Source organism: Flavobacterium ranwuense (assembly GCF_004349315.1).
GTDB classification, from domain to species: domain Bacteria; phylum Bacteroidota; class Bacteroidia; order Flavobacteriales; family Flavobacteriaceae; genus Flavobacterium; species Flavobacterium ranwuense.
In genome coordinates, this window is record NZ_SMLH01000013.1 from 1 (window position 1) to 46,787 (window position 46,787).

The 46,787-nt window shown below is 34.7% G+C and carries 40 protein-coding genes; 14 read left to right on the top strand and 26 right to left on the bottom strand.

Annotated elements, in window-relative coordinates; all coding sequences use genetic code 11:
- Nucleotides 1-323: 323 nt before the first annotated feature.
- Nucleotides 324-1,550 carry an aminotransferase class I/II-fold pyridoxal phosphate-dependent enzyme gene (locus tag E0I61_RS15730; RefSeq protein ID WP_132072601.1) on the bottom strand — a complete coding sequence of 409 codons (1,227 nt, stop codon included), beginning with the start codon at nucleotides 1,548-1,550 and terminating at the stop codon, nucleotides 324-326.
- Between the two features lie 303 nt (nucleotides 1,551-1,853).
- Here E0I61_RS15730 and E0I61_RS15735 point away from each other — a divergent pair, with 303 nt between their 5' ends.
- Nucleotides 1,854-2,312, top strand: a complete 459-nt coding sequence (locus E0I61_RS15735; RefSeq protein ID WP_132072602.1) for an Lrp/AsnC family transcriptional regulator — start codon at nucleotides 1,854-1,856, stop codon at nucleotides 2,310-2,312.
- A 150-nt stretch (nucleotides 2,313-2,462) separates the two neighbouring features.
- Nucleotides 2,463-3,866, top strand: coding sequence for a dihydrolipoyl dehydrogenase (gene lpdA, locus E0I61_RS15740; protein WP_132072603.1), 1,404 nt, complete (start codon nucleotides 2,463-2,465; stop codon nucleotides 3,864-3,866).
- 94 nt (nucleotides 3,867-3,960) lie between these two features.
- Here the strand turns inward: lpdA and E0I61_RS15745 are convergent, their stop codons facing one another.
- On the bottom strand, nucleotides 3,961-4,341 hold the full coding sequence (locus E0I61_RS15745; RefSeq protein WP_131998451.1) for a DoxX family protein: 381 nt from the start codon (nucleotides 4,339-4,341) through the stop codon (nucleotides 3,961-3,963).
- Between the two features lie 38 nt (nucleotides 4,342-4,379).
- Nucleotides 4,380-4,784 (bottom strand): VOC family protein, encoded by a 405-nt coding sequence (locus E0I61_RS15750; RefSeq protein WP_132072604.1) that lies wholly within the window; start codon nucleotides 4,782-4,784, stop codon nucleotides 4,380-4,382.
- 142 nt (nucleotides 4,785-4,926) lie between these two features.
- Here E0I61_RS15750 and E0I61_RS15755 point away from each other — a divergent pair, with 142 nt between their 5' ends.
- Genes E0I61_RS15755 through E0I61_RS15765 form a run of 3 tightly spaced genes read left to right on the top strand, consistent with a single transcriptional unit; the run spans nucleotide 4,927 to nucleotide 9,575 of the window.
- Complete coding sequence (locus E0I61_RS15755; RefSeq protein ID WP_132072605.1) at nucleotides 4,927-6,213, top strand: anthranilate synthase component I family protein; 1,287 nt, start codon at nucleotides 4,927-4,929, stop codon at nucleotides 6,211-6,213.
- A gap of 27 nt (nucleotides 6,214-6,240) precedes the next feature.
- Nucleotides 6,241-7,551 (top strand): tRNA lysidine(34) synthetase TilS, encoded by a 1,311-nt coding sequence (tilS, locus tag E0I61_RS15760; protein ID WP_132072606.1) that lies wholly within the window; start codon nucleotides 6,241-6,243, stop codon nucleotides 7,549-7,551.
- The gene (locus E0I61_RS15765) at nucleotides 7,551-9,575 is read left to right on the top strand and encodes a protein-disulfide reductase DsbD family protein (protein ID WP_132072607.1); all 2,025 of its coding nucleotides are present in this window, start codon (nucleotides 7,551-7,553) and stop codon (nucleotides 9,573-9,575) included. The genes tilS and E0I61_RS15765 overlap by 1 nt, the downstream gene beginning before the upstream one ends.
- Nucleotides 9,576-9,754: 179 nt before the next feature.
- Here E0I61_RS15765 and E0I61_RS15770 read toward each other — a convergent pair whose 3' ends face one another.
- Genes E0I61_RS15770 through E0I61_RS15780 form a run of 3 tightly spaced genes read right to left on the bottom strand, consistent with a single transcriptional unit; the run spans nucleotide 9,755 to nucleotide 12,752 of the window.
- Entirely contained in the window at nucleotides 9,755-10,828 is a 1,074-nt protein-coding gene (locus E0I61_RS15770) for an alanine/ornithine racemase family PLP-dependent enzyme (protein ID WP_131998436.1), read from the bottom strand.
- A 36-nt stretch (nucleotides 10,829-10,864) separates the two neighbouring features.
- Nucleotides 10,865-11,299 (bottom strand): GNAT family N-acetyltransferase, encoded by a 435-nt coding sequence (locus E0I61_RS15775; protein WP_132072608.1) that lies wholly within the window; start codon nucleotides 11,297-11,299, stop codon nucleotides 10,865-10,867.
- Nucleotides 11,280-12,752 (bottom strand): sodium:solute symporter family protein, encoded by a 1,473-nt coding sequence (locus E0I61_RS15780; RefSeq protein WP_132072609.1) that lies wholly within the window; start codon nucleotides 12,750-12,752, stop codon nucleotides 11,280-11,282. The genes E0I61_RS15775 and E0I61_RS15780 overlap by 20 nt, the downstream gene beginning before the upstream one ends.
- A gap of 636 nt (nucleotides 12,753-13,388) precedes the next feature.
- Here E0I61_RS15780 and E0I61_RS15785 point away from each other — a divergent pair.
- Together E0I61_RS15785 and E0I61_RS15790 are read left to right on the top strand one after the other, a co-directional pair.
- Entirely contained in the window at nucleotides 13,389-15,236 is a 1,848-nt protein-coding gene (locus E0I61_RS15785) for a CocE/NonD family hydrolase (protein WP_132072610.1), read from the top strand.
- A 420-nt stretch (nucleotides 15,237-15,656) separates the two neighbouring features.
- The gene (locus E0I61_RS15790; RefSeq protein WP_132072611.1) at nucleotides 15,657-19,073 is read left to right on the top strand and encodes a T9SS type A sorting domain-containing protein; all 3,417 of its coding nucleotides are present in this window, start codon (nucleotides 15,657-15,659) and stop codon (nucleotides 19,071-19,073) included.
- 76 nt (nucleotides 19,074-19,149) lie between these two features.
- Here the strand turns inward: E0I61_RS15790 and E0I61_RS15795 are convergent, their stop codons facing one another.
- Nucleotides 19,150-19,542, bottom strand: coding sequence for an SRPBCC family protein (locus tag E0I61_RS15795; RefSeq protein WP_131996680.1), 393 nt, complete (start codon nucleotides 19,540-19,542; stop codon nucleotides 19,150-19,152).
- 21 nt (nucleotides 19,543-19,563) lie between these two features.
- Nucleotides 19,564-20,211 carry an orotate phosphoribosyltransferase gene (pyrE, locus tag E0I61_RS15800; RefSeq protein ID WP_131996683.1) on the bottom strand — a complete coding sequence of 216 codons (648 nt, stop codon included), beginning with the start codon at nucleotides 20,209-20,211 and terminating at the stop codon, nucleotides 19,564-19,566.
- 7 nt (nucleotides 20,212-20,218) lie between these two features.
- Here pyrE and E0I61_RS15805 point away from each other — a divergent pair, with 7 nt between their 5' ends.
- The gene (locus tag E0I61_RS15805) at nucleotides 20,219-20,821 is read left to right on the top strand and encodes an NUDIX hydrolase (protein WP_131996686.1); all 603 of its coding nucleotides are present in this window, start codon (nucleotides 20,219-20,221) and stop codon (nucleotides 20,819-20,821) included.
- Nucleotides 20,822-20,831: 10 nt separating this feature from the next.
- On the opposite strand, the gene E0I61_RS15810 is transcribed toward E0I61_RS15805, so the two are convergent.
- Nucleotides 20,832-22,562, bottom strand: coding sequence for a M14 family metallopeptidase (locus E0I61_RS15810; protein ID WP_132072612.1), 1,731 nt, complete (start codon nucleotides 22,560-22,562; stop codon nucleotides 20,832-20,834).
- 145 nt (nucleotides 22,563-22,707) lie between these two features.
- Here E0I61_RS15810 and E0I61_RS15815 point away from each other — a divergent pair, with 145 nt between their 5' ends.
- Nucleotides 22,708-24,054: a DEAD/DEAH box helicase gene (locus E0I61_RS15815; protein ID WP_131996692.1), complete on the top strand. Its 1,347-nt coding sequence runs from the start codon at nucleotides 22,708-22,710 to the stop codon at nucleotides 24,052-24,054.
- A 228-nt stretch (nucleotides 24,055-24,282) separates the two neighbouring features.
- Here the strand turns inward: E0I61_RS15815 and E0I61_RS15820 are convergent, their stop codons facing one another.
- From E0I61_RS15820 to E0I61_RS15835, 4 genes are all read right to left on the bottom strand, one after another.
- Nucleotides 24,283-24,861 (bottom strand): PhnA domain-containing protein, encoded by a 579-nt coding sequence (locus E0I61_RS15820; protein WP_131996695.1) that lies wholly within the window; start codon nucleotides 24,859-24,861, stop codon nucleotides 24,283-24,285.
- Nucleotides 24,862-24,941: 80 nt separating this feature from the next.
- Nucleotides 24,942-25,397, bottom strand: coding sequence for a pantetheine-phosphate adenylyltransferase (gene coaD, locus E0I61_RS15825; RefSeq protein WP_131916379.1), 456 nt, complete (start codon nucleotides 25,395-25,397; stop codon nucleotides 24,942-24,944).
- A 40-nt stretch (nucleotides 25,398-25,437) separates the two neighbouring features.
- Complete coding sequence (locus E0I61_RS15830) at nucleotides 25,438-26,130, bottom strand: DUF421 domain-containing protein (protein WP_132072613.1); 693 nt, start codon at nucleotides 26,128-26,130, stop codon at nucleotides 25,438-25,440.
- Between the two features lie 9 nt (nucleotides 26,131-26,139).
- Nucleotides 26,140-27,114, bottom strand: coding sequence for a D-alanine--D-alanine ligase (locus tag E0I61_RS15835; RefSeq protein ID WP_132072614.1), 975 nt, complete (start codon nucleotides 27,112-27,114; stop codon nucleotides 26,140-26,142).
- A gap of 264 nt (nucleotides 27,115-27,378) precedes the next feature.
- Between E0I61_RS15835 and E0I61_RS15840 the strand changes: the two genes are divergently transcribed.
- Both E0I61_RS15840 and E0I61_RS15845 read left to right on the top strand, forming a co-directional pair.
- On the top strand, nucleotides 27,379-28,002 hold the full coding sequence (locus tag E0I61_RS15840; RefSeq protein WP_132072615.1) for a PASTA domain-containing protein: 624 nt from the start codon (nucleotides 27,379-27,381) through the stop codon (nucleotides 28,000-28,002).
- Nucleotides 27,992-29,038, top strand: a complete 1,047-nt coding sequence (locus tag E0I61_RS15845; RefSeq protein ID WP_132072616.1) for an RluA family pseudouridine synthase — start codon at nucleotides 27,992-27,994, stop codon at nucleotides 29,036-29,038. Before E0I61_RS15840 ends, E0I61_RS15845 begins: the two co-directional genes overlap by 11 nt.
- Nucleotides 29,039-29,231: 193 nt before the next feature.
- Here the strand turns inward: E0I61_RS15845 and E0I61_RS15850 are convergent, their stop codons facing one another.
- A complete protein-coding gene (locus tag E0I61_RS15850) occupies nucleotides 29,232-29,636 on the bottom strand; it encodes a hypothetical protein (RefSeq protein ID WP_132072617.1) in 405 nt (134 codons plus the stop codon).
- A 353-nt stretch (nucleotides 29,637-29,989) separates the two neighbouring features.
- Here E0I61_RS15850 and E0I61_RS15855 point away from each other — a divergent pair, with 353 nt between their 5' ends.
- Nucleotides 29,990-32,461, top strand: a complete 2,472-nt coding sequence (locus E0I61_RS15855) for a zinc-dependent metalloprotease (protein ID WP_132072618.1) — start codon at nucleotides 29,990-29,992, stop codon at nucleotides 32,459-32,461.
- An 87-nt stretch (nucleotides 32,462-32,548) separates the two neighbouring features.
- Here the strand turns inward: E0I61_RS15855 and E0I61_RS15860 are convergent, their stop codons facing one another.
- From E0I61_RS15860 to E0I61_RS15880, 5 genes are all read right to left on the bottom strand, one after another.
- The gene (locus tag E0I61_RS15860; RefSeq protein WP_132072619.1) at nucleotides 32,549-33,337 is read right to left on the bottom strand and encodes a hypothetical protein; all 789 of its coding nucleotides are present in this window, start codon (nucleotides 33,335-33,337) and stop codon (nucleotides 32,549-32,551) included.
- A gap of 247 nt (nucleotides 33,338-33,584) precedes the next feature.
- On the bottom strand, nucleotides 33,585-35,003 hold the full coding sequence (locus tag E0I61_RS15865; RefSeq protein WP_132072620.1) for an amidohydrolase family protein: 1,419 nt from the start codon (nucleotides 35,001-35,003) through the stop codon (nucleotides 33,585-33,587).
- 383 nt (nucleotides 35,004-35,386) lie between these two features.
- Complete coding sequence (locus E0I61_RS15870; RefSeq protein ID WP_132072621.1) at nucleotides 35,387-36,160, bottom strand: sulfite exporter TauE/SafE family protein; 774 nt, start codon at nucleotides 36,158-36,160, stop codon at nucleotides 35,387-35,389.
- Nucleotides 36,161-36,186: 26 nt separating this feature from the next.
- The gene (locus E0I61_RS15875) at nucleotides 36,187-37,464 is read right to left on the bottom strand and encodes an MFS transporter (protein WP_132072622.1); all 1,278 of its coding nucleotides are present in this window, start codon (nucleotides 37,462-37,464) and stop codon (nucleotides 36,187-36,189) included.
- A 3-nt stretch (nucleotides 37,465-37,467) separates the two neighbouring features.
- On the bottom strand, nucleotides 37,468-37,989 hold the full coding sequence (locus tag E0I61_RS15880; protein WP_131996727.1) for a GNAT family N-acetyltransferase: 522 nt from the start codon (nucleotides 37,987-37,989) through the stop codon (nucleotides 37,468-37,470).
- Nucleotides 37,990-38,160: 171 nt separating this feature from the next.
- Here E0I61_RS15880 and yaaA point away from each other — a divergent pair, with 171 nt between their 5' ends.
- Nucleotides 38,161-38,919: a peroxide stress protein YaaA gene (gene yaaA, locus E0I61_RS15885; RefSeq protein WP_132072623.1), complete on the top strand. Its 759-nt coding sequence runs from the start codon at nucleotides 38,161-38,163 to the stop codon at nucleotides 38,917-38,919.
- A 74-nt stretch (nucleotides 38,920-38,993) separates the two neighbouring features.
- Here yaaA and E0I61_RS15890 read toward each other — a convergent pair whose 3' ends face one another.
- The 4 genes from E0I61_RS15890 to E0I61_RS15905 all read right to left on the bottom strand — a co-directional run bounded on the left by E0I61_RS15890 (nucleotide 38,994) and on the right by E0I61_RS15905 (nucleotide 43,709).
- Nucleotides 38,994-40,577 (bottom strand): DHA2 family efflux MFS transporter permease subunit, encoded by a 1,584-nt coding sequence (locus E0I61_RS15890; RefSeq protein ID WP_132072624.1) that lies wholly within the window; start codon nucleotides 40,575-40,577, stop codon nucleotides 38,994-38,996.
- 78 nt (nucleotides 40,578-40,655) lie between these two features.
- On the bottom strand, nucleotides 40,656-41,735 hold the full coding sequence (locus E0I61_RS15895; RefSeq protein ID WP_131996736.1) for an HlyD family secretion protein: 1,080 nt from the start codon (nucleotides 41,733-41,735) through the stop codon (nucleotides 40,656-40,658).
- 11 nt (nucleotides 41,736-41,746) lie between these two features.
- The gene (locus E0I61_RS15900) at nucleotides 41,747-43,093 is read right to left on the bottom strand and encodes a TolC family protein (RefSeq protein ID WP_132072625.1); all 1,347 of its coding nucleotides are present in this window, start codon (nucleotides 43,091-43,093) and stop codon (nucleotides 41,747-41,749) included.
- Entirely contained in the window at nucleotides 43,083-43,709 is a 627-nt protein-coding gene (locus E0I61_RS15905) for a TetR/AcrR family transcriptional regulator (protein WP_394346074.1), read from the bottom strand. The genes E0I61_RS15900 and E0I61_RS15905 overlap by 11 nt, the downstream gene beginning before the upstream one ends.
- A gap of 215 nt (nucleotides 43,710-43,924) precedes the next feature.
- Between E0I61_RS15905 and E0I61_RS15910 the strand changes: the two genes are divergently transcribed.
- Entirely contained in the window at nucleotides 43,925-44,482 is a 558-nt protein-coding gene (locus E0I61_RS15910; protein ID WP_132072627.1) for a DUF4494 domain-containing protein, read from the top strand.
- Between the two features lie 117 nt (nucleotides 44,483-44,599).
- On the opposite strand, the gene E0I61_RS15915 is transcribed toward E0I61_RS15910, so the two are convergent.
- The 3 genes from E0I61_RS15915 to E0I61_RS15925 form a co-directional block, all read right to left on the bottom strand.
- Nucleotides 44,600-45,115: a GNAT family N-acetyltransferase gene (locus tag E0I61_RS15915; protein WP_132072628.1), complete on the bottom strand. Its 516-nt coding sequence runs from the start codon at nucleotides 45,113-45,115 to the stop codon at nucleotides 44,600-44,602.
- A gap of 57 nt (nucleotides 45,116-45,172) precedes the next feature.
- Nucleotides 45,173-46,048, bottom strand: a complete 876-nt coding sequence (locus E0I61_RS15920; protein WP_235832144.1) for an alpha/beta hydrolase — start codon at nucleotides 46,046-46,048, stop codon at nucleotides 45,173-45,175.
- A 145-nt stretch (nucleotides 46,049-46,193) separates the two neighbouring features.
- Nucleotides 46,194-46,787 (bottom strand): hypothetical protein (locus tag E0I61_RS15925; protein ID WP_205728765.1); only part of this gene is annotated, 594 nt, incomplete at its 5' end.

Sequence of the window (46,787 nt, forward strand, 5' to 3'; positions counted from 1 at the left end):
ATAAACTACGCAAATGAATAACTACTATATATTGAAATCAAAATTTATTGAAGAGTAAATTGTAGTTTGATTAATGAAAATCAATAATATTCAAAATCATTTAGAATATTTGTATTCTCATTTCAGGCCCTGATTAATGTTTATATAATTATTTGTATTTTTTTTAAATTTTAAACTATTGATTTTCAAAATAATGTGTTTTGGGTCATATAAGTCATTTCTAATTAGATTAGTTAATACACCTTCAATTCAATTACGAAAATTAGGCAACAAAAAAAGCAGCAAGATATCTTGCTGCTTTTTTTAATTAAAAAATAAATAAACTATTCAGTCAAAATTGATTCTGTAGTGAAAACATTCAATTCCATCATGCATTTCTTCATCATCTGATACGTTCTTTCAATGTCATTATCTAGACCGATAGAAAAACGGATTAAACCATCAGTCAATCCCATTTCTATTTGTTCTTCCATCGGAATTTCGCTGGAAGTTGAAGTTCCTGGTGCGCTAAATAAGGTTTTATAAAATCCTAAACTTACCGCAAGATAACCTAGATTTTTGGCTTGCATCAATTCCATCAATGCATTGGCTTTTTCCAATGTACCAACATCTAAGGTCATCATCCCGCCAAAACCATATTCGTGATTAATCATTGACGAATACAGTTCATGACTTGGGTGGCTTTTTAAACCAGGATAAACCGTTTTAAGCCCGTCTTTTTCAAAACGTTCCGCAAGATACATCGCATTATGGCTGTGTTGTTTCATTCTAATATGTAGCGTGCGCAAGTTTTTCATTACACTGGCAGAACGTAAACTATCCATCGTTGGTCCCAATAACATACTTGCACCACTATTTACATTTTTTAAACTATCAATAAATTCCTGAGAAGCACACGTTACTCCGCCAACAGTATCACTGCTTCCGTTGATGTATTTCGTTAAACTGTGAATCACAATATCAGCACCTAATTTTGCAGGAGAAACTGATAATGGTGAAAAAGTATTATCGACCGCTAATTTCAAATTGTGTTTTTTTGCAATTTTTGCCAAACCGGCAATATCAGCCACTTCCAGTAAAGGATTACTGACCGTCTCACAGTACAAAACTTTAGTTTCGGCGGTAATTGCAGCTTCCACAACATCTAATTTTGTGATGTCAACAAAAGTGGTTTTGATGCCTAATCTTGGTGTGAAATTCTTTAAGAAAGCATACGTTCCGCCATATATAGTTCTGCTGGAAACGATGTGATCGCCCGAACCGCACAATTGCAACAGCGTAGGTGTAATCGCTCCCATTCCTGATGCTGAAACATTTGCTGTTTCCGTTCCTTCCATCGCTGCCAAGGCTTTGTCTAAGTACAAATTACTTGGTGACGAATGACGAGAATACAAGTAGCATCCTTCCATATTTCCTTCAAAAGTATCGAACATTGTTTTTGCCGATAAGAAAGTATAGGTTGATGAGTCTGAAATAGATGGATTTACACCGCCAAATTCTCCAAAGTACTGCAAATCCTGAATGTTGTCTGCGGGATTGAAATTTTTCATGTTTTAATTTTTTAGGAGCTAATCCCGCTATCCATTGCAATCTTTATCTTTTTTAAAGAAAAAAAGAAAAGGATTTCCATTTCTATCGGGGCTAGGACATTTCGTTATTTTAAGAAACTTAATTCAAAATAAACACTTTGTAGATTATTAGTCAATAGAAGTATGTAATAATAGATTTTAAAACTATTAAACTTAATTTTAAAAGTTAAATATTCTAAATTTGCATAAATAGTTAGGTAATAATAGTTTTTCTTTCAATAAGGAACCCTTAAACTCATAACCCATAACTCATAACTCAAAAACATGACATTAGATCCAATAGATAAAAAACTACTTTTTTTATTACAATCCGATAGCAAGAAAACAACCAAAGAACTTTCTTTAAAACTTAATCTTTCAGTTACTGCTGTCTACGAGCGTATAAAAAAATTGGAAAGGGAAGGAATTATCGATAAATACGTCGTGTTAGTCAATCGTTCGAAAATCGAAAAAGGTTTTGTGGTTTTCTGCCATCTCAAATTAATACAACATACCAAGGAGTTTCTTACCAAATTCGAAAGCGAAGTGATACAACTCAAGGAAGTCCTTGAATGTCATCATGTGAGTGGTGATTACGATTATATCTTAAAAATAGTAGTAAAAGATATGGAAGCGTATCGGGAATTTTTGGTTACAAAATTGACCACATTGCAACATATAGGAAGTACACACAGTACATTCATGATTAGCGAAGTAAAAAACACTACGGTTGTTGATATCTAGAATAAATGTAAATTTTAAGCGGTATTCAATGATAAGTAAATGTTAATTGGTAAAAATTCGTAACAAAAAACCTTCTGAATTAAACTTTAAACAAAACTTAATTCCTTAATTTTGTGCAACATTTTATAAAACACAATAAAAAAATATACTATGAGTTCATTTGACGTAGTCATTATAGGTTCTGGACCTGGCGGATATGTATCAGCGATTCGTTGTGCACAATTGGGTTTCAAAACAGCAATTATCGAAAAATATTCCACTCTTGGAGGAACTTGCCTAAATGTAGGTTGTATTCCTTCAAAAGCATTACTTGCTTCTTCTCATCATTACAGTGAAATTGCTCATTTTGCAGATCACGGAATTGAAGTTTCCGGAGAAGTAAAAGTGAACCTTGAAAAAATGATTGCGCGCAAACAAGCCGTTGTGGATCAGACTTCAGGTGGGGTGAAATTTTTAATGGACAAAAATAAAATTACAGTTCTGGAAGGATTGGGTTCGTTTGTTGATGCTACACATGTTGCTGTTACAAAAGCGGATGGAACTTCTGAAACGATCGAAGCTAAAAATATCATTATCGCTACGGGTTCAAAACCATCTTCGTTGCCATTTATCAAAATCGATAAAGAAAGAATCATCACTTCTACCGAAGCGTTAAAGCTTAAAGAAGTACCAAAACATTTAGTGATTATTGGAGGTGGAGTAATTGGGATTGAATTAGGCCAAGTGTATTTACGATTGGGAGCGCAAGTTTCTGTTGTAGAATATTTGGACCGAATTATTCCTGGAATGGATGCTTCATTATCTAAAGAATTGACTAAAGTATTAAAAAAACAAGGCATGAAATTCTACGTTTCACATAAAGTGAAATCTGTAGAAAGAAATGGAGAAGGTGTTGTTGTTCAAGCTGAAAATGCAAAAGGAGAAACAATTACTCTTGAAGGAGATTATTCATTGGTTTCTGTGGGACGTCGCCCGTATACTGATGGATTGAATGCAGATAAAGCAGGCGTGAAAATCTCAGATAGAGGAATGGTTGAAGTAAACGATCATTTACAAACTTCAGTTTCGAATATTTATGCTATTGGTGATGTTGTTCGTGGAGCGATGTTAGCGCACAAAGCAGAAGAAGAAGGTACAATGGTTGCTGAGATTTTGGCAGGTCAAAAACCACATATTGATTATAACTTAATTCCGGGAGTGGTTTATACTTGGCCAGAAGTGGCTGCAGTAGGACAAACTGAGGAACAATTGAAAGCTTCTGGTGTGGAATTCAAATCAGGAAGCTTTCCTTTCAAAGCCTTAGGTCGTGCAAGAGCTGGTGGAGATTTAGACGGATTTGTAAAAATTCTTGCTGATGCAACAACAGATGAAGTGCTGGGAGTTCATATGATTGGAGCCCGTTGTGCTGATTTAATCGCTGAAGCGGTTACGGCAATGGAATTCAAAGCATCTGCTGAAGATATTTCAAGAATGTCCCATGCACACCCAACATTTGCAGAAGCGATAAAAGAAGCTGCATTAGCCGTTACTGACAATAGAGCTTTGCATGTGTAATTGGAGAATCTGAAATTAGATAATTAAATCTCGTTTTAAAATAAAGAAACCCGTTCAATTGAGCGGGTTTTATTTTGTTATGAGGTGAGTTTATTTAGCCTTTAGCTATAAATAAACCTTTATAGTTTTCCCAATGGCTGTAAATTAAAAACAGATTGCCTAAAAATAAGAACAAGGCAATTGGTATTCCTTCGGGGGACAAGAAAAAATTAATAAATAAAATGTTTATGGTTATAGGTAATATTAAGATATTGGCTAATGTAACATACCGTCCGGTAATAAAGGATAGTCCACAAAGGAATTCCATTGATTTTGCCAAGGGGATTAAATAAGTAGATGCAACTAAACCCACATTAAAAGCCTTGAAATTCCCAGTAACTTCAGGTTCCGGTGCTAGTTTTAGAAAGAAGCTAACAGACGCATAAAGTAACAAAAGTCCAATTAAGGTTCGGATAATAATAATTGCAATTTTCATAGTATATGGTGTTTTAGAGGTTATATATTTGAGAATTATTATTGGGGTATTGCACTTTCATCCATATGCATAATTTCCCATTGATGCCCATCTAAATCGGCAAAACTATGTCCGTACATCCACCCATGATCTTGTGGCTCCATATAAATTGAACCACCAGCATCTACTGCATTTTTGACCATTTCCTCTACTTTTTCTCTACTTTCAACATCTAAGGCTATTAATACTTCGGTATTTTTATGGGCGTTGCAAATTTCTTTTTTGGTAAAGTCTTTAAAACGTTGCTCGGTCACTAGCATTGCAAAAATATTTTCTCCTATAATCATGCAAGTAGCATGCTCATCAGTAAATTGTGGATTGAAAGAAAATCCAAGTGTGGTAAAAAAATCAATTGATTTTTTTAGGTCTTTAACAGCTAAATTTATAAAAATTTTTGAAACCATAATGAGAATGATTAAACGATTAAAAGAATCCAAAATTTATCATACACTATCAAATTTACAAAAAAATAAACTAATTTTAGTATAATCAGTTATTGAAGGTTTATTTTTTGTTGTAATTTTGAATTTTAAACACCAATACTTTTTGAGAACTTCAATTTACAAGTCTATTTCTGATCCAAAATTGTTCAAACAACAACTTTTATTTTGGTCTCAACAGTTTCGAGAAATCATTTATTTGGACAGTAATGATTATCCGCAAAAATATTCCAGTTATGACTGCGTTCTTGCGGTGGATGCATTTACCTCAATAAAGACTGATTATCACAATGCTTTTGAGGATTTAAAACAATACCAGCAAATTACCAAAGACTGGCTTTTTGGCTATTTATCGTATGATTTAAAAAATGACATTGAGCAATTACAATCTACCAATTTTGATGGGCTGGATTTCCCAGATTTGTATTTCTTTCAACCTAAGAAGCTGTTTTTATTGAAAGGGAATCAACTGGAAATTAAATATCTTAATATGTGTGATGATGAAGCTGAGGAAGACTTTGAAAATATAGTCGAAAGTCGAAAGTCGAAAGTCGAAACTGGAGTAACAATAAAAATTCAGCAACGAATTCCGGAGGTGAGTTATCTTGAAAAGGGTTCCAAAATATTGGAACACATTCATCAAGGTGATATTTATGAAGCCAATTTTTGTATGGAGTTTTTTGCTGAAAATGCAATTATAGATCCAATCGAAAAATTTATAAAACTCAACGAAATTTCTCAGCCTCCATTCGCCGTTTTTTTTAAGAATAACAATCATTTTTTACTTTCGGCGACACCGGAACGCTATTTAAAGAAAGAAGGAGAGCTTATTATTTCACAACCTATTAAAGGAACGGCTAAACGATTTTTGGATGTAATCGAAGATGAGAAATCAAAAACACAATTAGCTTTAGATCCAAAGGAGAGAGCAGAAAACATTATGATTACGGATTTAGTGCGAAATGATTTATCTCGAACTGCACAAAAGGGATCAGTTGAAGTACAAGAGTTATGTGGCATTTATTCTTTCTTGCAAGTGCATCAAATGATTTCTACGGTTACTTCAAAATTGGATTCACAATATTCCGCTGTAGATGTGATAAAAACAACTTTCCCAATGGGAAGTATGACAGGAGCGCCAAAGATTTCGGCGATGAAAATTATTGAGGAACTGGAAGAAACAAAACGCGGTTTATATAGCGGTGCTGTGGGTTATTTTGGACCAAACGGTGATTTCGATTTCAATGTGGTTATCCGAAGTATTTTGTATAATCAAGAAAAAAAATACGTTTCTTTTTCAGTTGGAAGTGCTATAACTTCACAATCAATTCCTGAAAAGGAGTATGAAGAATGTTTGCTTAAAGCAAAAGCTATGCGAGAAGTTTTAAGCTAAATCAAAATGAATTAATTAAATTTGAACATGCTACAGAAATTCCAAAATCATCTGCTTCATAATTTCCAGTTCTTGAATGGAAAAAAAATCCTTCTTGCTACAAGCGGCGGGAAAGATAGTATGGTAATGGTACATTTGTTTCAGCAATTAGAGTATAAAATAGGAATTGCAAATTGCAATTTTCAATTGCGTGGAATAGAAAGTTTTGAAGATCAAAATTTCGTTCAGGAATATGCCGCTACAAATGATATTCCGGTATTTATAACACAATTTGATACAAAAGCTTTTTCTGAAGATTATAAAATTTCTACACAAGTTGCAGCCCGCGAGTTACGTTATAATTGGTTTTATGAGTTATTGGAAACTGAAAAATTTGATTATATTCTTACGGCACATCATGCCGATGATAATTTGGAAACTTTCTTAATCAACCTTAGTCGAGGAACAGGATTAGAAGGTTTGACAGGGATTCCGGAACAGAACGAAAAAGTAATTCGTCCACTTTTGGCATTTAGCCAAGAGGAAATGGAAGAATATGCCAAATTAAATAACATTCAATGGCGCGAGGACAGCAGTAATGCATCTGATAAATACCTTCGAAATAAGATTAGACATCATCTGGTTCCGATGTTAAAGGAATTGAACCCAAATTTCCTTTCCTCGTTTCACAAAACGCAAGCTTATTTGCAAGAAGCACAAGTTATGGTTGAAGATGCTTCGATTATGGTCTATCAGCAAGTAGCAAAGCAAAAGGAGGATGATATTTACTTTGATTTAAAGAAATTAAAAAAATTACCGAACTATAAATCGTATTTATACCAATGGTTGAAAGAATTTGAATTTTCGGCGTGGGATGATATTTATGATTTGGTCGAAAGCCAATCGGGTAAATACGTTTTTTCTCCAGAATACCGATTATTGAAAGACAGAGATTCTTTAATTTTGAGTCCTATAAATTTCGAAAATAACGAAGAAAAATATTTCATTAATGAAAATCAAAAAGTAGTTAAAGTTCCCTTAAATCTTTCGTTTTGTAAAGTAGCCGACATTAATTTAACAACCAACTCAGCTATCTTTGTTGACGCTGATAAATTACAATATCCGTTGATTTTACGCCGTTGGAACGAGGGAGATAGTTTTCAACCTTTTGGGATGAATGGTAAATCGAAGAAAGTGAGTAAGCTTTTTAAAGATGAAAAATTATCATTAATAGAAAAAGAAAACTCTTGGCTTTTATGTTCTAATGATCAAATAGTCTGGATTATTGGTCTTCGTCAGGATGAACGCTTTAGAATAGAAAATACAACAAAGAATATACTTAAAATACAATTAGAATAATGAAGAAACTACTATTACTTATTGCTTTTTTGGCTTTTGCCAATGGGAATGCCCAAATTCTTGATCCTGCAAAATGGACTACCAAAATAGAAAAAAAATCAGAGAATAATTATATCCTTACTTTCAATGCTGTCATAGAAAATGATTGGCATTTGTATTCCCAATTTACTCCAGACGGCGGGCCGTTACCACTGGAAATCATTTTTAAAAATCAAAAAGGAAACTTTAACTTAGTTGGTAAAGCCAAAGAAAGTAAAACGAGAACTGCCTTTAATGATATATTTGAAGTTAACGAAACGTTCTTCGAAAAGAAAGCTCAAATCCAACAAGAAATTACAATAACAAACTCGAAGCTTACTGAAATTAAAGTAGATTTTAATTATCAGGTTTGTAAGGAAGTTTGTATCAATGTAGAGAAAAATTTCACGTTCACAATTCCTGCGGTATCAAAAAAAACAGCAATAGTAGCAACTGATTTAACTCAAATAGATTCAGCAAAAGTTGACACTGTAGTTTCGCAAACTGGAACAGCTGAAGAGCAAGTTAGTACTCCTGAAAAAGTGGTTCCTATTGATTCTAAACCTTCAAAACAAAGAGGATTGTGGTCTATTTTCTTCATCGCTTTTTTATCTGGATTTGCCGCATTGCTTACGCCTTGTGTCTTTCCGATGATCCCTATGACAGTAAGTTTCTTTACGAAACAAAGTAAAACAAAAGCAAAAGGGATTAGAAATGCCATTATTTATGGAATTGCCATCATATTCATTTATGTAGTATTAGGATTTTTAGTGACTTGGATTTTTGGTGCCGATGCATTAAATGCGCTTTCAACTAACGTTTGGTTTAATATTATTTTCTTTATTTTATTGGTTGTTTTTGCTGCCTCATTTTTGGGTGCTTTTGAAATTATGTTACCTAATTCATGGGCTAATAAAGTTGATAATCAAGCTGACAGAGGAGGAATAATTGGAATTTTATTCATGGCTTTGGCATTAGCGATTGTATCTTTTTCTTGTACAGGACCTATTGTAGGAACACTTTTAGTTGAAGCAGCTTCTAAAGGCGGAATCGCACCAATTGTTGGAATGTTTGGGTTTTCCTTGGCTTTAGCCTTGCCTTTTATGTTGTTTGCGATGTTCCCAGGTTGGTTGAATTCATTACCAAAATCCGGTGGATGGTTGAATACCGTTAAAGTAGTTTTAGGATTTTTAGAGTTGGCATTGGCATTCAAATTTTTATCGAATGCAGATTTGGTATTGCAATTGCATTTCTTGGAAAGAGAAGTTTTCTTGGCAATTTGGATCGCTATTTTTGGAACGCTGGCATTTTACTTATTCGGAAAAATTACGCTTCCGCATGATAGTCCGATGAATCATATTTCAGTGGGAAGATTGTCTTTGGGTTTAGTAGTTTTGGCCTTTACAATATATTTGATTCCCGGAATTTGGGGAGCACCTTTAAAATTAATTTCCGGTTTCCCGCCACCAATGACCTATAGTGAAAGTCCATACGGTGTAGGAAACTCAAAAGGCGGATCGAATGCCTCAGCCCAAATTTTGCCGGAAGGCGCACATTTAGGGCCTCACGATCTTATAGCTTTTGAAGATTATGAAAAAGGATTGGCTTATGCCAAATCAGTAAACAAACCAATTTTACTTGATTTCACAGGATATGCTTGTGTAAATTGCAGAAAGATGGAAGATTACGTTTGGTCTGATCCCGCTATTCTAAAAATATTGCAAGATGAAGTAGTTTTAATCTCCTTGTATGTGGATGATAAAAGAGAATTGCCAAAAAGTGAGCAATACGTATCCAAAGAAACGGGTAAAGAAATTGTAAGTGTTGGAAACAAATGGAGTGATTTTCAAATCACAAGATACAAAGCTAATGCGCAACCGTATTACATCGTTTTAGATGTAGAAGAGAAAATGTTGTCGGATAAACCGGAAAGTTATAACTCAGATATCAATGCCTACAAAGGATGGTTAAGAGCAGGAATTGATAGATTTAAAAAGGCCAAATAATACCTAGGGTCTGGACACAAATATTGAACCGAATATTTAAACACGAATTGCACTAATTTCAACTAATCAATTATTGGAAATTAGTGCAATTCGTGTTTAAACTTGTTACATATTGACCTATAAAATCAATGTAAAGTCGCTTAAACTGTATCATTAACGGTAGCAAATAATACGGGCTTTTATTCGATTGTTTTTTCGATATAATCAGAATTTAAAAGATACAATGCGCCCATATACCTTATTTTGAATGCGACTAAATCCCCAATTTTGTAGTTCTTTTTAGAATTTGAAATATCAATAACCAACATGTCAGAACTGGCGTCCACAATAGTGATATCAGTATCGTCAGATTCGATGTATTGTGGCTGCATGTCTAATAAACCAATGTCTAAAATGGCTCTGAGTGAAGTAATTCCTAAATCAGTGACATCATTCATTGAAAAAGAATTTCCGGCTACATTCTCGCCTAATTCACCTGTTGGTGTATTTGGTTTTTCGGTGATTTCTATGATTTCAGCATATAATTTGAAAACATCATTGTGCATTCCTTCGATGGTATTTCCTGTAAACAAATCTTTCCCAAAAAAGAGAGCTTCTCCTATTCGAAAATGATTGACAGCCATAGGTCGGGCGTTTTTAAGGATTAAAGGAATCGCAACGGAGGTTCCTCCGGAAACGAATGGAATACTGATGTTAAATTTAGCTTCGATTAATTGTTTGTATAAACTCAACTGAATCAACTTATCCTGTGTAGGCATTACACCACTAAGACAATTAAGATTGGTTCCAATTCCAGATATTTCGATATTAGGCATTTTTAAAATAGTGCCATAAAATTCTATTAATTCCTCACCCATAACGCCTTCACGAAGATCACCCATTTCAATCATGATGATGATTTTATGAGTCTTGTTTTGTTTGACTGCTTCGTCCGAAAGTAATTGTATGGTATAGATTTCGGTGTTAAAACTAATGTCGGCATACCGCACAATACTCTCGATGCTTCGTTTTGCAGGAGGTTTAATGTAAACGGTTTGAATTTCGGGATCCAGTCCTTTAATTTTCTTCAAGTTACTCACTCTGGAGTCGTGAATTTCCCGTACTCCTAAAGCGATGATTTCTTTAAGATAAATTTTATTTCCACACAATAGTTTTGAAACTACTCCCCATTTGATGTTTCTGGATTTAAATGTTTGGTCTAAAAATTGATAATTTTCCTGTAATTTTTTTCGATATAATTTTATGAAGGCCATTTTTGATAATTTAAAACAAGTTATTTGAAGACAGAATTATTTAGTCAGTCTCATTTCCAGGTATTTATTGGTAAAACCTAAATTTTCGTATAGTTTTTTTGCCGGATTATCAGGTTCTACATGCAATGCAATATTCCCTTCGGTAATGGATATGGCCTTTTGCATCAATTGTTTTCCAAAACCCTTGCCACGTTGGCTATTGTCAACAGCGATATAAACCAAAATATTTTCTGGAATGTAATCTTTCATTCCGGTGTTGTTTAAAACGACAACGCCTACAATTTTTTGATCGTCTATTCCCACTATAATATTCCCTCCTTTGGCAGGATTCATGACATAATTAATACATTTTTGAATGTCTTCAATGGTATCGCCATATTGTTCTAAATGGGTATAAAGGAATAGTGCTACAATTTGATTGGTATAAATTGTATCTTCTCCAGTAGTAGCATTAATTTGTTTGAATTCCATTTTGTCTTTCTTTTTTGTTATAGTGATAAAGTGATATTGTAACGAATAAAATAAGTGAAATGCTTATTCCATAGAGGTTTGCATCTAAATGTTCCGGCAGTTTTATTCCTAAAGGTAGTTTATTCTCCGTAACAATTAGCAGGATTGTGGTTGCACCCCCAAAAAGCATACTCCAAAAAGCAGCTATTGGATGGCTTTTTTTCCAAAACAAAGCGCCTATTACCGGAACAAACAACCCTGAAACCATAAAGGCATAGGAGTAAAGCATCAGTTCTAATACATTTTGCATTTGAGAAGCTATTAAAATAGCAAGAAAACCAACGATCAAGGTGACCATTTGTGAAAGTCGGAGTTCTTTTTTATGACTTAATTCTTTTTTAGAAAATTTAGCAATAATATCGGTAACAATATTTCCCGAAGCCGCCATTAAGCAACTGTCGGCAGTAGAAAGTATGGCCGAAAAATAGGAAGAAAGCATTAGTCCCATTAATCCTACAGGAAGTATGGTTGCCAGTAAAATAGGCAATCCCATTTCGCTGTCCATAGTAGCTGCATCAGTAATGCCGTCAAACATTCCTTTGGTTGCCGCCACTTTAGCTAGCATTCCCAAAATAACTCCCATAAATGCCATTATTGGCCATTCAAAAACACCTGCAATCAACCATGCTTTTTTAGCTTCTTTCTCCCCTTTGCTCGCATAAATTCGCTGGTATAAAGTCATTCCTACAAACCAAATGGGTATAATGGTTATGGACCAATTTAAAATCTGATACCATTTCACATTGGTCAGCGACAAATATTCAGGTGATAATGTAGCTTTGATCGCGTCATAACCTCCAACGGCATTGTAGGCAACTGGAATTCCTATGAAAACCAATCCGCCAATCAGGACTAACCATTGGATTGTATCGGTATATATAACGGCTTTTAATCCTCCAATAGCGGTGTAGATTACCGCTATAAGTCCCATGACAATTAGTGCTGTTTGTAAATTAAGTCCTTCTATGGTTGCCGAAGCTAATTTGGCTCCAGCCAAAACCTGAGAACTTGTAAATCCGATATATCCAATAGCCGAAATAATTCCGGCCAGCAGCGCGACTTTAGCGTTATAAAAATGATCAAATATTTGCGGAAAAGTGAAAAACTTGTATTTATGTCCTAACGCACTTACTTTTGGAATAAGAAAAACGGCACTGAGCCAAGCGCCAAGCAGTCCGGTAAATAGCATCCAAGAGCCTGATATCCCCATCGTAAAACCAAGTCCGCCTAATCCTATTGAGAATCCACCGCCAACATCTGTGGCTACGACGGATAAACCAATGTGCCAGCTGCTCATATTTCGGCCACTTACATAAAAATCTTCTGCGGTTTTATTTTTGTTAAAAAAATAAACGCCAACTCCTAACATAGCCAGCATATAAACAACAAAGATTGCATAATCTATTATGTGCATATTTTTAATTTTCGATTATTTATTAGCCTGTAAATGGAATTTTTCCAAAAGGCAAAAGATGCAGTAAACTGCAAAAAAGATGATTTTTTCAGAATGATTTCTGAAATCAAGGAATCTTTATTTTGGATTAAAAGTTCACAAAAAGAGACTTTATTAATCGCAAAAAAAATAATTTGGTATTTTACAAATGTAAGGTAAATTTATCCAAAAAGCCCCCTTAAAGTGTAGATATAGTCTTTTCCATAAAGAAATCAAGGGCTTTTTCTAAGCATTTTAGCAGTAAAATAAAAGCAAAAAATAATATTAACAACCTGTAAATCATGTCATTAGGATATAAATATTGTTTTTATTTTTGTATCATAAAGTTAAAATAATCTTTTTGTCAAAAAAAGGGCATGTAAATTTAAAAAGGCACTATTTGAAGTTTCTGAGATGAAAATTAACATCAAATATTGTATCATTGAATTCATTTTTTAGAAGAACAATAATCATAAAATACTATTTGATTGTTTAAAGACTTTTTTTATTTTTTTACAAATCATGGTTCATGCTTTGTAAAAAAAAATAAAAAAATTAAGAAGACTATATTAGGTAAGATTTTTTACCTTTAAAAACTATTTAAATTCAATAAATTTCATGAAAAAACTATTAAGTATTTCTCTTTTTTGTATTGGTACAATTCTGTTTGCCCAAGACAATAAAACAAATTATGTATCTGATAACTATACCAAGAAGGAAGTGCATATTAAAATGCGTGACGGTGCAGAATTATTTACTTCTATCTACACTCCAAAAGATGTTTCTAAAAAATATCCAATTATAATGCAAAGAACGCCTTATAATTCGGGTCCTTATGGAGAAAATCAGTTCAAGAAAAGTATTTCTCCCAGTGAAACCATGATGAAAGAGGGATATATTGTGGTGTATCAAGATGTTCGTGGCAGGTTCATGAGTGATGGTTTATATGACAATATGCGTGGTTTTATTCCAAATAAAAAAGAAAAAAAAGATACTGATGAAGCTTCGGATACGTATGATACGATTGACTGGCTGGTTAAAAATGTGGCTCATAATAACGGGAATGTTGGAACTTGGGGGATATCGTATCCCGGTTTTTACGCTACGTATTCCTTGTTGAGTAATCATCCCGCATTGAAAGCAGTTTCGCCTCAGGCTTGTATTGCTGATTTCTTTTTTGATGACTTTCATCATAATGGAGCATATTTGTTGAGCTATTGGAAAGTAACTCCATTATTTGGTCCTCAAAAAACAAAACGTACTACGGAACCTTGGTATAAATTCACGAATACGGGAACTAATGATGATTACCAGTTTTTCTTGGATGCAGGACCATTATCTAATTTAGACAAGTATTATGGTAAAGAAGATGAATTTTGGCAGCAGCTGAAAGACCATTCCAGTTATGATGATTTTTGGCAAAAACGTGGAATTTTGCAACATTTAAAAAATATAAAACCAGCTGTAATGACAGTAGGAGGTTGGTTTGATGCAGAAGATTTATACGGTCCTTTAAATACATATAGCACAATTGAAAAGAGCAGCAAAAATTACAACACAATCGTTATGGGACCTTGGAGCCATGGAGATTGGGCTAGAAATTCAGCAAAACAAGTGATTGGTAATATTAATTTTGGCGACAGTATTTCCGGATTTTATCAAAAAAATATAGAAGCAAATTTCTTCCGTCATTTCTTAAAAAATAATGGGAAAGGTGAAAACAAATTACCTGAAGCCTATGTTTTTGATACTGGTAGAAAAGAGTGGCAGACTTTTGCGGTTTGGCCTCCACAAAATACGGCAAAGCAAGATTTCTTTTTGCAAGATAACCGATTGTCAAAAATTGCAAAGAAGAATTTTGCCTTTGAAGAATTTATCAGTGATCCTAAAAAACCGGTTCCTTATTCTGAGGATATCAAACAACAAGGGCTTACGCCAAGAAAATACATGACCGATGATCAGCGTTTTGCTGCGAGACGTCCTGATGTGTTAGTTTTTGAAACAGAGGTTTTGAATGAGGACACTACTTTGGCGGGAGAAATCTTGGCTAAATTGCAAGTTTCGACTACAGGAACTGATGCGGACTGGATTGTTAAAGTGATTGACGTTTTCCCGAATGATGAACCGGAGACAAAAGAAGTTGCTCCTTATTTAAAGATGAGTAATTACCATATGATGGTACGTAGTGAGGTAATGAGAGGGCGTTTTAGAAATAGTTTCTCAAAACCGGAACCTTTTGTTGCCAATGAGAAAACGGCAGTAAATATCAAATTGCAAGATGTTTTTCATACGTTTAAAAAAGGACACAAAATTCAGATTCAAGTTCAAAGCACATGGTTTCCGTTTATTGATTTGAATCCGCAAACGTTTGTAGACAATATATTCTATGCAAAACTAGAGGATTTTAAAAAACAAACGCATAGAATTTATAATGATTCAAAAATTGAGTTTACAGTTTTAAAATAAAGACAAAAAGGTAATACAAATATCAAAACCCAAAAGAGGCTGTCCGTAAAGACAGCCTCTTTTTATTTATAAATTCTAAACAGATTATCTTTTAATTGGTTTCATGAAATTTTAATAATTAAAATAGAAAATAGCGTTAAAAAGGCAATATTTTTTTAAGTAATTTTTTTTATTTCTTCTGAAAAAATATAAAATATGTAGTTGGTAGTTTTTTTTATCCCTTTAATCGAAAATGTATTAAAAATTGGATTAATGTATTCTTAATTACATAAATTAGTATTTAAGTTTTTGAAAATTAGACAATTGTAATGATGTTTTTTATTGAAAAGACTTAAGTCAATAGAGATCTTATTCTATTGATTCTGCATTTTATAGTTTGACATATAGTATTCGTTATTTTATTATTTAAATTCAATTAATATGAAAACATTTCTACTCAAATCACATTTTTTAACGATTGTTTTTTTAATTGCAAATTTGTTTTTTGCAAGTGTTGCTTTTGGGCAGGCTGCAATAACTTCAGACCAGCCAGATTATAAACCTGGCACTATTGCAACATTTACTGGCGTAGGTTTCCAATCAGGAGAGTCTGTTCATTTGCAAGTTTTGCATTCAAATATTTACCCTGATGATACTGCAGATGTAGTACATGATTCTTGGATTGTTTCTGCAGATGTAAATGGTAAATTTGTGACAACTTGGCAAGTGAGTGCAACTCATTGTGTAGGTAAAATATTAAGAGCTATTGCTATAGGCCAGTCCTCGGGCGAAAATGTTTGGCATGAGTTTACGGATCCGTTAATTACTTCAACTAGTACAGGCGGTAATTGGAATAGTGGTAGCACATGGGTTGGTGGAAATGTTCCGCTTGCTGCTGATGATGTAGTAATTGCCGTAGGAGCAACTGTTACAGTTATTGATGATAGATCAGCTAAATCAGTTAGTATTTTAGGTGGTGGTAGTAACACTAAACTCCTGATTAATTCCGGAGTTATATTAACTGTTTCTGGGAATGTAACTATAAATGCGCCCGGTACTAACAGCATTACAAATGAATTAGCTGTTGGAACCGGAACATTAACTATTGGTGGGAATTTAAGTGTTGATGGAGCAAATGGAGGGGGTGGTAGAAAGGGAATTTTTTCAATATCTTCTGGAACGGTAAATTTAGCTGGGAATATTATTAATCCATCAAATAATAGTAATGCACAAATAGTTTTTTCAGGTTCTGGAATTTTAAAAGTTGCTGGTAGTTTTTCATGGGGAGGTAATTCAACATTTATACCCGGAACGGGAACCATTGAATACAATGGTGCTGCGCAAACAATTCTGGGCCCTGCTTCTTACTATAAACTATCAACCACTGGTAGTGGTATTAAATCAATGAATACAGGCATAACTGTTGCTAATACATTTGATATTGGTTCAGGAACAACAGTTGATGCTTTAGGATTTACTACTACTATTTCAGGAGCTGCAACATTAAATGTCAACGGAACACTAAATTTTTCAAATTCAAGTGGTTTATTCCAATCTGGCACTACTGGTGTTACAACCTTAATCATGGGTTCAATAGGAAAAATTCGAACTGTTGATAACTTAGGTTTAGGTCCTGCAGCAAATGCTTCATTGGTTACACAGTCTGGAGGAACGTGGATAACATCAAGTATTAATTCCAATGGCAGTATTGAGTATTACTTTACTGGTGCTCAGAATGTAACGGCTAGAACATATAATAATCTTTTACTTAATAGTTCAGGTATAAAAACATTTGGTGGTAGTTTAATTATAAATGAAAATCTGTCTATTAGCGGTACAGCAATAGCAAATTTGGGAAATACTAATTCTACTGCAGGTTCACTAACTTTTGGCGGTGTTGCGCAACCCATAATGTCATGGGGAAGTACAGCTTCTGCTGCTATCCATAAAAATAGCACTTATTTTGGAACAACAGCAACAGGTATTTTAAATCCATGTGCTGCTATCACTGCTGCATTAAGCGGAACTTCTTCTATTTGCAACGGTAACAATGCAATTTTAACAGTTACCATAAGTGGTGGAGTAAGTCCTTATACCGTTGTGTATACTGGCGGGACCGGAGGCACCGTAACTTCCTATATCAGCGGAAGCAATATTTCTGTTAGCCCTATTTCAAATACAACATACACACTTATTTCTGTTACTGATGCCAATGGCTGCGCAGCTACTGTAACTGGTTCGGCAGTGGTAACAGTGAATACAGTACCTGTATTAGGAATAATTGGAAATAAAAACGTGAACGAACAGGTTAATTTAGCCTTCACCGCTACGTCCAGTGATCAGGATGTTCCATCCCAAACATTGACCTATACATTAGATGCAACATCGATAGCCGCAGGAATGAGTATCACCAGTGCAGGGGCTTTCAGCTGGACACCGACTGAGGCACAAGGGGGAAGCTCTTATCCGGTAACTGTTACCGTTACGGACAATGGGGCAAACCTACCGAATCTTACTGATACCGAAACGTTCAATATTGCGGTTGCAGAGGTAAACGTGGCTCCCGTACTGGCAGCAATCGGTAACAAATCTGTAAATCAATTGGCTAATTTGACGTTTACAGCTACGGCCACGGATTCTGATATTCCTATTAATGTTTTAACTTTCAGTTTGGTTGGTGCTCCTGTTGGTGCAGTGATTAATGCATCAACAGGCGTATTCACCTGGATGCCTAGGGGAACACAATGTGCCGGTATTTATACCTTCACTGTTAAGGTAACCGACAATGGCACTCCGGTATTATCAGATGAGGAAGTGATTCATGTGACAGTTAATAACACACTTCCAGTGATTAGTTCTATAACAGGCGTATCTGGACCAGTTTCGATTAATACTCCAATCAGTATTACAGTGAATCATAATGACAATAATCTGAGTAATGCTGTTATAAAATGGGATGATGCTACATCGACCGTTCAAAATGTTCCAAATCCAGCTTCAGGTTTGTTCACGGTATCGCATACTTACTCCACTCCTGGTGTTTATTCAATTCTAGTGACTTTAACGGATGCTTGTGGAGCAAATTCAACAACCTTCCAATACGACTACATTGTTGTTTACGATCCTAATGGTGGTTTCGTAACAGGTGGCGGTTGGATTAACTCTCCTGCAGGTGCCTGGGTAGGCAATCCATTATTAGTGGGAAAAGCTAATTTTGGGTTTGTAGCGAAATACAAAAAAGGTTCCACAGTACCAGATGGGAATACTGAATTTCAGTTTAAAGAAGGTAATCTAAACTTTAATAGTTCTTCTTATGATGATATGCGATTGGTTATTTCCGGTACAAAGGCTAACTATAAAGGATTAGGTAAAATCAATGGTTTAGGTAACTATGGGTTCTTAGTTTCCGCAATTGATGGAGGTTCGGGTGCTGATAAGTTCCGTATAAAAATATGGGACAAGAATAACAGTAATGCTGTTATTTATGATAATAATATGGGCAACGATGAAAATGATTTACCAACAACATCACTTGGTGGAGGTTCTATAGTTATACATGAGGTGAAGAAAAATGCAGCTTCAAAAGAGATAATTGTTGAGAAAACTCCGGAAATTGTACCATTCACTATAACGGCATATCCCAACCCATCTACCCAATATTTTATTCTTGATATAAAAGGCGGTACTACTGAAAAAACAGAAGTGATTGTATATGATATATTAGGCAGAATGGTGCAACACATTCAAAATAGTGATAGCCAAGAAATCAAGTTTGGTGAAGAGCTCTCATCAGGTTCGTATATTGCGATTATCAATCAAGGTGTTAAACAAAAAACAGTGAGATTGATAAAACAGTAAGCCTATTTTGTAATTAAATAAAAGCCCCTTTTAGTGTAAACTAAAAGGGGCTTTTATTTAATTTAAACTATTTTTTTTACAATTTAGTCATATTCCCAGCTAAAGTTTCGATAAATTTTCCAATTGGACCTTTTATCATCATAGCCATCATAGGATTAAAATCGCCTTCGAAATCAAGTTTTACATCACTGGAGTTGTCAGAAATAGCATCTATGTTTGCTATCAATGTAAATGGAAGTTTATCACTCGCAGCACCTAAAACAATTTTGCTTGGAGCTACTTTTTCTTTCATTTTTAGCTTAATTTCTGGCATTCCTTTTAATCCAAAAATAAAAGCATCGTCACCAATAACTTCAAATTTAGCAATGTTTTCGGGCATTAATTTTTCGAAGTTCTTTACATCACTCAATAAATCAAACAATTCTTGAGCTGATTTTGAGACACTAACTTTTGGACTTTCTAAGTTCATAATTTCTGGTATTTTATTTTTTTAAACTTCAATATTCCAAGTGGAGGGATTCACATTCCATTCTCTTAAAGTCTGTTCTTCCTCTTCTGTAATATATCTTTTGGCTACAGCCAAATTCAATAAATTTTGATAATTGCTTAGCGTGTATAAATCCAGATGTGCATTTTTGAAATTTTCATCAGCAACATCAAAACCGTAGGTAAAGATTGCTGCCATTCCTTTTACATTCGCTCCAGCTTCACGTAAAGCTTCAACGGCAAGTAAACTACTGTTTCCCGTACTGATCAAATCTTCTACAACAATTACATTTTGTCCTTTTTGTAAAAAACCTTCTACTTGGTTTAGTCTTCCGTGCTTTTTTGGTTCTGGGCGAACATACACAAATGGTAATCCCAAACTTTCCGCTACTAGCATTCCAATTCCTATTGCTCCAGTGGCAACACCGGCAATAACATCTGGTTTACCAAATTGTTTCTCAATATTTTTGGAAAATTCATCCCGGACGTAATTCCTTACGGCTGGAAATGAGAGGATTAGTCGGTTATCGCAATAAATAGGCGATTTCCATCCAGAAGCCCATGTAAAAGGATTTCTTGGATTCAATTTAATTGCATTTATTTGCAATAGAAATTCGGCTGTTTTTTCGGCTGTATCTTTATTAAAAATCATAGTACAAATGTATAAAGTTTTTGTTAACGACAAACCACTTTTTTTGACAAATCACATCTCTAAGGAGACAGATTTTCAGTTGTTCTTGCTAGAAAGTATTGACATAGAGCAACTTATAATAAAAATCTTTCAAAATAAAATTCAAAAAGCATACTTGTATCATCCTGATGAAAGCGTGATTATGAAGACTTTGAAAGCAAAAATACCTGTTGCCAAAGCCGGTGGCGGTTTAGTTTACAATAAAAAAGGTGAAGTTTTATTCATTTTTAGAAATGGAAAATGGGATTTACCCAAAGGCGGAATCGAAAAAGGAGAGGAAATTCAGGAGACTGCCATGCGTGAAGTAGAGGAAGAAACAGGTGTAAATGGCTTGACAATATCCCATAAACTTCAAAAAACCTATCACATTTTTAGACGTAATGGGAAATACAAGCTAAAAATTACGCATTGGTTCGAAATGCAATCTGACTTTGAAGGAACCCCGCAAGGTCAATTAGAAGAAGGAATCGAAAAAGTGGCTTGGATGAATCCTGAACAAATTAAAGAGGCGCTGAAAAACTCTTATGAGAACATAAAATTATTATTTGAAGAAGAAAAGCTCCTAAAATAGGAGCTTTTTTTTATTTTAAGACGCGATACACCGGATATTGTAAATGCGCTTTTTCATAATAAACCGAATGTTTGTAAATCCAGTCCAGTTGTGCTTCCGGATTATTGATAAAACTCACATCACTTTGTTTTTTTAAATCAAATTCGGCTTTTAATTTTGGATTTTCTTTTAAAATCTGCGTAGCTGAATCTTCAAAAACATAATCTGAATAGCCTTCTTTTTGTTGTAACATCGTATCGAAAAAGTTCCAGTTGAAAAAAGAATCTATTGCTTCTGGTTCCAATGTTTCCAATACGTATTTTATTCCCTTTTGTTGTGTGGGAATAACGTAATCTCCTTTGGCGAAAGCTACTTTCTCCATTTTAGAGGTTACCGAAGTGTTTCTGTGCAAATAATGGCCTTCGTATGCGGAATTTGTCGTTTTAAAGTCCGCGATTTTATAACTCTCCACTTCAATTATAGTGTCGTTCTTTAGTTGACGATATGAAATTGTATTGCTCTTCAATAATTCAATTACAGGCCAAAATCCTCTTGGAATTATATACGCTTCCGGAATAATTATTTCTTTTACTGATTTGAATTCTTTGCTGTACGGAATGTCTTTTTTGAATGGTTTTGTTTTGTCATAAAACAAGCGATTTCCGGATGTTACGTCACTTTTCTTGTAACTGGCTTCATAGCCTAAAAACGAAAAAGGAATCGTTTTGGTACTATCAATTTCCCATTTTATAGTGTACGATTTCTTTGGTTTATACTGTTCTTCATTTTTCAATCGCAGTTGTTTGATTTTTTTGTAATTAGCATCTGTAAAATCGATTGCTGTGCGCATGTATTCATACGTCACTTTCACACGGTCGGCATATTTTTTAAGCATGTGTGTTTCCACTACAAACCCAATGGTATTGAACAACGAAGTATAGCCAGTTGCAAATCGTGGGCTTTCAAAAAATTGACCAAAACCTTTGTCCGGTGTGTCCTGAAAAGCATTGACGTAAGGCGTAGTTTCGATGTTCTTTTTTTGTAAATCCTTGACCAAAGCAGGCATCATTTCAGTATTTAAAAAATCACCTAAAACGGTTCCTAATTTATTATGTTGGGTCATAATGTACGTGAGTTTGTATTGGTAATCTGCGCCATTGCTGACGTGATTGTCAATAAAAACATCGGCATTTATTTTATGAAAAATTTCTACAAAACTTTTCGTGTTTCGAGTATCGGACTTGATGAAATCGCGATTCAAATCATAGTTTCTGGCATTGCCACGAAAGCCATAGATTTCCGGTCCGTCCTGATTGGCTCTTGAAGTGGAATTTCTGTTTAAAGCGCCTCCAATATTATACACCGGAATACAAACGATAACGGTATTTTTTGGCGCTTTTATTTTGCCCAAAGCTAAATCTCTAAATAATTGCATACTGGCGTCAATTCCGTCCGGTTCGCCTGCGTGAATGCCGTTGTTAAGCAAAATTACCGCTTTATTTTTTTGGATACTTCCAAAGTCAAATTGTTTTTCCGGATTAAAAACAACCATGTGCAATGGTTCGCCACTGTCTGTCAATCCCATTTTTTGCATTTGGATAGTAGAAAAATCATCCGCCAGAAGTTTGTAGTAGGCAATTGTTTCTTGATAAGATGCGGATTGATTTCCATTGCCTTTTTCGAAAAAAGTATCGTATTTATTCGTTTTTTGTGCAAATGAACTGATGGAGAATAGTAAAAAAAGGAATGTGAAAAATCTCATACTTCGGTTTTTAAATTGAATCTCAAATGTAGCTTTTTTTCGATAGGAATAGAAATGATCGCAAGAAAAGGGAGCTCCCGATTTAAAAGAATGAAAATTTATAATTCAAAATTCATAACTCAGAATTAAAAATTACCTTTGCAAAATGAATAAGAAACACCATTCCAACAATATACTTTTGAATTTAGGCATCGAAAGCCTGAACGAAATGCAGGAAGTAGCACAAGATACTATCCTGAATGACAATAATGTTTTATTGCTTTCGCCAACAGGTTCCGGAAAAACTTTGGCTTTTTTGTTGCCCATTTTAGAAATGTTACAGCCCGAAATTCTATCGGTTCAATGTTTGATTCTAGTTCCATCACGTGAATTAGGTTTGCAGATTGAGCAGGTTTGGAAAAAAATGGGGACTGATTATAAAGTAAATGTGTGCTACGGCGGACATTCCATAGATACTGAAATTAAGAATTTAAGCAATCCTCCAGCAGTTTTAATAGGGACTCCGGGAAGAATTGCGGATCATATCGACAGAGGAACTTTTCGTGTGGATAAAATCCAAACCTTGATTCTGGATGAATTTGATAAATCATTACAATTGGGTTTTCATGAGCAAATGTCTTTTATCATTGGAAAATTAACAAAACTGAATAAACGCGTTTTGGTTTCGGCAACTTCCGATATTGAGATTCCAAGATATACAAGAGTGGTAAACCCAACAATTTTGGACTTTATTCCAGAAAACGTAACCGAAACGAATCTTTCGATGAAAATGGTCGTTTCGAAGGAGAAAGACAAAATAGGAAGTTTGTTCAACTTGATTTGTTCGTTGAAATCACAGTCGGCAATAGTTTTTTGTAACCATCGTGATGCTGCAGAACGCATCAGCGATACATTGAACGAAAAAGGAATTTATGCCACGTATTATCATGGCGGAATGGATCAGGACGAAAGAGAACGCGCGTTAATACAGTTTAGAAACGGAAGTGTAAGCTATTTAATTACAACTGATTTGGCTGCTCGTGGTCTTGATATTCCCGAAATGAATCACGTAATTCATTATCATTTACCATCAAAAGAAGATGAATTTACCCATAGAAACGGACGTACAGCACGTATGTTAGCTTCTGGAACCGCCTATATTATTGCTCATGAAAGTGAGAAAAAAATGGATTACATCGATTATGGTATGGAAGCTTTGAAAGTCGAAAACTCTACTTCATTGCCAAAACCACCTGAATTTCAAACCATCTACATCAGTGGCGGAAAGAAAAATAAACTGAATAAAATTGACATTGTCGGTTTCTTTTCCCAAAAAGGAAAATTGGAAAAAGGAGATTTAGGATTAATCGAAGTAAAAGATTTTATATCATTTGCAGCAGTTAAATTCAACAAAGTAAAAGACTTGCTTCATGCCATTAAAGAGGAGAAAATGAAAGGCAAGAAATTTAAAATCGAAGTCGCTCGAAAAGTGATTAAGAAGGAAGAGGAGTAATTAGTGTTCAGTGGTCAGTTTTTAGTGGTCAGTGTCTGAAGTTTATAAAAAGTATTCAGTGGTCAGAGAAAAGAGTTATCAGTGACTTAATTATAGCTAAAAATCGTTAACAGTATAATATACTGTTAACGATTTTTTTATTGTTAGAATGTTTTTTTACTACTCACTAAAAACTGACCATTGACCACTCCATTTTTTAACTGATCACTGAACACTGCCAACTGATGACTATATCTTCTTAACGTATTGTGTAATAATTACAATTTGCTGACCATCTACTTTTCCTTCAATGTATTCCGCATTTTCATGGTCCAGTCTAATGTTACGTACAGCAGTTCCTTGTTTGGCAACCATACTAGATCCTTTTACTTTCAAATCTTTGATTAAAACCACTGAATCTCCAACTTCAAGAATCACTCCATTGCTGTCGCGATGAATTACTTTGGTTTCGTCTTCTTCCCCTTCACCAGTTGCTTGCGCCCAAGCCAAAGTATCTTCGTCTAAATACATTTGGTCTAATAATTCTTGAGGCCATCCCGCTGCACGCATACGGCTTAACATTCTCCATGCTACTACTTGTACTGCTGTGTGTTCGCTCCACATGCTGTCATTCAAACATCTCCAGTGATTTAAATCTACGTTATCCGGTTTTTCGATTTGGTCGATACAGGTACTGCAAGCCATGATACTTTCGTCAAGTCCACCTTTTTTGGTTGGCAATACCTGATATACTTTTAAGTTTTCGGTTGCGACACAAAGTTCACATTTCGATCCGCTGCGTTTGCTTAATTCTCTTTCTATACTCATTGTTTGATGGCTTTTATTTTTAGGCGAAATTACAGCTTATTGCCACGTTTCACAATTTTATATTTTGTTGATGGTAATCACTATTTTACTCGAACGGCATCAGGAACCAGCATTTCATATTGACCTCCATTGCGGATTACATCTCTCACAATACTGGAACTGATATACGAAGTTCTCGCGGCAGTCAATAAAAAAACGGTTTCTATTTTTGATAAGCGGCGATTGGTGTGTGCGATGGCTTTTTCAAATTCGAAATCGGCGGGATTGCGTAAACCACGCAGAATGAAGTCTGCTTTTATTCTATGGCACAAATCAATGGTCAAACCTTCATAAGTAATCACCGAAACTTTAGGTTCATTCTTGAAGGTTTCTTCGATAAATCGTTTTCTTTCTTCCAGTGAAAACATGTATTTTTTTTCGGCATTGATACCAATGGCAATTACGATTTCATCAAATAATGAAATACTTCTTTTGATGATGTCTTCATGTCCTAATGTAATTGGGTCAAATGAACCCGGGAATATGGCTTTTCTCATTTTATAAAATATAATTAAATTGAACTTATGTTTTGCTCAATTAGGTTTTTCGAAGTGTCTGTATTGCTTCGACCCATTCAGATTTTTTACAAACTCTACACTCCGCATTTCCTGGTTTATGGCTTTCAGTATTTCCGCAAAAGGTGCAGGAATAAATACCTTCTGTTGGGATCATTTTACTTTTTTGTTTAAATAAAAAAGGTAGAATTGGCAAGCCTGGTTGGACTTCATGGTCTTCATAATAAAAAACACTGATTTCGCCACTGGTTTCCATAAAGGCATTTTTTACCTGCCCTAAATGTTCTACCGATTTCAATCGGAGTTCCGAAAAAAATTCATCTTGTGCTAAGCTTTCCTTTTTGAAAGTAGCAATTGAAAATTTTCCTTCGCTGATAATACATTCGGTTTTGCCTTCTATAAACTCTTCAAATCGTTTACTTTTTCCTGTTAGCCAAGTTACTAATCGGTATAAAAGTATAATGACCAGAAATACGGTTATGGGCGGAATTATTCCAACTTTTTCATAGAACATGGGATCTCCCGCTGCTGACCCTAAAGCAATAATGATGACTGTTTCAAAAACAGATAATTGCTTTACGCCACGTTTTCCAGCCACTTTTAATGTTAATAGTAAAACTGTAAACATTGTCGTAGAACGGAAAATGACTTCTAAAAGAAAGGATTCTGGTAAATCATTGTACAATAATCGGTTCCATTCAAAGATTTCTATCATAATGGAGAGTTAGTTATTTAAAGCCAACTCAATCGCATTGCTAAATAAATCTTCCAATGAAATTCCGGCAGCTTTGGCTTGTTGCGGAATCAAACTTTCGGTCGTTAATCCCGGAATGGTGTTCATTTCTAGCATGTGTGGTTCATCGTTTACGAGGATAAATTCACTTCTGGAGAAACCTCTCATTTTTAGGACTTCATAAGCGCGTTTGGCTATTTCGCTCACTTTTTGGGTCATTTCATCTGAGATTCTTGCCGGTGTGATTTCTTGTGATTTACCCAAATATTTGGCTTCATAATCGAAGAAATCATTATCCGAAACAATTTCGGTGATGGGTAAAACGGTTACGGTTCCTTTGTAATTGATAACTCCTACAGAAACTTCGGTTCCGTCAAGGAAACTTTCTATGATGATTTCGTTGTCTTCTTTGTAAGCGACTTCTATTGCGATTGGCAATTCATTGATGGTTTTTACTTTGGAAATTCCAAAACTGGAACCCGCTTTATTTGGTTTTACAAAACAAGGCAGACCAACTTTAGCTACAATTTCGTCAGTATTGATGGTATCGCCTTTATTCAAGTAATAGGAAGTGGCGGTCTTTATTCCGTATGGTTTTAAAACGGATAATAAATCACGTTTGTTGAATGTTAGCGCTGCTTGGTAATAATCGCAGGAAGTTTGCGGAATATGTAATAATTCGTAATACGCTTGCATTAGTCCGTCTTCGCCGGGAGTTCCGTGAATGGCGTTGAAAACACAGTCAAAAGTGATTTTATTGCCATCAACAGTTACTGAAAAATCATTTTTATCGATGGGGAATTCGGCGTCATTAGCATCAACATAGACCCATTTTTCTTTGAAAATATGGATTCGGAATCTGTTGTATTTCGTTTTGTCCAGAAATTGATATACGACGTTTCCGCTGATGAGTGAGATTTTATACTCGCTGGAATATCCGCCCATGATGATGGCAATGTTTTTCATTTTGTATCGTTTTGTTCTTAGTTGTTCGAATAAATAATAAGGTGTTTTTAGCACTATATTCTAGCCCCGATAGCAGTGGAAATCCTTTTTATCAGCCTTTTCGGCGGATAAAAAGATTACTTCACTATACTTTCATTTTAATTGGAGTTCAGTGAATTTCATTTGCAACGAATAGCGGGAAATAGCTCCAAAAAGCATTAAACAAAATTATCATTTTTTTTGAAACGAAATAGCTTTATCTTTGCCACATATAAAAATAAATTTATGAGTTTACGTAAGTATCTTACTAGTCGTGTCTTTTTAGTACAAGTATTAATTGCGATTGCCATTATTGCCGCTTTGGGTTATTTGTTTATGCATTGGTTGACTTTTACAACAGATCATGGTCATGAAATTGCTGTTCCAAATTTGAGTAAATTGACTGAAGAGCAAGTGGAGGAAAAGTTAGATGAGTTGGATTTAGATTACGTGCTTTTGGATAGTGTGGATTATAGAAGTGATTTCCCGCAATTTAGTGTGGTAGAGCAAGATCCATCGCCGGGTACCAAGGTAAAAGTGGGCAGAAAAATATACATAAAAATAAATACTTCGGGATTTTCATCCGTGCGAATTCCTGATTTAGTGAATAAAACATATCGTGAAGCGGTGCCTACATTGAAAGCGTTAGGGCTCGAGGAAGGAACTGTTACGTATGTTCCAAATCTTGGAAAAGATATGGTATTGGAAATGCGTTTCAAAGGAAGAAACCTGAAAGTAGGCGACAGAGTCTTGAAATCATCCAAAATTGATTTGGTTTTAGGAGACGGAAAAATGAGTTATGAAGAAGAAGAAAGTGCTGCGGATACTCTGGTTGCACCAATAGAAGAAACACCAGTTGATGAACAATAATATAGATACAATAGATTTAGAAGACGAGTTATTTGAACATTTTAGATTTGAAGTTCCCAAAGGCCAAGCGTCTTTGCGAATTGATAAATACTTGATGAGCCTAATTCAAAATGCGACTCGCAATAAAATACAAACCGCAGCTACCGAAGGGAATATTTTTGTAAACGATGCCAGAGTGAAGTCGAATTACAAAGTAAAAGCCAATGATGTGGTGCGCGTTATGCTTACCCATCCTCCTTATGAAAACCATATTAATCCGGAGAATATTCCGCTTGATATTGTTTACGAAGACGATGCGTTGTTATTAATAAATAAATTGCCAGGAATGGTGGTGCATCCCGGTCACGGGAATTACACCGGAACTTTAGTGCATGCGTTGGCGTATCATTTTGATAATTTGCCAATGAACAGCAGCGAACGTCCCGGATTAGTGCATCGAATTGATAAAGACACTTCGGGTTTATTGGTAATTGCCAAAACCGAAGCTGCCATGACGCATCTTGCCAAGCAATTTGAAGCGAAAACTTCTGAAAGGGAGTATGTTGCTTTGGTTTGGGGAAATGTAGTTGAAGAGAAAGGAACGATTGAAGGAAACTTAGCACGACACTTGAAAGATCGCATGCAAATGGCGGTTTTTGCTGATCCGGAAATAGGGAAACCTGCCGTAACGCATTATAAAGTGTTGGAGCGTTTTGGTTACGTGACGTTGATTTCGTGCCAACTGGAAACAGGAAGAACCCATCAGATTCGGGCACACTTAAAACACATAGGACACCCGCTTTTTAATGATGAGCGTTATGGCGGTCATTTGATTTTAAAAGGAACTACGTTTACCAAATACAAACAGTTTATAGACAACTGTTTCAAAGCATTGCCAAGACAGGCTTTACATGCCAAAACATTGGGTTTTGTGCATCCTACAACCGGCGAGATGATGCGTTTTGATACAGAACTTCCGCAGGATTTTCAGGATTGTATCGAGAAATGGAGAGGCTATTCAAAATCCCATGGTACTGATCAAGAAGGAGAAGAATAAAAATATGAAAAGCCCCGGATTGGGGCTTTTTTTGTGGGTTTATGTTTGTTTTGATTATTGTTGTGGGCGCAAAGTCAGAGACATTTGCGCAGCGTATAGAAGAAACACTTTGCGGAGCAGGGAGTTATCAGCGTATTTTTTAAAGAATCACAGAATGAAGCCATTGAGGCAAACCGCTGTTAGCAGAAGTTTTTTATTTTTTTCGAAAATTAAATCGTCTTTCAAAATATGAAGCTTCGATATAATTAACGGTTAACTGCATTTCTTTTACTAGTCTTTTGATAACAGATTCCGTAGATTCATCATGTTTATTAATCCAGTCTTTTAATATTCTTTTTGTAACAGGATGATATTCAGGAAATCTTCTCAATTCAAATGCGATTGCAATTTGGCGATCTAATTTTGTTCCTCCGTTTGCACCCGCGAAATGATCAATTAAATTGTGGTATGTTTCAAATCTCTTGTCCTTGTTAGCTTTCTTTTGAGCTTTTGTAAAGCTTAAAATTGGTTGGATTATAGAAATATAAATAGCAAAAATACCTAAAATCAATCCTATAAATTCTAATAATCCTTGGTGGTTCGTGTAAAAATCTTCCATGTTTAAAATCAGTGTTGTTACGTCTCAAAATTTCTGCTAACTTATTTATACGTCTGACAGCATCCGACTTATCCACCCAAAAGTGGGCTGCTATGTCTGACAAACGTCAGTATTCATCTCTCAAATATAATAAAATTATTCGTACAGAATAGCTTGCTATTTCTTAAAACTAAATTCATCCTGTAAAATCAAGCAAAAAATCATTTTATAAAAACATTGCTACTGATTCCAGTATGAAATGTACAGCAAGAAACAGAACAGTTGTTAATTAAAAGTTAAACCAATGAATACTATTCAATTTGCTGGCACTAAAATTTATTTTTGATATTGATTAACCATTAAAAAACCAATAAATGAAGAAACTTTTCATTTTAACTGCAATCGCTGCAGCGATGCTGGTGCCCACCGCCCAATTTGCACAGTCCAAAAAGAAAAAAGATAAAAATGCCGCTGTAGTTCCTCCTCCTGAAAAGAAACCGGAACCCACTATCAAGGAATACAGCAAGGTAATTACTAAAGACGCTGTTTCTGACGAAGGATTGTTTACGGTACACAAAGTTGATAAAAAATATTTCTTCGAAATCCCCAATAAATACTTGGATAAAGACATGCTTTTGGTGAGCCGTTTGTCTAAACTGCCTTCTAATTTAGGAGGCGGATACGTAAACGCAGGTTCCGAAACCAATGAGCAATTGATTGTTTGGCAGCGTTTTCAGGATAAAATCCTTATCAAGATAAAATCATTCAGTGCTGTTGCCAATGACAGTTTGCCTATCAGCATTTCGGTGAAATCCAATAATTATGAGCCTACATTATTTGCTTTTGATATCGTAGCCTTCAGCAAAGATTCCGCAAATACGGTGATTGATGTAACTAAATTTTATGGCACTGACGTGAAAGCGATCAGCGGTTTATCGGCAGAAATGAGAGAAACCTATAAAGTAAAAGGAATGGATGATTCCCGCAGTTTTATCAATACGATGAAAAGTTTCCCGATGAACATTGAAGTGATTCAGGATTTCACCTACAACGCTTCTAAACCGCCCGTTCAGGAAGATTCAGAAACGATAAGCATCCAAATGAATCAGTCGATGATTTTATTGCCTGAAAAACCAATGCAACCCCGATTAGCTGATCCGCGCGTGGGATGGTTTACGATGAATCAAATCGATTACGGGAGCAATGAATTAAAATCTGACAGTAAAACGTATATCCAACGTTGGAGATTGGAACCTAAAGATCCTGTTGCTTACGCAAAAGGTGAACTGGTAGAACCGATAAAACCTATTGTGTATTATTTAGATCCTGCCACGCCTGAAAAATTGCGCAAGTACATTAAACAAGGAATTGAAGATTGGCAAAAGCCTTTTGAAACGGCTGGTTTTAAAAATGCTATTATTGCCAAAGACGCACCAACGAAAGAACAAGATCCTGATTTCAGCCCGGAAGACATTCGTTATTCCGTAATTCGTTATGTGGCGAGCACGACACGTAATGCCGTTGGACCCAGCGTTTCTGATCCCAGAACAGGAGAAATTATCGAGAGTGATGTGATTTGGTACCACAACCATTTGCGTTCGTACAGAAATCGCTATTTGTTAGAAACGGGAGCTGCAAATCCAACAGCAAGAACATTGAATACAAGTGATGAAGAAATGGGAGAAATGATGCGTATGGTTATCGCTCATGAAGTGGGGCATGCTCTTGGTTTTCCTCATAATATGGGTGCAAGTTGCGCTTATGACACCGAAAATTACAGAAATGGTGATTTTACACAGAAAAACGGAATCGCAGCCAGTTTGATGGATTATGCCCGTTTCAATTACATCGCACAACCCGGAGATAAAAACGTTCGTTTCATACGCCAAATGGGACCTTACGATCATTATGCCACTAATTGGGGGTACAGAGTTATTCCAAATGCGACTTCATCAGAAGTTGAAGTGCCAACATTAGATAAATGGATTATGGAAAAAGCCGAAAATCCTATTTATAAATTTGGGAAACAAAGCAGTAGTTTTGACCCGTCTTCACAAACGGAAGATATTGGTAATAATTCAATGAAAGCAGGTTCTTACGGACTTAAAAATTTGCAATATGTAGCGGCACATTTATCAGAATGGACGAGTGATGTGACTAATAATTACGAGGATTTAGATGAATTGTACAAAGAGATGATGGATGTTTGGAGCAGGTATGTAGGGCATGTGGTAACGAATGTTGGAGGTGTTTATGAAGCTACCAAAAAGCCAAACCAAAAAGGTAGCATTTATGATATTGTACCAAAAGCAAAGCAACAAGAAGCGATGCAATGGTTGCAAGCCAATGCTTTTGCTTCTCCAACGTGGTTGGTGAATGTGAGCACATTGAAAAACATTGATTACTCCGGGTATACGGAGCGTTTTAGAAATTTGCAAGCCCGACATTTGAATAGTGTAATGAGTTTTGAGCGTATTGGCCGATTGATGGATGCAGAAATAATGGGTACGGCTAATTATAAAGCCTTGGATTTACTGGTTGACATGCGCAGAGGAATTTGGAAAGAAGCCGGTTTAGGTTCGAATGTGACTATTTACAGAAGAAATTTACAACGCGCTTATATAGAAAGAATGAGTTATCTGATGAAAGAAGAAATTAAATCAGGTCGTCCTGCTGACTATTATAATGTGGCGCAATCGGATGTGAGAGGATTGGTTAGAGGCGAATTGACCACTTTAAAATCTACTTTATCAGTCGCTAAAACTAGAGCTGTAAATGCAGAAACAAAATATCATTATGAAGATGTGATTAAAAGAATCGACATGATATTAAATCCAAAACACTAAAATTTCAGTATTCTATTGCAGTAATGAATCCGATTTCGAGCGGATTTTTTATTGCTATAACTTGGAATAGAAGATGCGATAAATTGATTAATGAACTGGAAATTCAAAAAAATAGCTTTTCCTAATAAGTATCAGTAATCCATGAGTGAAAGGTCCTGGCAGGAATTTTAGTGTATTTAAATAGGAGTCATAGGTTTTGTTGTGATAATTTGTAATCACAAAGGGAGAGGAATTAGAAGTGATATATAAATCGCTTATCCTTTTATTATCCATCCTATTTTTTTCGTTAAAACTGGAAAAACAGATTTCTTGGTTTTCCTTTTTTAATTGGATAAAATCAAAGACCGATAAGGGAACTGTTTGATTTGTGGAATAAAAAAAAATTGATTTAGAAACATCAATTAAAATCCATTTTTTTAATTCCTTGGAATAGATTTCGTTAAAAGCATGTCCGCCTTTAATGCTCGGATCATTTGATACTATTTTCAATCCCCATTCTTTTACTTTTAAATCGTTTATGACACAGAAATTATTATAGACCTGAGAAAAATCGCTGCAAACGCCACCTTCGCCGCTTATCATTTTTCTTAAGGTTACATCTGAGGATTTACCTAATCCAGGGCCTCCTTTTATAAAGTTTCTCAACCAAACGGCTATCTGCGTCGCTTTATCAAGATCGCTTATTACAGCTTCTTTTTTTGTGAAAATCAATGGATTTAGTTCAAAATAAATTTCGGGTATATCTATAGTCTTATTCAAGTTATTGTAACAAAAACTTTCAATCCTATCAAAAGTGGCCTTTTTAGAAAGTAACCTAAACCGTATTTTGTATAGTAACGGATGTCTTCGGAAATACCAGATTAAAGATCTACTCATTTTTCAATAATTTATTCATCTTTGTAAACAATTAAAATAAAGAAATGCTATTCGCAAATGGTTTGTGTGTAGTTATTTACAAATCAAGTAGGTGACTCAAATATAATAAAAATAATAATTTAAAAAGTAAAAAATACCTTTAAATAAAACAATCAAAAGCATAAAAAAAGTCCCAATTAGGGACTTTAATTTTTTTATTTTTTTTGAAAAAAAATAGTAAGAGTTCCTTTTTATCTTTATAAATGGCTTATTTCATTGGAAAATTAGCTTCAAAAGTCTTAAATCTGGAGTCTAAATCTTTGAGCAATTGCTTTTTTACGGAAGCTTCTTTTATAAAACTGTAATTGATGCTGTTGTAAACAAATCGCTTGATATCTGAATAGGAAACGTCTTTGTATCTTTTTGCTAACAAAACATATTGTTCGGTCATATTGGTGCGTAAAATCCCTGCATCGTCCGTGCTGATTACTATTGGAACGTCAAAATCTTTATACAATGTCAATGGATGACGGTTTTCTTTTACTTTCAAAATGAATTCGTTACTCACTAAGTTGATTTCGATTGGAATTGTTTTCTTAGCCATGTAGCGCAATAAATCATACGAATCTTTCTCGTATGCCATATCTACTCCGTGACCGATACGGTTGGCTCCAGCGGTATAAATGGCTGCGCCAATATGCCAGGTTAGTTCTTCCGGTTGTACTAAACCAAGTGTCAGCTCGCCGGCATGCATCGTGTATTTTACATTTGGATAACGGGAATGGCAGTATTTAAACATCACCATGTGCAACCAATAATCTTTCATCGAGGTTTCACCATCTTCCGGAGAAACAATGTTAACTCCCGCCATAAGCGGACTTCCGTCAGCCGAAATGAATGCAATTACCAGATTTTTAAATAAATCTACAGGTTCCATGAAACGCAATACAAAATTTTGATACCGCATCGTAAATTGTTTGTCATCAATTTTAAGGTCCTTGTGAAGCTTTGCTACAAAATTGGTGTTGAATTCTTTGGCGTAGGATTCAGCATCTTTTTTCAGTAATGAATTGTAAACAGAATCCAATGATTTTAGAATCGCTTTTTCGTCTTTTGCCAAAGCCAATTTTCGCAATATGGAATTGAATTTCGTCAAATCATCCGTATTCATTGCAGTAGGAATTGTAGATAATTGCGTTTCAATATAACTGACATTTTCTGAAATTGCTCTGTTTTTTAGTTCCAATAAACCTTGTCCAAAATTCCCTTTGATAGCCGGTTCAAACTTCATAAAGGATTCAAAAAACAATTTATCTGATGGGTAATCCACATGATTATAGTCTTTTACAGACCATTTTTGCATGATTTTTTGTTTGTAAACGTCTAATGTTTCGTTACTTTTTAATGTCGAAAATTGTTCCCAGTTTCCGGTTGATGGTTTTTCTTTTAAAACATCCATCGTTTCGGTATTGAGATAAAAATCATCAGTAATGGCGCGTTGTAATAATGGCTCGGCATAAATAGAACCGGAATAGTGGTGGTGTAAATCGCCGCCTTTTGGCATCTGTGAAAAGAAAGCGGTTAATTCCGCTTCATTGTTTCTGATTTTTTCAAAATAGTCATTTGGAGCTTGGGAATAAGCACTATTTAGTACCGTTATTAAAAGGAAAGTATAAATTAATTTCATGTTTTTAAATTTTTATCGAAGTGAAAGTATTCTAAAATATGCTACTTTTTTGGTTAGTTTTGTTCTAACGCCAACAGTTATAAGTAATTTTAAACAGGTTAATTCTAACTTATTTCGAGGTAAATGTAGTAGATTTAACGGATTTATAAAAGACTTGTTTTAGAAAAATTTTTAAAAATTAGCTTAAAATAAGACAATAATACAAATCATAAAATCTCAGTAATTCATAAAATATAGTATAAATGCTATCAAAATTATCGGGTAGATTCGATTTTTTTAATTCATTTGAAATATTAAGGTGGTATTAAAAATCACACTCTATTAGTCTTTCACAAAAGAATTAATCAGTTCCAGTTCTAACTGAATTTACGTTTTTTTTAAATTTAAATTATTCCAATTATCAATAGAACAGCAAATAGGATAAGCATAAAAGTCACTATATTTTGAATGGTTGTTATGGTGACTTTTTTTAATAATTTATTGCCAAAATAAGCTCCAATAAATGCCGAAAGTGTGGCTAGAGTCAGTAAAGTGTAATCAAATTGACTTTGATTATTCAGTATTTGTTTGGAATAAACAGTTAGTCTGGAAATGTCCACTAAACAAGCAATTACCACACCGGTTGCAATGAAAGATTGTTTGGATAAATTAGCTCTTATCAAAAATGCGGCTCTTAAAGCGCCTTGATTTCCGGAAAGACCACCAAAAAAACCACTCAAAATTCCTCCTACAGGAAGGTATTTCTTGTCAAATTGTAAGTTGGTCAAACTAGGAATAACTTCAAATAAAGAGAAAAACAGCAGCACAATTCCAATAATCAGTTTTATTGGCATAATTTCAAAAGTGTGATTTCCTATTTGATAATCCGTTAGTGGTTGCATATCTGTCAATAAGGAAAGTACATAAGCGCCAAGAAATGCAAAAATAATTGCTGGAATCCCAAAGCGTAAAACAACATTTAGATTAGCGCTTTTACCTAATAAAAATAATTTAAAAAGATTGTTTAGAAAATGAACGATGGCAGTAAGTAAAATAGCCATTTCGATTGGGAAAAATAGCCCAAAGACAGGAACAAGAAGCGTTCCAAGACCAAATCCAGAAAATAATGTCAAACCGGAACCTATTAATGCAGCGAGACAAATGATGATGTATTCCATTTCATTTTAGATTTTAAATAAGAAAGCTATAGGAAAGGTTGCGTTTCGTTTTCGGAATAATTTAAATCCGTATGGAAGGTTTCTTTTAATTTCCAAAGTGCCAAAATTGAAATTACCGATAATAGTGTTCCAACAATCATGGCCGATTTCAAGATGTCTCCATCAAAAATAGTGTCTCTGAAAAAGCCATAAATGATAATAATTAGCGGCAGCGAACCCCGAACAAAATTTGGAACCGTCGTAGTCACGGTTGCACGAATATTGGTTCCAAATTGTTCCGCTGCAATAGTGACAAACAATACCCAATAGCCTACAGAGAAGCCCATAATAAAACAAAGTGTATAAAAAGTGGATGCCGAAATCCCAAATGCATTTAGGAACATAAAAACCATGATCAGATTAAACGTCAGAAACAAGTACATCACTTTTTTTCGACTTTTCAGCCACTGACTTAACAATCCGCTGGCGATATCTCCAAAAACCAATCCGCCGTAACACCAAGCAATGGCTTTTCCTGCAGCAATCGTTTCAAAACCCTGAACATCTAATGCTTTGGCAAATTCAGGAGAGAAAGTTATTAATACGCCTACCAAAAACCACAACGGAATTCCGATAAGAATGCATTGTATGTATTTTGAAAAGCGTTTTTTATTGGTAAATAAAGAAAGAAAATCGCCTTTCTTTTCTTCGCTTTCTTGTACTTTTTTGAACATACCTGATTCAGAAATACTGATTCGTAAAAACAATAAAAGAAGTCCTAAAACGCCACCAGCGTAATAACACAAACGCCAATCCTGAAAAACCTGATAGACTAAATAAGCAACCACAGCACCCGAAACACCTACAGATGCTACAATCATCGTTCCGTAGCCTCGTTTTTCTTTGGGTAAACTTTCGGTTACCAAAGTAATTCCGGCGCCTAATTCTCCTGCAAGACCAATTCCCGCTATCAATCTCCAGAACGCGTATCCATCAACGGTAGTTACCATTCCGTTAGCAATATTGGCCACAGAATAAATCAAGATAGAACCAAATAAAACAGAAATACGTCCTTTTTTATCACCTAATATTCCCCAAAGAATACCGCCAAAAAGCATCCCGAACATTTGCATACTAATCAAAAATTCTCCCTGATTCCTGATAGCATCACCGGTTATTCCTAAATCTTTTAGACTATCGGTACGGACAATTCCAAAAAGCAATAAATCATAAATATCAACAAAATAACCCAGTGCAGCCACAATTACGGCAGCATTTAGAATTCGGACTGGCTTTTCTGTTTCGGAGGATATGGTATTGGTCATGTATTATTTGATTAAAAGTTGCATTAATAAATCGGTTTGTTCGTCATTTCCTAACGTAAAAACGTGTTTGTCAAATACAACAAATCCATTTTTAGTGTAAAATCGGAGCGCTCTGTGATTTTCTTCCCAGACACCAAGCCAAATGTAATTAACGCCAGTATGATGTGCAATCTTTTTTACTTCGTCAAGCAACAACTGCCCAATGTTTTTTCCATGAAAAGTTTGTACAACATAAATTCGATGCACTTCTAAAGCATTCTCATTAATGGTTTCGGTTTGGGCATCACCGAAGTTTATTTTCAGATAACCAACAGCTTCTGCATTCGAATACGCTACATAAAACTGAGAATTGGCATTGTTCAATTCAGTTGTCAACTGTTCTGTATTGAAGCTGTCTTTTACATAATTAGCAATGTTTTCGGGTGTATTTACAGCGGCAAAAGTCTCTTTAAAAGTTTGGACACTTATCTTTTGGATTGTTTCCAAATCTGATAGCGTTGCTTTTCTAATTTCAATTGGGTTCATAATTAATGAAGGGTAGTTTGGTTTATTTGCGATTCAAAAATAATTAAATTGGCGTACAATTTTCATTATCTATTACACTATTAAACAAATCAATTTAAAGATTCTTGATTTCTTGATTTCAATTAGTACTTTTGAAAGAATTAATAAAAAGAGCTCGAAAGAGTATTGTGTATGAAAATTGTAATATCGCCAGCCAAGTCTTTAAATTTTGAAAAAGAGTTACCCACTAAGCTTTACACCGAACCTTTATTTTTAAAAGAATCGCGACAAGTTCATAAAGTTTTAAAAGAAAAAAAACCTGCTGATTTATCGGATTTAATGAGTATTTCGGATAAATTGGCTGATTTGAACTGGAAGCGAAATCAAGATTGGAAGACCCCTTTTACGACTTCAAATGCACGCCCGGCAGTGTATACTTTTGATGGAGATGTGTACATTGGATTAGACGCCTATTCGATTCCAGAAAAAAAAATAGAGGCTTTGCAAGACCGTTTGAGAATATTATCCGGTTTGTATGGTTTACTAAAACCATTGGACTTGATTCAAGCATACCGACTGGAAATGGGAACCAAATTACCCATTGGCGAAAGCAAAAACTTATATGAATTTTGGAAACCAACGGTTACAAAAGCTTTAAATAAAGAGCTTGAAAAAGGCGAGTTGTTTGTCAATTTAGCGAGCAATGAATATTTCTCGGCAATTGATGTTAAGGCGTTGAAAGTTCCTGTAATTACTCCTGAATTCAAAGATTACAAAAATGGAAAACTAAAAATAATCAGTTTTTTTGCCAAGAAAGCCAGAGGAATGATGGTGCGTTATATTATTGATACAAACGCTCAAACGATAGAGGATTTAAAAGGGTTCAATTACGATGGCTATCAATTTGACGCTAATTTATCGGAAGGAAATCATTTGGTTTTTACCCGCTAATATCTTTTTGAGTAAACATAAAAAACGCCGTTTTCATGATGATTACGGCGTTTTTTTTATGTTTGGATTTAATGTTAATGCATTGCATCGGCAGGGTTTATTTTGTTTTTTCCTTTCTTTATCAAAAGTATAAAAGGAATACAAAATAAAAATAACGCGCCTAAGTATAAAAAAATGTCCATATAAGAGAGTACGGAACTTTGCACCATTACTTTGTATTCAATGGCTTTGTAGGCTTTTGCCAAAGCTTCATTTTCAGAATAGCCTTTGGACATGAATCCCATTTTCAGTTGTTGCACTGTTTTTTGCACTTCAAACGAAGTCACATTAAGATGCGAAATAAGGTTTACACGGTGTTCCTGATTGAATCGAGCAATAAAAGTAGTGATAATGGCAATACCAAAAGAACCTCCCAATTGTCGCATCATTCCCGTAAAAGCGGCTCCTTCTCCAATACTTTTCCCTTTTAAGGTAGAGAGAGAAAGTGTAGAAATAGGAACAAATAACAATCCCAGTCCAATTCCTCTTAATATCAATGGCCAGTATAGGTGTTCTTCTCCAGAATCTGGGGTAATAACTTGTTGCATCCAATACGTAAAAAAGAAAAACAATAAAAATCCGGCAGCCACCATATACGCTTGCGGTACGCCACGTTGAATCATTTTACCTATGAATGGCATCATAATTCCAGTAGTTATCGAACTTGGAATTAATAGCAAACCGGCATCCATAGCACTCCAACCCAAAACGGATTGTGTGTAAATAGGGATGATAAAGGTAGAACCATACAATCCGAAACCAAGAATAAAACACATGATGGTTCCTATTCTTAAATTAGTGTCTTTTAAAACTCTTAAATTTACGATGGGATGTTTATAGGTGAGTTCTCTCCAAATAAAGAACAATAAACCAAAAACAGAAATAACAGATAACAATACAATCGTATTATTATTGAACCAATCGTCTTGCTGACCGTGTTCCAGAACATATTGTAAGGAGCCAACAAAAGCGGTTAAAAGAAAGATTCCCCACCAATCGACCTGGCTGGCTTTTAGTTTGTCACCATATTTAGGGCTTTTTACAAAAGAGAGCGTCAGTAAAGTAGCTATAATTCCAATAGGAATATTGATGTAAAAGATATACGGCCATGAAAAATGGTCTACAATATACCCTCCCAAAGGCGGTCCAAGAGTTGGGCCAACAATAACTCCCATTCCGTAAATAGCTTGTGCCATTCCTCTTTTGGCAACTGGATAACTCTCGGTAATTATGGTTTGAGCAGTTACTAATAAAGCACCACCGCCCAATCCTTGAATGAATCTAAAAGTAACTAATTCCCAAATATTATTGGCATTACCACATAAAAAGGAAGCAACTGTGAATATAATAATGGAAACTGCAAAATAATTCCGACGCCCAAATTGTTGTGACAACCAACTGGTCATAGGAATTACAATCACGTTTGCAATAGCATAAGCTGTTATAACCCAAGCCACATCAGTAAGTGATGCGCCAAGGCTGCCCCGCATATTGTTTAATGCCACATTTACAATTGTAGTATCTACAATTTCAAGCATAGCACAAAGAACGGCTGTAATGGTAATTATGACTCTTCTAAAGCCATATTCTACTAAATCATCTTCTCCTGTTTGTACCATTTTATACTAAAGTGTAAACTATCATTTTCTTAAAAGTATTACCGTTTTTGACATTTTAGAAATCACCCAAAAATTGATTTATTTTAAATGTACATCTACATCCACATTCATTCCCGGGCGAAGTAATTTTATTTTTTCAGGATCATTTGACGTGTTCAAGCTTATTTTAACGGGTAGTCTTTGGATTGTTTTCACAAAGTTTCCTGTAGCGTTATCAGGAGGAAGTAGTGAAAAACGAGATCCTGTAGCGGGTGAAAACGACGTGATTGCACCTTGAAAATCATATCCGGGATACGCATCCACTTTTACGGTAACTTTTTGACCAATTACCATTTTGTTCAACTGCGTTTCTTTGAAATTAGCAATTACCCAAGCTTCTTTGTTATTGATAATATAAAATAACGATTGTCCCGGTTGCACTAATTGTCCCGGTTGAATGTCAATTTTTGAAACCTGACCGTCAATCGCAGCAGTTACAGCAGTATAAGTCAAATTTAATTTTGCCGCATCAAGTAATGCTTTGGCTCTTTTGATATTGGCAGCAGCCACTTCAGTTTGTTTGTCCGAAACTTTAGATTTAGCTACAATTACCGATTTTTGAAAAGCAGTTGCTCTCTGTTGTTGTTGTAAAACGCGTACTTGACTTTCTGCTTCAAGTTTTGCAGCCAAAGCTTGCTCGTATTGTTGTTTTGTAATCGAATGGCTTTTGTACAAATTGTTATATCTGTTGTAATCACTCGTAATACGACCCAATCTGATTTTTGCCGATTCGATATTTCCGCCCGCTGATTGTACATTGGCATCAGAAACAGAAATACTGGCCAAAGCACTTCCAATATCAGCTTTAGAAACTTCAAAACTGCCTTCAGCGCCAACCATTGCAGCATTAGCTTCTTCAATTTTTAGTTGGTAATCTCTTTTATCGATAGTAAACAGTGTATCGCCTTTCTTTACAAAATCATTGTCTTTGATGTACACTTTATCCACATAACCCGAAACTCTTGGAATAATAGGATTCATGTTTTTTTCAATTTGTGCATCGTCTGTTTCTTCGTGAGCCAAGGAATGCATGTATTTATAAGTTCCGTAAGTTCCACCTAAAACTACCAAAGCCACTAGGATAATAATAAATTTTGTATTTGTTTTTTTCTTTTCCATGGTAGTTATGATTAGTTTTTTGTCCCGATAGCTATCGGGATGTTGAAGGTTTGAGATAATTGACCAGTTACCGATAGTAACTCGTAGTATTTTTGAATGGTATTTGCTTGCGCCAATGCTTTATTGATTTTTGAACTCAGTTGCTCCACATCAGCTTCCAGTAAATCATTCGTATCCGAGAGTCCGTTGTCATATTTATCTTTTATGATTCGGTAATTTTCCGAAGATTGTTCTACTGCTTGTCCGTAAACTACATTTTGCTTTAAAGCCAAATCATAATCTTCAATTGCTTTTTGAACCTGAACTTTTATATAATCTGTCAGTATGGCTTCAGAGTTTTGTACTTCAAGAAATCTATTCTCAGCCAGTTTTACCAATGTTCCATTTTTAAGAATGGCACTCAAGTCGTAGGAAATACCCACGCCAATATTCATCGCATTTTGTACGGTGATAACATTGCTCAAGTCTAATGCGGTATAACCGCCAATAATGGCAATTGCAGGATAATACGAACCTTTAGCTATTTTGATATTGGCTTCGCTTGCTTTTCCCTGAAATCGAATTGCTTCTAAATCTTTACGATTTTCTAATGCCGGCAATTCATTTGTTGGGATATTAGTCATTTGAAAATCAGCAAAATCACTTTCACGAATCTCCAGTTTAGTGTCTGGATTTAATTTTAAAAGCGTAACCAAATAAAAATTAATGATTTTTAAATTATTATTCGTTTCGTCTAATGATAATTGGATTTTCGAGGCTTGTAATTGTGATTTTAAAAGGTCGTTTTTAGGAATAATTCCATTTTTTTCTAACTCAATAAAATCGTTTACACGTTGTTGTGCACTTTTTTGATTTTCTTTCAGCAGTTCAATTGTTTTTTGTGCTTTGTATAATCCAGCATAATAATCAATTACGCGCAAAGCGATTTCCTCTTTTGTTTGTGATGCTGTTGCCATTTCAGCCTCATAAAGATTCTCATACACTTTGATGCTGTTTTGGATTTTAAAACCAGAGAATACAGGAACACTGGCATTCAACTGTCCAATCATCAATTGATTTACTATAGGAAGTGGTTTTTGTGAACCGGAATTATTTTGATTTATTTTAAAATCTACCGATGCATTTGCCAATCTTTGGTATTGACCTGAAAGTTTCAAATCAGGATATTGATTATTTTTTGAGGATTGCAGTTCGTACTTTTTAGTTTTCACTTTTGTATTGGCCAGAGTAACTTCATTGCTCTTGGTCCAAGCCAAATTAATGGCTTCGTTCAAAGTTAAACTTGTTTTTTCTTGCGCTGCCACTGATGAAATTCCGATAAAGAAAATCCCGAAGAGCATTAATTGACTAACTTTCATATATCAGAAGTGCTTTTATAGTTTGTTGAATGTGCTTTGTCAAATTGGTTTTGATGTAATTGTTGTATAAATCTTCGGTTTTCAAGTTTAATAAATTTTCGAAGAAAGGTTTATTCATATGAAAATGAAAGAAAGTACCCAGAATTGTGGGTGCGATAAGCGGAATAATAACGTCTTTTCTGAAAATGCCTTTTTTCTGACCTTCCTCGATAATGGTTTCAAGGGATTTTAAATTTCCTTTTTTTAATTCAGAAAAAGCCTGGAGATTTTGTTCTCTCTTTTTGGAGGTGAATTCGAAGTGTAAAATTCTATAAATACCTCGGTTGCTATTGATTCTATTGATGTACAGCTCAATTAGCTTATTGATTTTGTCAATAGGTTCCAGATCTTCCTGCAATAAACTTTCTAATTGATTTTTAAGATCCGAAGTTCTGTAAACAATAAGCGATTCCAGTAATCGTTCTTTGGAACCAAAGTAATACGAAACCATGGCAATATTGATTTTTGCCACTTTTGCTATGTTTCGAATGGAAGTACCATCAAATCCTTTTTCTGCAAAAAGTGTTTCTGCAACTTCGAGAATTTGAATTTGTTTGTCGTTAAAATTACTTTTCAATGGAATTTAATTTTTTCAAAAACAAAACTAAACAAGTGTTTAATTTAAACAACTGTTTAGTTTTTTGTTTAACATAATTTTAACATTATAAATTAAACTAGAATAAAGTTTATAACAACACTAATCTCCATCCGAAATTGTGAATATCTATTTTAGGAATAGCGCATTTTTTTTTCTTTAAAATCTATCTTTGACATCCTAAAAAAAATAAAGAGATGAGCACAATTTGGTACGAATGCAAGGTAAAATATAGAAAAACGGATGAAACTGGAGGACAAAAGATTACGACAGAACCGTACTTGGTAGATGCGTTATCCTACACGGAAGCCGAAAGCAGAATTAATGAAGAAATGTCGGCGTATATAAGTGAAGAATTTAAAATCACGAATATAAAAGTGGCCAATTATGCTGAAATTCATCCTTTCGAAAATGCGGATCGTTGGTTTAGATCTAAAGTTTCATTATTGGCGTATGACGAAGAAAGCGGTAAAGAACGCAAGACCAATATGTATTTATTAGTGCAAGCCAATGATGTAAAGGAGGCTTATGATAACACTACCAGCGTAATGAAAGGTACGATGGGAGACTACACCATACCAGCAATTTCAGAATCTCCTATTATGGATGTTTTTCCTTATTTCAGTGGGGAAGAAGGGGAACTGGAACAATTAGAAAGATTCAATGCACTCAAAGGTTCTAAACCGGAAGCAGTAGCAGAGATTGTAGATCACATGGAATTTGAAACGGCTCCTGAAGAAGAAGCTGTAGTTTAATATAAGTTATTTTAAAAAAATTACCGCAAATTCGCAAATTATAGAAACTGTTGCTAACTGTTTTTATCTGCGAATTTGCGATTTTTTAATTTTACCCTAAGCTTTTCATAATTTCAATTAGTCGTGTTTCGCTAAGACTTTCTCGTATGCTTTTCTGGAGCTTCCTCTAAAATATACTTCGCCACAATACGTATAACCCGAACTTTCAAAAATTTTCATCATGGCGATGTTGTCAAAATTGGTATCTGCTTTTATGCTGTAAATGTTGTTGCTTAACGCAAATTCTTCTATGTGTTTGAGTATCATTTTAGCCAAACCTTTACCCAAAAACTTCTCCGAAATGGCTACTCGGTGCAGTACTACAAAATCACCATTAGTTAGCCACTTTCCTTCAATAGTAGCATAGGCAGGTTCGTCATTGATTAGTACCGCACTATAACCGATGATAGTTTCTCCTGCGACCAAAACAAATCCTTCTCCTTTTTCAATATCTTTTTGTACGACTTCTGGATTTGGATAACCGTCTTGCCATTGGGTACTGCCGTCTTCTTTTCTTCGTAGGATAGCTTGTTGTAAAATTTCCCATATTGGATCTATTTCAGATAGTTCCGCTTTTCTAAAGTGATAATTCATTATTGTAATTTAAGTTTTCCATTGTGCAAAACGGTTCTTGGACGATATTTTTTCTTTTTATTTTTCAGTTTTTGGATACAAAATTCTCATTGCATTAAAAATTGCTAGATGAGTAATTGTTGCGTGGTCTTCTTGTGGCAAATAATCAAAGCTCACTTTTACATTTTTGCTTTTTTTGCTTTTCAATTTCTCGGACAATAAATTTGCATCAACTTCCATAACATGAGGAATTTCACTTGGTGCAAGTCCTTCTTTCCCAACTCCAATATAAATATCAATTTTATCTTTAAAGTTCTCTTGATATATTTCCGATTCTTCATTTAATAAAGAACCATTATTCCACCATAAACTTGGACTTATTATTATGTATTTGTTAAATAAGTTTGGTTTTTTTAGTAATATTTCTGTCGCTAAAAGTCCACCTAATGATTGTCCAATTATAGTTTTTGAATTGTTGGTTTTGTACTTCTTTTCAATAAAAGGTTGCAATTCAGTTTCAATAAAGGAAATGAAATTTGCGGATTTTCCACAAGTTAAATATCTTTTTTTATCTTCCTCAATTGTAGTTTGGTACGTAAAATCTCTTTTCCTGTCAATATTTGCAACTCCAACAACAATTGATTTCGGAACTCTATTTATCCAAGAAAAGTTGTTAAACTGAAAAAGTCCAACAACGTGAATAAAATCTTCATCAGCCGAACCATCAAGTAAATAGGTAACTGGATATTTAATTGTATCGTTTTGATTGTAGCCCTCTGGAAGATAAATATTTACTATTCTTTTTTCAGATAATATTTTTGAGTTAATTTCTTCGATTGTTCCAAGCACAAAAGGTTTGCTAGTTTCTTTTTGTTTTTTTACTTGTGCATTTCCAATCGTTACTGTAAATATTAATATCAAAATTATTATTTTTTTCATATTTTCTTTTTTCATTTTCCTCGAAAAACGTTTCGCGCATAGACCTTGTGGCGGCGAAACGAATTGAGTTCTTTCGGCTAAGATAAAGTTTTTTCGAAAGGAAAAACGTGAAGCTAGTAAAAACCAGCCATGAGGTTTATGCGCTGTTATGTGCAGATTATTATTCTCCGCAGTGCAAATACTCCTTCAATGCTAGCTTCCAAGATGCCAAACTATCAAATTTCTCAATAAGTCCATTTCCATCCTTTTCGACAAAAGCTTGAATGCCATGTTGGATCATATATTTTGGATAATATTTCGGAACTCCAACTTTTTGTATTGCTTGACAAGTTTCATTTAATTTACTCGAACCTGCTTTAAGTTCTTTTTCTAAATATTCCATTAAAGAGTTTTTTTCGCTGTCGCTAATATTCTCAAATATATTCATTTGTAAAACCAACAATGCTTGATGTGCACTTTTGTCTTTTACTCTGAATGTATCATATTTCCCGTAAACACCTGCAATCGCAAAAAGTTTTGCTGCTTTTTCGTATTGTTTTATTTCGATACATTTTTTCATTCCGTTTAATATATCAGCTGGATTATTTCCATTTGTTACTGCTGATAAATCAACACAAACGAGAGGATTTGGTGATTCTAGATTTCCGTCTGCTTCGATTGAAATGACATTTTGGGCATTAATTTGGTTCATTCCAAACATCAATAGTGTAATAATAAGAAGGTTTTTCATGGTATTTCGGATTAATTTGCACAT

Coding starts and splice junctions, on each gene's coding strand:
- E0I61_RS15845 (WP_132072616.1), top strand. CDS start 27,992: ATGAACAATAATATAGATACAATAGATTTAGAAGACGAGTTATTTGAA.
- E0I61_RS15895 (WP_131996736.1), bottom strand. CDS start 41,735: ATGGAAAAGAAAAAAACAAATACAAAATTTATTATTATCCTAGTGGCT.
- E0I61_RS15850 (WP_132072617.1), bottom strand. CDS start 29,636: ATGGAAGATTTTTACACGAACCACCAAGGATTATTAGAATTTATAGGA.
- E0I61_RS15855 (WP_132072618.1), top strand. CDS start 29,990: ATGAAGAAACTTTTCATTTTAACTGCAATCGCTGCAGCGATGCTGGTG.
- yaaA (WP_132072623.1), top strand. CDS start 38,161: ATGAAAATTGTAATATCGCCAGCCAAGTCTTTAAATTTTGAAAAAGAG.
- E0I61_RS15915 (WP_132072628.1), bottom strand. CDS start 45,115: ATGAATTATCACTTTAGAAAAGCGGAACTATCTGAAATAGATCCAATA.
- E0I61_RS15730 (WP_132072601.1), bottom strand. CDS start 1,550: ATGAAAAATTTCAATCCCGCAGACAACATTCAGGATTTGCAGTACTTT.
- E0I61_RS15875 (WP_132072622.1), bottom strand. CDS start 37,464: ATGACCAATACCATATCCTCCGAAACAGAAAAGCCAGTCCGAATTCTA.
- E0I61_RS15910 (WP_132072627.1), top strand. CDS start 43,925: ATGAGCACAATTTGGTACGAATGCAAGGTAAAATATAGAAAAACGGAT.
- E0I61_RS15765 (WP_132072607.1), top strand. CDS start 7,551: ATGAAGAAACTACTATTACTTATTGCTTTTTTGGCTTTTGCCAATGGG.
- E0I61_RS15920 (WP_235832144.1), bottom strand. CDS start 46,048: ATGAAAAAAGAAAATATGAAAAAAATAATAATTTTGATATTAATATTT.
- E0I61_RS15810 (WP_132072612.1), bottom strand. CDS start 22,562: ATGAGATTTTTCACATTCCTTTTTTTACTATTCTCCATCAGTTCATTT.
- E0I61_RS15840 (WP_132072615.1), top strand. CDS start 27,379: ATGAGTTTACGTAAGTATCTTACTAGTCGTGTCTTTTTAGTACAAGTA.
- E0I61_RS15805 (WP_131996686.1), top strand. CDS start 20,219: ATGTATAAAGTTTTTGTTAACGACAAACCACTTTTTTTGACAAATCAC.
- E0I61_RS15735 (WP_132072602.1), top strand. CDS start 1,854: ATGACATTAGATCCAATAGATAAAAAACTACTTTTTTTATTACAATCC.
- tilS (WP_132072606.1), top strand. CDS start 6,241: ATGCTACAGAAATTCCAAAATCATCTGCTTCATAATTTCCAGTTCTTG.
- E0I61_RS15785 (WP_132072610.1), top strand. CDS start 13,389: ATGAAAAAACTATTAAGTATTTCTCTTTTTTGTATTGGTACAATTCTG.
- E0I61_RS15890 (WP_132072624.1), bottom strand. CDS start 40,577: ATGGTACAAACAGGAGAAGATGATTTAGTAGAATATGGCTTTAGAAGA.
- E0I61_RS15865 (WP_132072620.1), bottom strand. CDS start 35,003: ATGAAATTAATTTATACTTTCCTTTTAATAACGGTACTAAATAGTGCT.
- E0I61_RS15795 (WP_131996680.1), bottom strand. CDS start 19,542: ATGAACTTAGAAAGTCCAAAAGTTAGTGTCTCAAAATCAGCTCAAGAA.
- E0I61_RS15750 (WP_132072604.1), bottom strand. CDS start 4,784: ATGGTTTCAAAAATTTTTATAAATTTAGCTGTTAAAGACCTAAAAAAA.
- E0I61_RS15770 (WP_131998436.1), bottom strand. CDS start 10,828: ATGGCCTTCATAAAATTATATCGAAAAAAATTACAGGAAAATTATCAA.
- E0I61_RS15900 (WP_132072625.1), bottom strand. CDS start 43,093: ATGAAAGTTAGTCAATTAATGCTCTTCGGGATTTTCTTTATCGGAATT.
- E0I61_RS15870 (WP_132072621.1), bottom strand. CDS start 36,160: ATGGAATACATCATCATTTGTCTCGCTGCATTAATAGGTTCCGGTTTG.
- lpdA (WP_132072603.1), top strand. CDS start 2,463: ATGAGTTCATTTGACGTAGTCATTATAGGTTCTGGACCTGGCGGATAT.
- E0I61_RS15745 (WP_131998451.1), bottom strand. CDS start 4,341: ATGAAAATTGCAATTATTATTATCCGAACCTTAATTGGACTTTTGTTA.
- E0I61_RS15775 (WP_132072608.1), bottom strand. CDS start 11,299: ATGGAATTCAAACAAATTAATGCTACTACTGGAGAAGATACAATTTAT.
- E0I61_RS15880 (WP_131996727.1), bottom strand. CDS start 37,989: ATGAACCCAATTGAAATTAGAAAAGCAACGCTATCAGATTTGGAAACA.
- E0I61_RS15835 (WP_132072614.1), bottom strand. CDS start 27,114: ATGAAAAACATTGCCATCATCATGGGCGGATATTCCAGCGAGTATAAA.
- E0I61_RS15815 (WP_131996692.1), top strand. CDS start 22,708: ATGAATAAGAAACACCATTCCAACAATATACTTTTGAATTTAGGCATC.
- E0I61_RS15780 (WP_132072609.1), bottom strand. CDS start 12,752: ATGCACATAATAGATTATGCAATCTTTGTTGTTTATATGCTGGCTATG.
- pyrE (WP_131996683.1), bottom strand. CDS start 20,211: ATGATTTTTAATAAAGATACAGCCGAAAAAACAGCCGAATTTCTATTG.
- E0I61_RS15830 (WP_132072613.1), bottom strand. CDS start 26,130: ATGATAGAAATCTTTGAATGGAACCGATTATTGTACAATGATTTACCA.
- E0I61_RS15790 (WP_132072611.1), top strand. CDS start 15,657: ATGAAAACATTTCTACTCAAATCACATTTTTTAACGATTGTTTTTTTA.
- E0I61_RS15820 (WP_131996695.1), bottom strand. CDS start 24,861: ATGAGTATAGAAAGAGAATTAAGCAAACGCAGCGGATCGAAATGTGAA.
- coaD (WP_131916379.1), bottom strand. CDS start 25,397: ATGAGAAAAGCCATATTCCCGGGTTCATTTGACCCAATTACATTAGGA.
- E0I61_RS15860 (WP_132072619.1), bottom strand. CDS start 33,337: ATGAGTAGATCTTTAATCTGGTATTTCCGAAGACATCCGTTACTATAC.